Raw genomic sequence first — 57671 nt, forward strand, 5'->3', positions numbered from 1 at the left:
AATCACTAAGCCACTGAACCTTCTCTTGCTAATTCTGCGGCTTTTTCTTGTTCTTCAGTCAATAATTTATTGTCATAAAACTTGATGAATGGCAACCAGATGATAAAGCCGAGAATCGCACATAAGACGGCTAAGACAGCGGCTTTCCAGTCACCTCCACTACCAACAAAGGCGCCGATCCCTACTGGTGAAGGCCACGGCATTTGAGCTAACATTGGTCGAACGATTTCTAGTTTGATGGCAAAGTATGCTAATGATGCGGATGCCATTGGTGCCAAGAAAAATGGTACTGCCAAGTAAGGATTATAAACGATCGGCATCCCGAAAATGATTGGTTCATTGATATTGAAGATCCCTGGTACTAATGAAGCTTTTCCTAATACTTTTAACTGATCGGATTTTGCCATAAAAGCAATAAAGATAATTAATCCTAATGTCGCTCCAGAACCACCAACTGTTACATAAGAATTATTAAATTCGCCGGCTAAAGGATAATTTGCACCTTGCGCATTTGCTGCCATGTTCGCTAAAACGATTGGTGTCAAGAATGAGGTAATAATGTTCGCCCCATGAATCCCTACGATCCATAACGCGTGGATCAAGAAATAAATGATCATGATCCCTATCCACGTATTCGTCAATTCTGTTACAAATCCAAATGGAATAGCGATCATTTTGAAAATATCTGTTCCTAACGCAACTAATGTGCCGTTGACAATCATCACCACAAAGGCAATCACAAACGTTGGGATCAATGCAGTAAAGGAACGTGAAACCCCAGGTGGTACAACATCTGGCATCTTGATGACCCAGTTACGTTTCACACACATACAATACAACTCAACTGCAATGTAAGACATGATGATGGCGGTAAAAATACCTGACGTACCTAGACGTTCGACAAATGCGCCCATACGTACACCACTAACCACAGTTTCTGCATCGGTCATACTAGAGATCAAGCTGATTTTTCCGTCTGAAATGATCAACTCTGGAATACACATAAAGAAAGCAAAAACAGATAATAGCGCGCCAGTTAAAGGATTGACGTTCAGTGCTTGTTCATCTCTTTCGATCGACGTTAATTCATAAGCAAATACAATAGCAAAATAAACAGATAATATCCCCATCGTCATCGTGTTGACGATCATATACAAGTCGCTGACTTTAAAGAAAGTTGCATTGAAAAATCCTTCTAAAAATGGAAATGGTAACGGTAAAATATTCAAAACTAAAAACATCGAGCCTACGATCGTAAAGGGAATCGACGCCATCCCAGCAGCCATTACTGCGCGTACGATCTTGAACTGTGCCACTTTCCCCATCGGTCCCATCAAATATTTCTGTAGAAAATCAAACATCTATTTACTCCCCTTTCCAAAATGTACTACACGTTCATACTCTTTGATTCGTTGATAGTGACGATCCGTATTTGCATGGATTTTATTCAAGCGTCGCTGACAAAACAGACAGATTAGCAACCCACTGGCAATCACAAATAAAATCAATGCTTGCCCATTTGAACCATTCGCCATAAAAGGAAACAACTGAGAATACCCTGATGAAAATACTGCTAATAGGAGAAATACGTTGGTTACCGCTTGCAAGCGGTAATAATTTCGAGTAACCGTTGCATTATTTTTATGTGTGCGATAAAGTGCCACTTGTTCTGCGACGACTGGTAAAAGAAAGAATAATAGCCCTAATGGTACCCAAAACATCTTGCTACTCGCAAGAAGTAAGGCAACCAGCCAATAAAGATTGGTAAAAAAGAACCCAGCCGTTAAGTAGCGAATGATCAAATAACGATTAAAATACAAGACTTTCAAACTAAATGCCTTTTTCTCTAATTCTCGTTGTTTTTTTTCAGCTTCACTCATTTTTTCACCCCCTGTTCTTGTTTATTTTTGATATAGATAGCTCATTTCTTTTGCAACTTCCAATAACGTCATCGTCGTCATCAGATGATCTTGCGCATGGACCATAATGATCTCCATTTCAATTTTTTGTCCACTCGCGTATTCCTTCAATAAATGCGTTTGTGATTTATGGGCTTCTAAAATTTCTTGATTTGCTTCATTTAGCTTTTCTTCTGCTTCTGTAAAATCTTCTGCTCGTAACAAAGCAAATGCCTCGTGGATCAATGTTCGTGCATTGCCACTGTGAAAAATAATATCAAAAGCGGTTACTTGGAGCTCTTCACTCGTCATTTTCTCCGTCATCAAGACTCCTCCTTAATAAATCATTTTTATAAATTGTTCATTAAAATTTTCAAACGTTGGTTCAGCTAAAATCTGCTGCTGTAGATCCAATCGATCAATAAATTTCACGATTGCTTTCGTTACAACAGTGATTCCTTCATTCTCAATACAAGAAGGAGAGACTAGAAAGACAAAATGGATCGCCCCTTGTTCATCCCATTCCATCCCATCAGGAATGATCCCCACTGCAATTTTAGCAGTAGCCCCCACTGGGATCGCTGGATGCGGGACAACTACTTGTTCACTGAAAATGATTTGCCCCATTTTCTCACGACGTTCGATTTGGTGAGCCATCTCAGACGTATAATTCTCCGTTTCATCTTCTTGTAAAAGTGCCAATAAATCATTGATAGCTTGGACTTTTGTTGGTGCTGAAGGATAAACTTTAAACCAATTTCTAGAAATCTGCTCTTCATAAAAACTTACTTTTTCCTTCATAAAAGATAACGCTTCTTGTGGTTTCACAAAACAACTTGGACGATATTCTTCAATCACTTTACGGATCTTTTGAACATCCTGATCATTCAAGAAAACACTGACATGGAGAACAGGTACTTTGAAAAACATCGTAGATAAATCAATAGAAGAAATGATTACATCAATATCTTCTAATGCCTGTTCATCGATTTCGTAGTAGCCTTTTACTTGTTTCACTGCAATGTTTTTCCCAAATTCACTCAATACCCGATTTTTCAGCAATTGTGCACTTCCATAACCAGTCGCACAGATGATCAACGCCTGTAGTTTACAATCGACCTTATTTTTTTCAATCGCTGCCATTAGGTGAAGCGCTAAATACGCCCATTCATCCTCATTGATTTTATAACCTTTCAAAGAAGGCATCTGACTGAAATAGTGTTTAGTCAATTCAAAGGCTCGCGGATCTTCTTTTTTGATCTCTTTTGTTAAAGGATTTTCCAAAGCAATCCCTCTCTTTAAACGAACCAACATTGGTTCTAAATGATTGAGCAAGCCATTCCTGAATTGATAATCTTCGACGATTGACTGACCAAGAACCTGAGCAAGCTCTTTAAGAACTGACATTAGCTCTGTCACTAACTCCTGATTCTCCCTTTTATGGCTTTGATTCGATTTAGCCATCAAATGTAACGCTAAATAAGCAATTTCATCTTTTGGGAAACGAACATTCATTATAGACTCGATCCGTCTGGTTATATTCTTGGCTGCTTGATATTCGGTCTCATGGATTTCTTCTCCAGTGATTTCAGGCACTTGTATCTCAAATCCGGCTCGCATTCGCTTGATTGCCAATGCTAAATGTAACGCTAAATTTTGTATCACAAAATCGGACACCTTTAATTTGGATTCACGAATCTCGTCCAAGATGATGATCACTAATTCTTCAAAATTGATTTCCTTGAAGAATTGACTGTTACCGAGATATTCTTTTAAAGAATTGGTATACTTATTTCCAAAAAAGGTATCCATGATCACATGTCGCTTGTCTTGTTCTTGACCCTCGATCCACATTCCCTGTTTATGTTTCGACACAATTTTCAACGAATATTCGGCTAACTTCTCTTTGATTTCTTGGATATCATTCACTAAACTCGAACGGCTGATATATAACTCTTCTACCAAATCATCGATCACGATTGCGCGATCTTCCAAAAGTAGTTTATTTAAAATATACTTTTTTCGATCTTCTGAACCGTAGAACTCAGTCACCTGATCGCCATATTCCACAGTGACTTCTCGTTGCTTTAAAAACAGCGCAAAAGCAAGCTTGTTGACGACCTCTAATTGATACCCTTGCCCTTGCTTTGCAATGAGTCTTCCGCCATTGGTTTCGATCACTTCATTCAATGTTTTCAAATAGTTTCGAATCGTACGGTCAGATAATAATAATTCAGAAGCGAGGTACTGGCTTGTGAGGTATTCTCCTTGATGATCAATCAATTGCCGCAATAACTCTTTTTCTGTTTGTTTCATTATTATCTTCCCCTATTCGTCTATATATTTTCCTCAATCAGCTCTGCTAATTTTTGGATACCCGTAGGGATAGGAACATACGCTTGGAATGGTATACTTACGACCGGTTTCCCTACTGTTTTTCCTAGTTTAACAAATTTATCCAAGTACATTGTAGTTTGAGGACTGATCAAGAACAAATCGAAATCACTTGTCTTGATTTGGTTGTCCCCTTCTGTTGCAGAAACCGCGTCAACAAATACCTCTTCGCCTTTTCCTTTAAAATATTCTGTTGTTTTTGATGCCATCATCGAAGAAGACATTCCTGCGGCACAAATAATCAATGCTTTTTTCATTACGATCACTCCTCTATTTTTTTGATTGAATTTCTTACATTCACTATAAAATGAAATCGCTTTCTTTTCAAAATAGATTTTTCCGTATCGCTTAGGAAAATAGTTATAAAATTACGTAAAAAAAAGAAGTCACACGGCTGTGCAACTTCTTCTCAATTATTGCGCACTGAAATTCAAACGCATACTGTAAATCGGATTTAATGGATCATCCAAGCTTTCAAAATCAAAATTTTCGCCAACTGTACCAAATAATGAGAAGGAAAAAGAAGTGCTATGTCCTTCGATCGTTCCTAGTTCTCTGCGGTTATTGAGGTTTTTACCTGATGAGATCAACATGACTTGATTGTCATTCAGATTGTTTTTCACCCCTAAATCGATTTCTGTTAGTTTTTCGGTAGCTGATTGACTAACGACCGAACTCACTGACACTTGGACCGCACGTTCCGCATTGTTTTGGATTTGATAAATTGGTGAGACAATACCATTACTTTCTTTACTCTCCGCAAAGGATACATTTGTAGGAATCGTCACATCAATGTACTCGGACGTATCTTCTAGAATCGTGACTTGACTGTTCAATGTCCGTGCATTGCCAGCTTCGTCTGTTAAGGTGATCGTTACACCATGATCGCCTACCGCTAAATCGGTAAATTGCACATTGTTTTCATACGCAACTTCGACTTGAATATCTGGTGACAATGACCAGTTGTCGGTCGGATCACCATCTAAAAATTCACGAGGCGCTGGTGCTGTTTGCCCCTTCGTGAACACTAACGGATCTTTTAATGTTCCGTCAGGTGCCGTAGTATCTTCAATCCGTGGCATGGCATTATTAAAAATATATTCATTCCCAGCTTCATCGGTTGCTGTAATATTCATTGGATGGTAGGCATTGAATCCATTCGGAGATAAGTCATATAAGTGACGATGATTTATCAACTGGATATTTTCTAACTCTGACCAATTGTCCGCTAAATCGCTGATTAGTTCCCTTAATTCTTCCTGGGTAAAATCCCGATGACGATTGGCTTCAAACACCGTCCAATGGTTTCTAACTATACCAGTTGGTGCTTGCGTATCGATTACGCGATAGTTAACCGAATAGTCCGTATAGTTTCCTCGGATATCTTCTAGACGAACATTCGCATCATAAACGGTTGTCGATGGGGCAACATTGACAATACTTACGATATCCCCGTTATCATTACACAAGGAAAGATCAATTTGATCGGTTGGTGTCGTGTTGTCCAATGGGTCCTCAGTAAAGAACTGCAATAGTTCATCTTTCGTCAATTCATCTTTTCTTCGTGCTTGAAAATCAACAGGTTGCGTGACGACATTTCCTGTCGGACCTTCGTTATCTCCCGCAAGAAATTTGACTTCTTGTAACGCCGATTGATTTCCTTGTTCATCTTCTAAACGAATAAAGCCAATATATTCTTTGTACTCTAAGTCGTCTAACTCAAATTCGTTCCCTTCACTATCGACTAATTCGATGGTGATGTTTTCTGGCAAGCTCCAGTTATCATCGGGGGCACCGTTGAAAAACTGCAACAAATCCGTTCGAGAAAACGTATTCGAAGTGAGCGTAGAAAAATCAATGACTTCATCTTTGAAGCTAGCGGTTGGCGCCGTGGTATCCACTACCCGTGCCATGGTATTGTCAAAAATGTGTTCATTCCCGGATTCGTCGGATGCCGTGAGATCCAGTTGATGGTAAGTCCCTCCACTATTCGGAGACAAATCATATAAGTGACGATGATTCTTCAGTTGAATATTTTCTAACTCTGACCAATTATCTGCTAAATTATCAATTAGCTGGCGCAATTCTTCTTGGGTAAAATCGCGATGACGATTGGCTTCAAACACCGTCCAATGATTTCTGACTGTTCCTGTCGGCGCTTGTGTATCCACCACCCGATAATTGACTGAATATTCTGTCTTGTTGTTTGCTTGGTCTTGTAAACGAACTTTCGCATCATAAACAGTCGTTGACGGTGCGACATTGACAATACTCACGATATCGCCAACATTGTTACGTAAGGAAAGATCAATCTCATCGGTTGGTGTCACGTTATCTAGAGGATCATCCGTAAAGAAACTTAAGAGTTCCTCTCGCGTCAATTCCTCACTTCTTCGCGCTTGGAAATCAACTGGTGATGTTGTGACATTTCCTGTTGGACCTTCCGCATCTCTTCCCTGGAATTTTACTTCTTGTAGGTTTGATTGATTTCCTTGTGCGTCTTCTAAGCGAATATAGCCTGTATAAATGTTATCCTCTGACTCTAAATTTTGTAAATTGATCACTGAACCATTACTGTCAACGAGTTCGATTTTGATGTTTTCTGGTAATGTCCAGTTGTCATCCAGATCATTATTCAGAAATGCCAAAAGGTCTGTCCGTGAAGGAATAGCCGTTGTTACCCCAGAGAGGTCGATCGTCTCTGATTTCACTGTCCCTGTTGGCGCTATGGTATCAGTAATACGCAACTTCGTATTGAGCAATGAACGTTCATTACCAGATTCATCTGTCAATTTCACCCAATCTTGATAACTTGTACTAGGACTAAGGTTATATAATTTTTTTTCGAAAGTTAATGTGATGTTTTCTAATTCTGACCAATTATCTTTCAATCCGTTCACTAATAATCGTAACTCTTCTTGGGTAAAATCTCGGTGACGATTGGCTTGGATTGTGACGAAATCTTCGACTGCCGTTCCTTCTGGTGGTGTGGTGTCCACCACGACATAGTTTGTCGAAATGCGTTCATAGACGATTGAATTGGAAGAATCTGCTACATTGACTGTCATTGAACCAGTTCGACCTGGATACCACATATTGTTGTTTATCGTACCAGCAACATAGTAATAATAATTACGCGCATACGTAGGTACGGAATCAAACCAAGTATCACGTATTGTATCACTGGGTACACGAGCTGGACGTTGGGCTTCGATCGTCACAGGATTTTTAATTACATAAGTTATTGTTGGATTGATCGTCAATCGTCCAATCGTTTCATTTGAATAACTAAGATTCATCACTTTTCTTGGTGTCGCAATGTTTGGATATAGCGTCGCAACCCCTGTCGTACCTAAACCAACATTTCCGCGAATATCTAACGTTACAGCTTCATTTCCCGCCTGTACTCTTGTTACTGTGAAGTTGATAGTTGCAGTGAAATTGTTATTGATTGTCACCGTTGCTGCTACACTTATAGCAGCATTACTTGAAGAAATATTCGATAAAGTATACGTGTTTCCATGCGTTGAATGGTTCCCATAATACATCTGTGTGTAAAACTCGTCCGGCATTCCGGCATCACTGTCCGTGACGATCGATGAAATCCAACCATTATTTCCATTAACACGCTCAACCAATGAGTGTGTTGGTACAGTGACAGAGAAACTGGCGGTTGAGTTTGCGGCATTCGCTAAATTAATGGTTCGGTTGATCGCATTTTGTAATACACCTTCAAGATAAGAACTCCTACCATGATTCGTTAATTGAGTCACATTTTCTGTGGTCAAATTCAAGCGTGCTAAGTAATTCACCACTAGCGAATTTTCATCAAGTGGTGGTAAAACTGTTGCCTCAGTTGGTATATCCGTCGTTGGTTCTTCTGAGACAACTGGCTCTTCTTCGACCACTTGTGTTTCCTCTACAGTCGCTGGTTGCTCAGAGAGGATCGATTCCTCCGGAGCCTCTTCTTGTACTGTTGGTTCCTGTACTGTTGATTCTTGTACTGTTGGTTCTTCTATAACATCTTCTGGTGTTTCTTCAGATAAGTGGCTTTCTGACTGCTCTTCCATGATTTCCGTACTAGCAATCGTCTCATTTTCTATGGCAAATACTGCCGATGGCAACAATGTATGTTGGAACAATAGGACTGAAGTAGCGATCATCCGAATTTTTTTTGCTTTCAAAAATTCTGTCCCCCTTTCTCTTTCTTTTAGAATGTGCATGTTAAACCTACTGACTGTATGCATCTTTGAGATCAACTGGTAACTATATGTAGGCGTTAAAAAACTATGTGCTTGATCACAAAAAAGCTGCCTAATGGCTCATACAGATAGAGGATGTATCTGTTTCATTCAGTATAAACAGTTCGCAGAATCGCCTTCTCACGATCGAATAATTGTTTTATGTAATTCTTTCACTGAATGTTTTTTAATATCTAACAAAGATAGTACACATTCCACATTAAAATTATCCACAATTCCAGTATAGGAACAAAATCTTTTTTTACCGTTAGAAAGGCAAAAAAAATGGTTTTAACTTTAAATTAGAGAAACAAACATTGAATTTTAATCATATTGTTACCGAATTGCTCGATATGTTTTCTTGATATTCACTATATATTGCTGATTTCTCTTCATGTTTCCGTATTCTCACCCTCTATCTAAAACCAAAATTTCTATAAGTACAAATTAATGTTTTTTTCTATGAGAACTTCCAAACCTTTTCCTCATAAATAATTTTTTTAACTAAAATAAAAAAAAACAGTAAGAAAGCATTTACTTTCTTACTGTTCTCTTATTATTCTATAAAGAATGCTAGGTTTTCTCTTCACCTATTTCATTTGATAAAAATTTTTTTATTACTGTGCATTGAAATTCAAGCGCATACTGTAAATCGGATTCAATGGATCGTCCAAACTTTCAAAATCAAAGTTTTCGCCAACTGTGCCAAATAATGAGAAGGAAAAAGAAGTGCTATGTCCGTCAATCGTTCCTAGTTCTCTGCGGTTATTGAGATTTTTACCTGATGAGATCAACATCACTTGATTATCATTCAGATTGTTTTTCACTCCAAGGTCGATTTCTGTTAGTTTTTCCGTTTCTGATTGACTAACGACTGAACTTACTGACACTTGGACCGCACGTTCCGCATTATTTTGGATTTGATAAGTTGGTGAGACAATACCATTGCTTTCTTTGCTTTGGGCAAAGGACACATTCATCGGGATCGTCACATCAATATACTCGGATGTGTCTTCTAAAATCGTGACTTGACTGTTCAATGTTCGAGAATTTCTCTGTTCATCCGTCAAAGTGACTGTCACACCATACGTTCCCACTTCTAAATCTGCGAACGCGACATTGTTTTCATATGTAACTACCACTTGAATATCTGGTGACAATGACCAGTTGTCGGTCGGATCACCATCTAGAAATTCTCGTCCGCTTGGAGCTGTTTGTCCTTTTGTGAATACTAATGGATCTTTTAATACCCCCTCAGGTGCTGTGGTATCTTCAATCCGAACTTTCGTTTTTTCAAACGTAGTCGTATTTCCTGCTTCATCCGTGGCATCCACCTGTAGCTCATAATACCATTCACCAGGACTATGAGGAGGCATAGTATGTAACGGAACATTATTTGTTAACGTGATTGCTTCTCGTTCTGTCCAATTATCTTCTAAATCAATAAGTAAAGAACGTAATTCTTCCTGTGTAAAATCACGTGTACGCGTCGCTTCAAAGACAGTCGTTGTCTGATTGATCGAACCGGTCGGTGCTTGTGTATCGATCACGCGATAGTTAACAGCGTATTCCGTGTAATTGCCTCGAATATCTTGTAGACGAACGTTGGCATCATAAATGGTTGGCGAAGGTGCAACATTGACGATACTCACAGTTTCGCCAATATTATTACGTAAAGAAAGATCAATTTGATCGGTTGCTGTCGTATTATCCAATGGATCTTCGGTAAAGAACTTTAATAGCTCGTCTCTCGTCAATTCATTCACTCGACGTGCTTGAAAATCGACTGGTGTCGTGATGACGTTCCCTGTCGGTCCTTCGTTATCTCCTGCAAGAAATTTGACTTCTTGTAGATCCGTACGATTCCCGTGTTGGTCTTCCAAACGAATATAGCCTGTATATTCTTGGAACTCCAAGTCATCCAACGCAAATGCATTTCCTTGACTATCGACTAATTCGATGGTGATATTTTCTGGTAATGTCCAGTTGTCGACAGGGGCGCTACTGAAAAATCGCAACAAATCCGTTCGAGAGAACGTATTCGAAGTGAGCGTAGAAAAATCAATGACTTCATCTTTGAAGCTAGCAGTTGGCGCCGTAGTATCAACTATTCTTGGCATAGTTCCTCTAAAAATATGTTCATTTCCAGCTTCATCAATTGCCGTGATATCCATTGGATGGTATCCATTTGGATCATTCGGAGATAAAACATATAAATGGCGATGATTTTCTAATCGAATATTTTCTGGTAATGTCCAATTATCCGAAATACTATGAAATAGTAGTCGTAATTCTTCTTGGGTAAAATCGCGATGACGATTAGCTTCAAAAATTGTCCAAGTTCCTTTAGCACTTCCTGTCGGCGCTTGTGTATCGATTACGCGATAATTGATCATTTTATTTCTATTCGCATTGCCTGCTTCATCTTCTACATTTAAAAATCCTGTATATGTTTGGAGTAAGTTAGGTGCTACTCCAGCAATCGAAGTAGCCGTACCCAGCGAGTCAAGCAATGATAATTTAATCTCATCATTCAAGGTCCAGTTATCCGACATCGAATCAACAAACGGTAATAACTCTGAGCGTTCAAGTCCGCCAATTCGTCGTGCTTGTAAATCTCTAGTAGTTGTATTGGTCGTAACGTCTGGAGATATTGTATCTATTACACGATACGTAACTGGTAAATCACGAAAATTACCAAATTCATCAGTTAGACGGATTGCTGCGTCATAGACATTTGTTAATGACGGAGCAACATTTCTGATACTTACTGTATTCTCAGAACTATCGATTAATGAAATATCGATTTGATCCGTTGGTGTACTATTATCCACTGGATCATCGATAAAGAATTTCATAATGTCTTCTTTTGTCAAATCATTCACTCTTGTGGCTTCAAAATCTACTGGCGTAGTCGTGACATTTGCTGTTGGTCCTTCGATATCTCTCAGATTAAATTTCACTTCCTGTAGCGCCGATTGATTCCCAAATTCATCTTCTAGACGAATATAACCTGTATGAACGCTATTTGATGGTTCTAGATTTTGCAAATTGATAACTTCCCCATTACTGTCTAACAGTTGGACGATAATTTCATCTCTTAATGTCCAATTGTCCTCCAAATCATTATTCAAAAATTGCATGATTTCCGAACGAGAGGGAATGCTTGTTTCAACATTAGAAAGATCGATTATTTCTGATTTCACTGTCCCTGTAGGGGCTAATGTGTCTATAATACGCATTCTTGTTTCGTAAAAATTTTGTGTATTTCCACTTTCATCTGTTGCATTTAGATTAATTAAATGAGTGGAGTTAGGTTCTAATTCCATCAAGCTTCTTGTAGATGCCATTCTAATATTACTCAACGTAGACCAATTATCTTGAAGATTATTTATAACCGAACGTAATTCTTCCTGGTTAAAATCTCGGTGACGATTTGCTTGAATATTTGTCCATTCAGTTTTTTCCATACCTGTAGGTGCTTCAGTGTCTACGACCGTCACATTTGTCCAAAATCGTGTGATCCCACCAGTGGAATTATTGATAAGATAAACTGGTAATTGATTAGTATAACCAGGAAACCAACCAGATCCAAGGCTTGTCGTGGAGAAACGCCAATTTCCTGAACCTGGTAATGTATGGAACCAACTTCGGATCACTTCTTGTGACAACGTTTGATTTCTTGTGGCCTGAACCGTCACATTCTCATGAACACCGACTTCTTCCTTTTCTTCCTCTTCTTCTCCCTCATCTTCCGCATTCACTGTCAATTGTCCAATCGTTTCCCCTGTATAACTAAGATTCATCACATGTCTTGGGGTCGCAATGTGTGTAAACTGAGTCGCAACACCTGTCGTACCTAAACCGACATTTCCACGGACATCTAACGCTACGGTCGTACTTGCCGCCTGTACTCTTCTAACTGTAAAATTGATCGTTGATGTAAAATTGGAATTGATGGTCACAGTGGCGGATACACTCACCGCTGCGTTACTTGACGAAATATTTGTCAGTGTGTAGGTATTTCGGTGAGTCGAATGGTTTCCATAATACATCTGTGTGTAAAATTCGTCGGGCATTCCGGCAGGACTATCCGTGACAATAGAAGAAATCCATCCATTACTATTGCCTACTCGCTGAACCATTGAATGTGTCGGTACGGTCACAGAGAAAGTCGCTGTTGCATTCACCTCGTTGCCTAAAGTAATGGTTCGATTGATGGCATTTTGCAAGACTGCTTGAATATAGGAGCTTCTCCCATGATTGGTTAGTTCTGCTACGTTCTGTGCAGTTAAATTCAGCCGTCCCAAATGGGCAGATAGCGGACTTTCATCAAGTGGTGGCACTTCTTCTTGTGTTTCCACCGTCTCTATAGTCTCCTCCGTCGCTGGCGCTTCTGGAGGTGCTTCCATCGGTGGCACTTCTTCTGCCACTTCTGGTGGAGCTTCAGGAGTTTCCACTACTACTTCAGGCTCTTCGTGAGTAATTGGTGCTTGTTCTTCGACCACCTCTGTTGCTTCTTCAGATAAGTGGCTTTCTGGCTGCTCTTCCATGATCTCTGTATTAGCTATCGACTCGTTTTCTATTGCCATTACCACTGAAGGTAGCAATGCCTGTTGAAACAATAGGAATGAGGTAGCGATAATCCGTATTTTTTTTGCTTTCAAAAATTCTCTCCCCTCTCTTATTTTTTGACAATGCATGTAATCATCTATCTTTTTGGATAAGCTGATTGAGACAAGTAATCGTTTAAAACGAGCTACTCGATCGTAAGTTTTCTGCAAAGTTCAGCTATAAATAAAAGGTATGTAGTTAGTTCAGGCACCTTCGCAAAAATCATTGCGAGTTTATGCAGGATTTTTATGTGGAATCAATGGTGCAAACCCGCTAAAAATGAAAAAAAACTCAAAAAATAATAATGCAAATGCCATACAAATATTATCCATAATTTCAAAATACTAATAAAATCTTTTTTTACCGTTAGCAAGGTAAAAAAACACCCAAGACGTGAACGCCAGTTGATCACTATTTTTTTCGACTTTACCTTTTACTTGTCTACACTAGATTAGTTACTATTCCTTGAACAAAAAGGGATAACTATTATATAGAGTAAAAATATGAAATTATCACTGATAATAAAATTTCCCTCAGATGGAAATTTATAAAAAAAACCACATTCTCATGAAATCCAAATGATTTTCATGAGAATGTGGCATCTCGTTTTTACTTTTTTCTATTGGTCCTTACTTATTAATTTGCGACGATGTTGACTAATTTATTTGGAACCACGATCACTTTTCTGATTGTTTTTCCTTCTAATTGTTCTTTGATACTATCATCGTCCATCGCTGTTTTTTCTAGTTCTTCTTTTGATAAGTCACGTGCAACACTGGCTTTTGCACGAACTTTTCCATTGATTTGGAAGACGACTTCTACTTCGTCTTCAATCAAAGCAGCTTCATCATAAGTCGGCCATGGTGCATAAGAAAGATCTTGTTCATTGCCTAGGATCGCCCATAGCTCTTCGCCGATATGTGGCGCGATCGGCGCAAGTAATTGTACGAATCCTTCGATATATTCATAAGGTAAGGCATCGACTTTATATGCTTCATTGACAAAGACCATCAATTGAGAAATCGCTGTATTGAAATGTAGATTTTCGTAATCTTCTGTGACTTTTTTAACTGTTTGGTGGTATACTTTATCAAGTTTACCGTCATTCAGTGTCGTGATACGATCACGCATTTTATTGTTTTCGTCCACGATCAAGCGCCAAACACGATCTAAGAATTTACGGCTACCTTCTAAGCCATTTTCACTCCAAGCAATCGATGCGTCTAATGGGCCCATGAACATTTCGTAGAGACGTAACGTGTCCGCACCATATGCTTCTACGACATCGTCAGGATTGACAACATTGCCACGAGATTTAGACATTTTTTCGTTGTTTTCTCCAAGGATCATTCCTTGATTGAACAATTTTTCAAAAGGCTCTTTTGTTGGTACCACGCCAATATCGTAAAGGAATTTATGCCAGAAGCGAGCATACAATAGGTGAAGTACCGCATGTTCTGCCCCACCGATATAAATATCTACTGGTAACCATCGTTCTAGTTTTTCATAGTTAGCTAATTCTTTTTTATTATGTGGATCGATATAGCGTAGGTAATACCATGAGCTTCCTGCCCATTGTGGCATCGTATTCGTTTCACGACGGCCTTTTTTACCTGTTTCAGGATCAACGACATTGACCCACTCGTCAATGTTTGCTAATGGTGACTCCCCTGTTCCACTTGGTTGGATATTGCTTGTTTTTGGTAAACGTAGTGGTAATTCTTCTTCTGATACAGTTGTCACTGTGCCGTCTTCCCAATGGATGATTGGGATTGGTTCTCCCCAATAACGTTGACGAGAGAATAACCAATCACGCAGACGATAGCTGACTTCTTTTTTCCCAACACCATGTTCTTCCAACCATTGATTCATCGCATCAATGGCTTCTTCTTTGTTCAATCCGTTCAAGAAATCAGAATTGATATGCGCACCATCTTCTGTGTAGGCAGCTGCTGAAGTATCTCCACCTTCGATGACTGGTAAGATTTCTAGATCAAACGTTTGTGCAAACTCGTAATCACGTTCATCATGTGCCGGTACTGCCATGATCGCACCTGTGCCATAAGAAGCTAACACATAATCAGCGATCCAGATAGGGATTTCCTTGCCATTTACTGGGTTGATCGCATACGCACCTGTAAATACACCTGTTTTTTCTTTAGCAAGATCTGTTCGTTTAAGATCTGATTTTTTCGCTGTTTCTGCGATATACGCTTCGACTGCTTCTTTTTGTTCTGGAGTTGTGATCTCACGAACTAAGTCTAGCTCTGGTGCTAGCACAGAGTAGGTTGCCCCAAATAACGTATCTGGACGTGTGGTAAAGACCGTATATTCTTTGTCTGTGCCAGCCACTTTAAACGTGACATTTGCTCCGACTGAACGACCGATCCAGTTACGTTGCATTTCTTTGATGCTTTCGGGCCAATCCACAAGCTCTAGGTCATCGATCAAACGATCTGCATAAGCGGTGATTTTCAGCATCCATTGACGCATTGGTTTGCGGATGACATCATAGCCACCACGTTCACTTTTTCCGTCGATCACTTCTTCGTTTGAGATCACTGTACCTAGTTCAGGTACCCAGTTCACTGCTACTTCTGCTTCATAGGCTAAACCTTTTTCATATAATTTAGTAAAGATCCATTGTGTCCATTTGTAGTACTCAGGGTCTGTTGTGTTGACTTCACGATTCCAATCGTAACTAAAACCAAGTGAATTGATTTGGCGACGGAAGGTTTCAATATTTTTTTGCGTAAATTCTGCAGGGTCATTCCCTGTATCCAATGCGTATTGTTCTGCTGGTAGTCCAAATGCATCCCACCCCATTGGATGTAATACGTTGAAACCTTGACTACGTTTGAAACGAGCTAGGATATCTGTTGCAGTATAGCCTTCTGGATGCCCAACATGTAGACCTTGTCCTGATGGATATGGAAACATATCCAACGCATAGAATTTTGGTTTACCTAGTTCATCATGCGTATTGAAGGTGTTATTTTTTGCCCAATATTTTTGCCATTTTTTTTCAATTTCTTTGTGATTATAGCTCATCTTGAACCCCCTATTTTGATGTAATGATCTGTTTTTTCTTTTAGCATCTGGCCTTGAAAAACAAAAAAATCCTATAAAAAGATTGCTCTTTTTATAGGACGTAATCTACGTGGTACCACCTAATTTTGCCTTACTAAACAAGGCCTTGAACGTTGTAACGGTCGTCACCGCCTCTGCTTACTGGGAGAACTGTTCAGCAGGTGCAACTCAAAGGCGAGTTCAAAAGCGTCCGTACACATTTTCACCAACCATGTGCTCTCTAAAACTTTCGACTTTTTACTACTTCCTTTTCAAACGTTGGTCAACTAAATTTTTAGTAGCTTCATAGTAACAAATATTATTGAATCAATCAACTATTATTTCAGTCAGATCGATTATTTTGCAACGATCAAACTTTGACCTGGGTAGATAAAGTTATTTTTGATGTTGTTCCACTCGATCAATTGCGCCATTGAGATGCCATGGCTATCAGCTACGCCCCAAACGGATTCACCTGCTTTGACTGTATAACGTTTGCCATCATTAGACGTAGGTGCTGCTGTTGTATTTCCTTTTTTCACGACCACTTTTTGGCCTGGATAAATGAAATTATTTTTGATATTGTTCCATTCAATCAGTTGATCCATCGTGATGCCGTGTTTATCAGCTACACCCCAAACGGATTCACCTGCTTTGACCGTATAGATCGTATCACCAGAAGTTGATGTGTTCGTTGCTGCTGACGTATTCGGTGTGCTTGGCGCAGCTGCCGGCGTTGTTGTCGGTGTAGATGTTGGTGCTGCTGTACTACCACCTTTTACGATCAGTTTTTGACCTGGGTAGATGAAGTTATTTTTGATATTGTTCCATTCAATCAATTGGTTCATCGAGATCCCATTTTTATTTGCGACGCTCCACACCGATTCCCCTGCTTTGACCGTGTAGGTGCCTGAGCCTTGGCTTGCTGTGTTTGAAGTCGTTGGATTATTCGTCGGTGTTGAAGGTGCTGGATTCGTTGATGCAGTGCTTGATGCGCCACCATTTGAAACAACCAACTGTTGTCCTGGGTAAATAAAGTTGTTCTTGATGTTGTTCCATTGGATCAACTGTGCCATTGAGATGCCATGGGCATGAGACACACCCCAGACAGAATCACCTGCTTTGACCGTATATTTTGCACCAGAAACTGAAGCACCTGTACTTGGTGTTGATGGAGTTGTGCTTGGTGTCGATGGTGTATTTACAGAAGCAGACCCACCATTAGAAACGATCAAGCTTTGTCCTGGATAAACAAAATTATTCTTGATATTATTCCATTGGATCAATTGTGCCATTGAGATACCATGGGCATTCGAGATACCCCAAACAGAGTCACCTGCTTTGACTGTATAACGCGTACCGGACGAATTGTTTGTTGTTGTTCCAGCAGAACTGCTACCTGCAGAAGCTGTATTGTTTCCTGAATTTGTTGTTGAAGATCCGCCAGCTGTACCACCTTTGATCGTCAATTTTTGTCCTGGATAAACAAAATTATTTTTAATATTATTCCATTCAATCAATTGTGCCATTGAGATGCCATGAGCATTTGAGATGCCCCAAACAGAATCACCTGATTTTACTGTGTACGTCGTTGAACCAGTAGTCGTACTTCCACCAGTATTTCCTGTATTCGTGCTTCCTGTATTTGTACTTCCTGTGTTACCTGTATTAATCGTATTGCCGCCGCCAGTAGTCGCACCACCGCCTGCATTTCCAGTTGCTGGTGTGTCATATTTGGTCAAGCCATACGTCATGATAAGATTGTTTAATTTTGTCGCATAACTTGGGTCTGTCGCATAGCGTCCTGTCAAATGGGCAGTAGCATCCGTATAAGAACGAGTATTACTCTTCCAAGCACCTGCATAGTAGTAGCCATTACCAAATGAAGTATTTCTAAGTACATAGGCATTGTCACTAAAAGACTCTGCGAAAGAAGGATATTGACGGAAAGGTTCTTTTTTCGTCACCCATTGGTTGTTCAAGAATTCAAGCGTGTCCATATAAACAGTTTGTCCTTGGTAGCTTCCTTTGATCCCAAATAAGTTATGATACGGTGCACGTGATAATGTACTGCCACCCCAACCACTTTCGACGACTGCTTGAGCGATCATTACTGAAGCATACAAATCATTCGCGTTTGCGATCGGTTGTGCAAATGTTGCAATTTCTGTGATAAATGCAGCGGTATTGATCCGAGAGTTCATTTGGATCGGTGTTTCATCCGCATTGACAGCGACTGATTGTAATACTGGTGCTACAGCTGAACAGCCCACCATTGCGGTTCCGACGATTGCCGCACTTCGCTTTACTTTACGGTAACGCTTTGCTTGTTCCAGACGTCTGCGTTCTTTTCGTCCTACTAATTCCTTTTGCATATACTATCCCCCATATTTAATTACTTTTATCTAGCCTTATCAATAATTATAACTTCTCTTAATATTTATTAAAAGTTATTTAAGACTATTACGTTGTTTTGTAATCTTTATGTAATCTTTCGTAATTTTTTGATTTGACGCTTTTGTTAACCCTTTAATCAAACGATTCCGAGTTATTAAATTATATATGACCACCTATTTTTTTAATTAAATATGTCGGTTATATTACTTGAGGGTTGCTATTACATTACAACTTGCATAACAATATGTTTTTATTCATTGATCCAAGTGAACAGGAATAGAAAACTCTTGTTTTTCGTTCTTATAATAAATGCTATAATGGTTGGGCATGAAGGAGGAGTTAAATGAAAAATAAAAGAATCTTCCAAATCTCAGCCGCAAGTTGCTTCTTGCTTTTTCTAGCGTTGAGTCTACTTGTCTTATTTCGCGTGGATCTATTGTCTAGTTTTGACCAAACACTGACCCATTGGATTCGTATTCCTTATCCTGATTGGAATCCATTTCAGCGGTTGATCACGACATTTGGAAATGCAATAACTGTCATTTTAGTATTTGGATTAGTTGCTCTTTGGTTGTGGCACAAGAAAAAAAGAAAAGAACTGTATTGGTTCATCTTCAACTTTGTGCTAGTTGCTGGGATATTAAATCCACTAATCAAGCTGTTGGTGATGCGTGACCGTCCAAGTCTGCAACATTTAGTGGTCGAAACGACATATAGTTTTCCCAGCGGACATGCCGCAACGAGTATGATCTTGTATGGCACACTGATTTTTTTGATGCCATCTTTGATCAAGACGAGAGAATGGGCATGGATGATCCAAGTATTGTTAGGTTTATTGATTCTGAGTATTGGCGCTAGTCGTGTCTATCTGGGTGTCCATTATCCTAGTGATATCCTCGGTGGTTATAGCTTGAGCCTGTTTTGGTTATGCTTGACTTATCCTTGGTATGTCCAACAACGCTTGCCATTTACACAATCAAATAGGAAGAAGGGATTTTAATGGAATTTCCTTATGCTGAAGGAAATAAACGTTACCATTCTTGGAATTATGCGTTACGCCATGAATTTGGTGGAAAAATTTTTAAAGTACCGATCGATGGTGGCTTTGATTGTCCCAATCGTGACGGGACAGTTGCCCATGGTGGCTGTACCTTTTGTAGTGTTTCTGGCTCTGGTGATATGATCGTTGCTCCAGAAGAGCCACTACCGATCCAATTTCAAAAAGAAATCGATATGATGCACAAAAAATGGCCACAAGTGAATCAATACATCGTTTACTTTCAAAATTTCACAAACACCCATGCGCCAGTCGAAGTCATTCGTGAACGATTTGAACAGGTCATCAATCTACCGGGTGTCGTTGGTTTATCAATTGGTACTAGACCAGATTGCTTACCCGATGAAGTCGTTGATTACTTAGCTGAATTGAATCAACGTTTATATTTATGGGTAGAATTGGGCTTACAAACGACTTATGAAGAAACCTCCATCCTGATCAATCGAGCCCATGATTATCAGACGTACCTAGACGGTGTTGCGAAATTACGGAAGCACGACATACGTGTATGTACGCATTTGATCAACGGTTTACCGGGAGAATCCTTGGAAATGATGCGGGAAAATGTTCGTCGCACGATCTTAGATTCTGATATCCAAGGAATCAAACTACATTTGATGCACTTGATGCGTAAAACGAAGATGTTACGAGACTATCATGAGGGCAGACTGCAGTTGATGAGTCGAGCAGATTATGTATCTGTCATTTGTGACCAACTGGAAATGATTCCTCAAGAGATCATCATCCATCGTTTGACTGGTGATGCACCTTGGGACTCCTTGATCGGGCCAATGTGGAGTTTGAAAAAATGGGAAGTCTTGAATGCGATCGATGAAGAAATGATTCGTCGCAATAGTTACCAAGGAAAGTACAATATTCGAGAAGGAGTCAAAAGCGGATGTTAAAAACGGCACTTCATTTTAGCCATACGCTATTGGAGGAAATCATCCAACCGGGAGATCATGTGATTGATGCGACGATGGGTAATGGGTATGACACCGTTTTTCTAGCAGAAAAAGTCGGAAAAACCGGTCAGGTATATAGTTTTGATATCCAAAAACAAGCATTGGCGTCCACGCAACAGAAATTGTCAGAAAACGGCTTATTGGAGCGGACGACCCTGTTTTTACAAGGACATGAAACCATTGGTGCGGTCATTTCTGAACAACAACCCATCAAAGCCGGCATCTTCAACTTAGGCTATTTACCCAAAAGTGATAAATCCGTCATCACGCTACCTGAAACGACAAAAACAGCGATGGAAGAAATCTTGAAACGTTTAGTTCCACAAGGTCGCATGATCATCGTCGTTTATTATGGCCATCAAGGTGGCGAAGCAGAACTAGATATGGTACAAAGCTTTTGCCAAGCGTTGCCTCAAGAACAATTCAATGTTTTGAATTATCAATTTATCAATCAAAAAAATAATCCTCCGATCTTGTATTGTATCGAAAAAAAGAAAAGCCACAACTAATAAAAACCTCCTTATCTTCTAGTGTGATAAAACTGAGAAGATAAAGAGGTTTTTCATTTTTTTACCAAAACCTAACGACCAATTAGAATGCCATTTTCTTAATGGTATTCACTTGATTACATTTGTCCTATGATTTAGTGAAATACTGTTTTAGCACACGAATGATCAATATTGTTACGCCTACTGCCAAAATAAAACTGATGATGGCTATTAGGATTCCTAAAATACCCATAATGTTCTCCTTACTATGTTCTATGTAACACGCTTAGACAAAAACCACTAGCCCGCCAGCTAGTGGTTCTTGGTCGTACTATGAACCTGTTCTTTGTTGAATAAATTATACTATAATACAATTAACATTCAAGTGTGTCTGTGTATTTAGAATAGAAATTCATCGTCACTCCTATTGATCAAACGATTATCAAGAGGAATACTTGATTAAGTGCTTTTTATTGTACGTAGTTATGGTTCCTAAAATCATTGACCTGACTTAATAAGAAATCACAGATTCACTTCCCAATAACTGAAAACTATTTGCCACAACTTTTGTTACATAAATACACTAGCCTTGCTAATTTTCCAAGGTTCATGTTTGGATTCATCCAAAAGCGCCAATCAGACTGCATTACATGAAAAACACCAAACCAAGGGCTTCTTGATTTGGTGTTTTTCGACTTCCATTTGAACATTCGTTACACAATGACGGGAGTGAGACATTCGTTCTCTCCCACCACCTAAAACCGAATAAACGGCGGTAACAGAAGGAACCTCTTCGGAAATAAGGCTGAACACTTCTGTCCCAAGCGCCTACTCAAACACAAACTGATTATGATACAACTCCGCATAGAAGCCATCTTCTGCTAATAGTTGGTGATGGTTTCCTTCTTCGATCACTTTACCATCACGTAAAACGACGATACGATCAGCATTCAAAATCGTCTTCAAGCGATGGGCGATCACGAAACTTGTCCGACCTTTGATCGCTTCATCCATTGCTTTTTGGATTCTTGCTTCAGTTACTGTATCCACGTTACTTGTTGCTTCATCTAAAATCAATAGGTCTGGATTCGTGATGATTGTTCGCGCGATACTGATCAATTGCTTTTGCCCCGTACTGAACAAATTATTTTCTTCAGAGACGTGAGTATCATAGCCATGTTCTAGCGTCTGGATAAAGTCATGGATATTTGCTTGTTTCGCTGCGCTAACTACTTCTTCATCCGTTGCATCTGGTTTACCAAAGACAATATTGTCTCGGATCGTGCCAGAAAATAGAACTGATTCTTGTAGAACGATTCCGACATGTCGACGCAAATCGTCTAAATCATACTCGCGGATATCTGTTCCGTCAATGCTCACAGAGCCACCGTTCACATCATAGAAGCGATTCAACAAGTTCATGATCGTTGTCTTACCTGAACCAGTTGGGCCTACTAAAGCAACCATCTCGCCTTTGTTCACATCAATGGAAACATCATTTAAGACTAATTTCTCTGGACTATAACCAAAATCAACATTCGTTAATGATAAGCCTTTTTCGATTCCAGCAAATGGTTTGCCATTTTGTGGCTTCACTTCATCTTTTTCAGCAAACATTTCATTCAGTCTTCGCGCTCCAGTGATCGCTAATTGGATCATACTGTAGCCAGAAGAAATTTGCATCAATGGTTGATAATATTGTTGGGAATATTGGACGAAAGTAACTACTAATCCTAGCGCTACTGAACGTTCCAGATCACCATTCAACGCTAACCATCCACCAAAGAAAATCACGATTGCGGTGTTAACTAAAGACATGCCTTGCATCATTGGGAAAAGCAACCCTGAGTATGCTTGTCCTTTAAATGTTGCTTCACGAACAGTTTGATTATGGGCTAAGAAGCCTTCGATTGTTTCTTCTTGCAGACCATTCGTGATGATCACGCGTTGGCCACTAATTTTTTCATCCATGTAACCATTCAATTTACCGACTTCATCTTGTTGGATGTCGACATATTTGCGGGCTTTTTGAATGACTAGGACAGCAATCAAAATCGCTACCGGTGTAGAAGCAATCGTCGCCCAAGCAAGTTGGACATTTTGGCGGAACATCATGATCAAGATACCAACTAATAGAACCGCATTCGTGATCACTTGAAGAAGTGCTTGGTTCAAACTATTTTGGATATTATCCAAATCGCTAGTGAAGCGACTAAGAATTTCTCCGTCTTGATGGGAATCAAAAAAGCGGATCGTTAATTTTTCTAATTTATTGAATAGACCAATACGCATCCGGTTCGTTGATTTCCCTACCACTTGTGTAAATAAAATACTGTAAATAAAATTTGCCGCACTGGCTAAAACATAAAACATCAAAAGCTTCCAAATAATCGAAAGGAAATTACTTTTATCATCGACACCTTGCATCAAAGCACCGATGTAATTTGCTAATTCTTGGAAAGCTTCCCCGATATATTGAGGTGCTTTTACCTGTAAGTAAGTTGCTGCAATCACAGTAATAAAGATAAAGAAGAAGGAAACCTTGTACCGCTTTAAATAATGATAGAAAAACTTACTTGCTTTAATCAAATCAGTCATGGCTACTCCTCCGTTCCTTTTTGAGTTTCGAAAATCTCTTGATATACCTGATTGTTCGCAACGAGTTCTTCATGCGTTCCTTCACCCACTAGTTTTCCTTCATCCAATACCAAGATGCGGTCTGCTTTGACAACAGAAGCAATCTTTTGGGCGATAACGATCGTTGTCGTGTCTTTCAACTCACGATCAAGGGCTTCGCGAACCAGTTTTTCTGAACGGGCATCTAATGCACTGGTACTGTCATCTAGAATCAGGATCTTTGGATGACCGATCACACCACGTGTGATAGATAAACGTTGTTTTTGTCCACCAGAAAAGTTACTACTACGTTCTTCGACTGGTGCTTCATAACGATCAGCTAATTTCTCGATAAATTCTTTGGCTTGAGCGATAGAAGAAGCATTCTCCATATCCTTTTCTGTTGCATTCTTGTTCCCTTGACGTAGATTCTGGGCAATCGTGCCTGAAAAAAGAATCGCTTTTTGTAAAACAAACGAAACGGTATTTCTTAAACTGTGTTCATTCACTTGTCGTAGATCAACACCACCAACTTCTACTTTTCCTTCTGTTGGATCGAACAAGCGTGGAATCAATTGTGCTAAAGTTGACTTTCCTGCTCCGGTTGCCCCAACAATACCAATCATTTCACCAGGCTCGATCGAAAAAGTGATATTTTTGAGTGTGTCTGCATCATCACCAGGATACCGGAAAGACACGTTTTCAAAACGAACAGAACCAGTCAATTCTTGTTCAGGTACATCTAGATAAGTTAAATCTGGTTCAGTATCCAAGATTTCTTTGATCCGTTTCAATGAAACGGCAGCTCTTGAGGTCATCATCATCATCATACCGCCAATGATGATCGCCATCATGATCTGCATCAAATAGTTCATAAATGAAGCAATACCACCAATCAGGGTTGGATCATCTTTTGCAAGATCACTGACGAAGAAGATTGCGCCCACCACAGCTAAGTTCGCAGCTAACATAAATGAGGGAATCATGACTGAAAATAATGTTCCAACAATGATATTGTGCTTTGTTAAATCTTCACTGACTTTACTAAACTCATTCAACTGATTTTCTTCTTGGACAAACGATTTGACTACTCGAATCCCCATTAGATTTTCTTTTGCGATACTATTAACTTTATCGATCAGTTTTTGGATGATCATAAAGTGCTTGCCCATACGTGTAAAGGACAGCGCTGTGATCAAGAATACAGTAACGATCAAAAGAACGATGATCCACCACAACTGAGGCATTGTTGCCATCGCAAGAATAAATGCACCAATAAACAGAAACGGGATACGGAACAAAGATTGCAAAGAAATCATAACTAAGTTTTGGATCTGCGTAATATCGTTCGTTAAGCGCACCACTAAATTACCAGCAGAAAACTGTTCAATATTACCAAATGAGAAGGTCTGGATCTTGCGAAACGCTTCCTCCCGGATATCTGCACTGACACCTTGTGCGACTTTAGCAGAAAATATCGTATTCGTGACTCCAGCTGCTAAACCTAGGAGTGCTAAACTAATCAAAGAAATGCCAATCGTACGCATTTCATCGCTGTCTTCCGTGATGATTGCTTCTAGTACTTGTTGCAACAACTTAGGTTGCCAAAGCGTAGCTGTCACCATAAGTGCGACAGAAAGCAAAGAAACAAAAACAGCTAATCGATAGTTTTTTGCATGTTTTAAAATAAGCTTCATATTTGTGACTTACACCTCTCTTTTTTTATAATAAATCGTCCTATTTTATAATTCGTAAAAATAGACCGACTAACAATTTACCATGTTTGAAAAAAGAAATCAACCTGTAATTTTTTAACGCTGGAACTACTTTTATAATAGAAAGAAACTTTAAAGTGTCTGTTTTTAAATACACCTTCTTTCTTCTTGAGTTTATCTTCCTCTCACTATAAAAGGTACGTTATGGAATTCTTCTTTATTATGCTTATTTCCAATCCGTTTAGCACCTATCTTGCTCGCCACAATAAAAAAGAAGTGATCTTGATCGATCACTTCTACATTTCTTCTACCATTCATAAGTAGACTTATTCGCCTTCTCGTTCTCTTGTCCAAGGGAGGCCCAAAGATAAACTAGCGGCAAATGCTTTATAGGCTGTTCTCTCCTGCTGTCTCGTAGCACGTCGTTCATCATATCCCTTGCAGACTAATTGTTCTTCTGCTGATTCAGGCATGACATGTGGCACCGTAAATTCTTTTTCAAGGTTCATATGTGAAGGAACCGCAACGAATGTCGTAAAGCAAGTAGCAGCCAAATAGCGTTCACCTGTCGTTAAGTTTTCACCGATGATCTTCACAAAAACCTCCATTGATTTCTTATGGGCACCCGACACGTAAGATTCCACACAAACGGAATGATTTTCATGCAAAGGCTTCAAAAAATTCAAACTATCTAAAGAAGCAGTGACTGCCCCTCTGCGACAATGACGGGTGACCGAAATCGATGCTGCATCATCGATCATTGCCATTAGTTTCCCTCCAAAAAGATACCCAAATGGATTCAAATCAAAGGGAAAGATCCGATGTGTTTGGATAACCATCGAGTCTTTGCAATACTTTGTTTCTTCCATACGTGGTCAGCTCCTTTTGTTGAACAACCAAGCGAGAGCTCGTTGGATCCATTGGTCCCAAAAAATCCAATCATGTTCACCAGGACCATGTTCGAATGTCACATCGATGTTGTTTTCTTTTAAAATTTCTGCCATTTCTTGGTTGGCTTGATAGAGAAAATCGGATTCACCACAAGCAAGATACATACGTGGTGGTTCTTTGTCACTTTTTGCTAAGGTTTCAACAAGGTAAGCTGGATCATTTACTGAACCTTGGATGCTATCTAGTGGACCAAAAATCCCTTCCCAGAACTTGGCTTGACGGATCATCAATAAGTCGTCCATTCGATTACCAACCGACACCGCACCTGAGAGAGAAATAATAGCTGAAAAATGTTCGGGCTTTGCTAACCCTAATTTCAACGCACCATATCCGCCCATTGAAAGACCGGCTGCATACGTTTTTTCTCGTTTCGTTGTCAGTTGTGGGAACAATTCGTGACAGATTTCTGGTAATTCTTCTGAGATAAACGTCCAGTACTTCATATCATACGTTGTGTCTGTGTACCAACCTAAATCCGTTGATGGCATGATGACGGCTAACCCGTAATCCGCCGCATATCTTTCAATGGAAGTCCGTCGTTGCCAGACACTATGATTACCTCCCATACCATGTAACAGGTAAAGCACTGGAACATCCGTCATATTGGCCGACGTACTTGTCCCAATCACTTTTTTGGTTGTCTGAGGTAAGATCACATTTAGATTGACTTCCATTTCTAATACGTTTGAATAAACATTTGCTTGGATAAATGCCATATGTTTGTCGCCTTCTTTACTTTATTCAGATCGTTTTTCTGACAACAATCTGTAAATTTACTTGTATTCTTTTATTGTAGCATTTTTTTGACGAATTAAAAATGTTAGCCCTAGCGCGATGATGACTAATAACAAGCCCACCAGATAGACTTGGTGTAACCCATGATACAAAATTTCTCGTAATGGTGTTAATATTTCTGCGTCAATCATTTTTGCTGTTTGTGGATTGACTAATTTGTTCATAATATCCGGATCGTCTGTCAATTGTTTGGCAGCAAGTTCAGCTTGCGTGACCTGGTTGATCAATAATCCAAAAACTGCGACCATCACTGTTTGCCCAATGGTGCGGACTAACGTATTAAACGAAGTGGCAACACCCATTTGTTCTGAAGGCACACTGTTTTGTGCGCTGACAGTCGATGTTGTCATTGTGATCCCTAAGCCGACACCGATGATCGTTGAAATCAGGAAGAACCATAAAAAATTACTTTGAAATGGCATCAGCCAAAGTCCTGCACCACCGATAATGGTAATGAACAACCCAATACGTAACACTCGATAGGTGGTCATCTGGGTCATCCACTTACTTGCTAAGAACGAACCAACCATCCAAACAAGAGAAAGTGGTGCCAAAACTAATCCACCAATTGCCGCATTAAGTCCTAATACTCCTTGCATCCACATTGGGATATAGACATCGATCCCCATTAAAAAACCACTTGCTAAAGCTGCTGCTGCATTCACAACGACAAAAAGCGGGTTTTTAAATAGGTGTAGCATGATGACAGGATCTTCTGCTCGTTTTTCGACGAACAGGAATAAGAAAAAGAATAAAACACTACCTATCAATAATGCCAACACAAATGGTGTCAGCCCTTGATCACCTAATAATTGAAAACCTAGTAACAGCAGAACCAATGTGAACATCAAACTAAAACTACCTTTAAGATCCATCGGTTTTGCTTCACGAGTTGTTTTTGGTTCATTGAGATAGAGCCAAATCAGTACCATCAGTAATAACCCAATTGGCACATTAATGAAGAAAATCCAGTGCCAACTCAATGCTTCCACAATAAACCCACCAGCTAATGGACCAAACACACTAGCGATTCCCCAAGCTGAACTATTTAAACCCAATACTTTTGCTCGTTTTTCAATCGTGTACAAATCGCCAATGATCGTCAATGCGACTGGCATCATTGCTCCTGCACCCATCCCTTGAATTGCCCGCGAAATAATCAAGCCAAGCATAGATTGAGAAAGCCCACAAAAAAGTGAACCGATAATAAATAATAGCGTACCAAAAATAAAAATCGGTTTTCTTCCAACTTTATCTGCAAGCTTCCCATAGATGGGTGTCAACATGGCATTCGTCAATAAATAAATCGAAAACACCCAGTTCATCATTTCCATGCCGTGCAGTGAACCAACGATCGTTGGCATTGCAGTCGTAACGATTGTCCCCTCAATCGCCGTCATAAATGTAGCGATGAACACGCAGATCGTTACGACTTTCACGTTTGTTTTTCTTTCCATTCTCAAGCCCACTCCTTATCGTAACTTCCGTTATTTAAATGGCATCATCTGCCTAATAAACTTCGACTCTGCTAAAAAAGCCAAAATACTCTAAAAGTAGCATAAGCTACTTTCGAATATCCCGGCTTACTGGTCTACATTTGATGTGCGTCACACGTAGCGAACACATTCAATTCAAACATAAATTATTTAGCTAAACTAGCTTTTAATGCATCTATTTTATCTGTTTTTTCCCATGGCAAGTCAACATCTGTACGTCCAAAATGACCATATGCGGCTGTTTGTTTATAGATTGGACGACGCAAATCAAGCATTTCGATGATTCCCGCAGGACGTAAGTCAAAGTTTTCTCTTACCGCAGCAATCAACGCTTCTTCTGGCACTTCTGCTGTTCCAAAGGTATTGATTGAGATCGAAACGGGTTGAGCGACACCGATTGCATAAGCCAATTGGACTTCTACTTTACGAGCAAGTCCTGCTGCTACGATATTTTTCGCAATGTAACGTGCCGCATAACTTGCTGAACGGTCAACTTTCGTTGCATCCTTACCAGAGAAAGCACCGCCGCCATGACGGGCATACCCACCATACGTATCAACAATGATTTTTCGTCCTGTCAATCCAGCATCTCCTTGAGGTCCGCCGATTACAAAACGTCCAGTAGGGTTAATATAATATTTTGTTTGTTCGTCCAGTAGTTCTGCTGGAATAACTTCTTTGATCACTTTTTCAATGACATCTTGACGAATCGTTGCGTTATCAACTGCATCATCATGTTGTGTCGAAATAACGATCGTATCGACTCTTTCTGGTTGTCCTTGGTCATTATATTCTACAGTGACTTGTGATTTTGCATCTGGGCGCAAATATGTTAATTCTTTTGATTTACGCAATTCAGCTAAACGACGTACTAAGCGATGACTTAAAGCAATTGGTAAAGGCATCAATTCTGGTGTTTCGTCCACTGCAAAACCAAACATCAACCCTTGGTCACCAGCGCCGATTTCATCTAATAAATCTCTTTCTTTTTCGTCACGGATCTCAAGTGCTTCATCCACCCCTTGAGCGATATCTGGTGACTGCTCGTCAATTGCTGCCAATACTGCTACAGTATCACCATCAAAGCCGAATTTTGCACGAGTATAACCAATTTCTTTGACTGTCTCACGTACCACTTTTTGGATATCCACATATGCTGTCGTAGAGATTTCGCCAAATACTAAAACTAACCCCGTTGTTACAGACGTCTCACAAGCTACTCTTGCATTTGGATCTTGTTCTAGGATCGCATCTAAAATCGCATCACTGATTTGATCAGCGACCTTATCCGGATGTCCTTCTGAAACAGATTCTGATGTAAATAAATGTCTTTCTACCATAATTATGATTCCCCCTAGTTAAATTCGGTTACAAGGCATCTCCGTTCGTACGGATCCTCTCGGGAACTTGCAACGAGTCAAGTATAGCAGATAAACAGATTTTACGCTCGTTTTTTTGTTACTTTTTAGAAAAAAGAGAAAGTTGTAAAAATGATAAGGAAACGAATTTTTTAGAATAAAGAAATAGAAGGAGTTCGTGTGTTTTAGTTCGTAAAATCAGTTATTGAACGTATTTAATTGGCTCTTTTTCTATTGCCTTTTTAGTTCATTTATTGCTGGCTTTCTGGCTAGATCTTTACTTGTTACTTTTGCCTGATGTTTGACTTGAGAAAGCATATAAGAGATTCGATTTTCTCGTGAGGAACAAATAGCAACTTCTTCCGAAGCAGTTGCCAGTGTGTGAACAGCTTGCCTACTGGTATTATGCCAAGGTAAGGGAATCCATTGTTTACTTATTTGATTTGAGTGATTAAATTTTTCAATTCTGTTGCGGTGATTGATTTCTTTCTGAATTTCTATTGTTTTTTCCTGAAGAAAATCAATCGAAGAATCGATTATTTCTTTTGCTATTGGTATCTGGGTATAGGTGTTTCGATCTGTTATGAGACTTATTTCATGTCTAATACTTAGAAGTGCGCGATGCAAGTCCGACAAATCAACTTCACTGATCTCACGTTGATATAATGTCCCCGGTGCCTCTGCTACTTTTAAGATTTTTTCTGTTATTTGTTCGTCGACTGTTGGTGGAATACTGCCACCTCTATTCAAGATTACCTTTATATAAGGATCTTCTCTGTATAATGAACGGATATTTCGATACCATTCATCTTTACTAAGACTACTACCCGATTGTTGCGCATGCGCATATATCGAATTTCTAAATCGACAATAACCAAAAACATAATCAAAGTTTTTATTCCATTCCCGATTGTGTTCCTTCATTGCATGAAGAAATCTTTTCTGCATCTCAAAAGTTGCGTTCTTATGCTTATTATTCCACGTTGGCGTTATTTTAGGGCCATCAACTAATTCAAATAGGCAATCATTACAATTGAACAAAATCAATATTAAAGATGTTTCGATGCCACTTACTCCATAATTATTAGTCGTTGGCGGTTCCAATTTTATGGCAGGAATCTTTTTGAATTGGTGAGAAAGAGCTTCGATTTTTATTAATGTTCCATATGGATAGAAATTTAATAACTCCCGTGCAGAAAATAAAATATTACTCAACTCTTCAACTTTAGTGGCTGATACCATCACATAAGATACAGCCCCCGCACCAATCTCTTTTTTCTTATCTACTTGCATCACCAGAAACTGGTCATCCTTTTTATAGACAGTTAACCCACAGACATGTCCAGCTTGGTCAGAAGCTAACGTGGAATAACTCGTCGGAAAAAGCATAAAATCTGTCGGATCATTATTTCTCAAATTCTCTAAAACAATTTTTAACTTCTCCATTCGGTCAAAGCGATACAACGCAATCGTTCGTTCCACTGACTGAATGATAGATAGCTGCCTTTTTTTATCAATAAAAAAGCCATCTTTGTCATTTTTGAGCATTTTTATGTAAGTTGAAAATAATAATATGTAATTTTCCGGTCTGACAAAATAATCCTTGTTACTCTTTAGCGACAAAGTTAATGCTAACATATCCATTCTTCTTGCAAATTCATATAACTGTTTTGTTTCTCCAATCTCTGATGATAAAAAATAGGCGCTAGTCCTTGGTATCCACTTCTCTGCAAACTGAACCAACCACCCTTTATCACTTAGCAATCCCCATTCTTTTTTTCTTAATTCTGTTCGTCTCTTTATTTCTGCGTAATTTTCTTGAAAACGCTCATCAATCCTTAAAAGTAGATGTTCATTCATTTTTTTAGCTACTGGAATTTTTATGAATGCTAATCGTTCTTTGATGATGGATCGTAAACATCCATCAAATTTGAGCATGAGCACTAACTTATCATCAGCAACCTCCTTAATATCCTCTTCATAAAGTTCACTTAATGATTCTACTGCTCGATCAAGTCTTTTGATTAATTTCGCTTCATTTAGAATTGGAAGATCTCCATTACCATTTTGTATAGCGAGGATATAAGGATCCAATTTAAAAACCGTTTCAATAAGCTTATACCAAATTTTTTCTTGTCTGTGGTGATGGATGATCGTAGTTTCTATATCATACCCTTTTCGGTATAAATAATAGCCAAAGATATAATCAAACTGAGCATTCCATTTTTTGTTTTTTCCTTTGACTACTTTAAGAAACCTTTCGCGCATTTCTACTGTTGGATTCGGATGAACTAGGTTCCATGTCGGTGACACTTTCTCATTTATATCAATCGAAAATATATCTCTTTGGCAGTGATACAAGGCTAATTTTAACGTAGCCTCTAATTCCAGAATCACACAATTCCCTGTCATCTGTTCTTTCATTTGTATTGTTGGAATAGATTGAAATGCTGCTGAAATTGCTTCGATATCTTTAAATATATCAAAAGGTTTATGCCCGTAATGATCTCGATTAACAAAGAGTATTTTACTTAAGTGCTCGATCTTCGTTAGCGGTATCTGGGTATAGGAAACAACGGTCTGTTTAAAGTATCTTTGTTTGTCTACTTGGATCGCCAATAAATGATTGTTTTTCCGATAGAAGATCAAGCCACATAGATGAGCAGATAGATTATGCTCAAACACAGAAAAAGTAGCCGGGAAAATTAGAAAGTCTGTGGGGTCATCACTTCTCAAGTTTAGTAATAATTCTTGTATCTTCATGGGTTTCTTGATCTCAAAAATCTGTTTCGAGTATTTTAATGATTCAATAATGTGTGCCTTTCGTTCCTTATCAATGAAAAAGGCATCTTGATCATTTTGGATCATTTTTTCATACAGTGCAAAAATCATTTCTAGTCCGTCATAAAAGCGATCATTTTCTTTCAAAGACAGATTCATGGCAAGTATATCAATTTTTTTCTTAAAATCATTTATTTCCATTCGTTCTTTTTTCGATTGTTTTTTCATTATTCATAGTTACCTCCAAAATAAATAATTTTAGTTTTTGTTGCAACATTCATCGTATGACTAACAAAATATGACACATTTTATAGCCCATTTTGGGCTTTTAAAAAGAGAACGGACGGACAAATACCTTGCATATCATGGTAGGAATTTAAATCTATCCTTTCTCGTATGTATTTCTTTATATGCTCACTTGATATATCAGTTGTAATCAGCAATCTATGCTCTTCGAATGAATCAAAACTCTTGTATCTTTTTTAGTGCCAAGCTGAAAGCGAACTTAGCTGATTTTTTATCCATTCATTTCCATAGTTAATGTTTTCGATCCTCTCTTCACTTTCCATTAAAATAAATAACGCAAAATCACTTCTCTTGTCTATGATTCTTCTTATTTTTTGCTTCTCTTACTAGATTATTGCTTACAGAACCAGATAGATTTTTTGCTCGATCACATAGTTCCGAAAAGTGCCCTTTTAGAGTATCACCAAAATTTGTACTTCTCGCTAGCAAATTAGGTGAGGTACGAGAGCTGTGTGCAACTGGACTTGATGTTTCTGTAATTGGCATAGTGGTAGAGCGATAGAGTGGTTCTTCCTTTTGTTTCTTTTGTGCGAGATCTACACGGCGCTGATACTCTCTTTGCAATCTGTCGTTCTTTATTTCGGTACAATAAACCATGTGTTCAGACATTTCTTTGGCTACCGGAATTTTGATAAATGGGATTCGTTGTTTTATAAAACCTTGCACATACGCGTTAATTTGAATTTCTTGCTGGATCTTAGATGTCTCCATTACTCTCAGGACATTCTCAGGTACCGATCCCATTGATTCAACCATTTTCTTTACTTTTTTTCTTAGTTGTTCATCAAAGATCGTTGGAATCTGCCCCCCGCTGTTTACCATTTCTTGAATATAAGGATCATGCTGAAAAAGATATCGGATATTCTTAAGAAGGGCTTGTTTTTGATCAATTCCTGAATGTTCCATTTTTTTACATATATTTTTAAAATAAAAATAATAGTCGTAGATATATCGCAAATTCTTATTCCAATTTCCATTAATTCCTTGAACTGCCAAAAGAAATCTCTCTTTCATTGTTAAAGTTGTTCCAAGATCTTCCATCCACCAATTTTGGTGTCTCTGAGGCCTTGCTAAAATAGGCTCATTCAACTTGCCCCATTTTGGTGTTACCTTCTCCTGGTCATTCAAACGAAATATATCTTTTTTACAATTAAACAGAATAGTTCTCAACGATGCTTCTATTTCACTAATGACGGAATTATCAATGGTTTGCTCTTTGAGTTGTATTGCTCGAATCGGGCGAAACTCATGTGATAATCCTTCAATTTTTTTAAGTATATCGTATGGTTTTTCATTTGAAAAATGACGTTCTGAAAAAAGCAATTGACTTAGCGCTCTTGCCTTTTCAAAAGGAACTTTCACATATGATACCGCACCTGTACGATAGGACTGTTCTTTATCCACTTTCATCACAATAAAATTATTTTCTTTTTTGTAAATCGTCAGACCGCAAACATGCCCAAAATACTTCTGTGGATGATCAGTGGAAAAAGCTACCGGAATAAGTATAAAATCGGTAGGGTCATAATTCTTCAGTTTTTCGAAAATAGTTTGGAGATTTCCTGCGCTATCCATGCGATACAACTGTATTGTTCTATTTAACGAATGGACAATATTCATTGTTTGTATTCGATCAACAAAAAAATTATTATAATCAGTTTTGATCATCTTCGCATAGATTGAAAATAGTAATTCGTAACTTTCCGGTGAAACAAATGATTGATCATTCGGTTTCAACGATAATGACATAGCTAGCATGTCCACTCGTTTTGCAAATTCTTGTCTTTGCTCCATTGTCTCTTGGTTCGGAGTGATATAATCCATGATACTAGTTGGTACTACTTTGGAGACAAACTGCGTGATTCTACTGCTTTCATCCAGTTTTCTTCTTATTGTCATACGACGCTTTAATTCACCCTCTATTTCTTCAGAGCGAACTTCCATTTTTGAAAGACAAAGTTGGGTCATCTCCTTAGCGATCGGAAGTCTGATTAGAGGTAATCGTTCTCTATAAACGCTAATGATTTCGCGATTCTTATGAAGCCCATTTACTAACTCATTAAATGGTAAATCGATGACCTCTCCCCCATCTAATTGGTCTAATGTATCTAATACATCTACTACGGACATTTCCATTCTGTTTCTTAGATAAGATAGTTCCGTGCTAACAGTCCTTGAAATATCACCGTTGCTTTTACGCAATGCTACTATATAGGGATCTTCTACAAATAGAAATTCAACGATGTTCGGCCACGGTGGATAAAAACTCTCTGTTGCTACGACAGAATTTTCAATCAATCGATTTTTCTTATATAAAAAATAATCAAAAACATAGTCAAACTGTTCGTTCCATTCTTGTTTCTTACCTTTGACCGCTTCAAGAAATCTTTTTTTCATTTCAATATTCGGATCAGGATGTTTCATGTTCCATGTTGGGAGCGGTGGTATAGTGGACTCAATAAAAAATTCATTTGTGCGACAATTGGACAAAATGATCCTCAAAGCACTCTCTACTTTACTGATCCAATGATCATTGAACGCTATAGTTTCTTTTTTATCAACGGGCGTAGACGTAACTTGGTATTGGTCTGAAATTCCTCTGATTTCATCAACTATATTGGGTACTTCTGAATCAATTGACCCAATAGCATTCCGATCAAAGGTGATAATTTCACACAAACTAACTACGTCCATTAAAGGTATCCAAAAATAATCCTGTTGTCTTAGCTCATCCAGTTGTCCATTCTCTACCTGCGTCACAACAAAATAATCTTCTCTTTTATAGACTGTTAAGGTACTTAACTGAGGCATCATATATTCGCTAATCGGACTCTTAAGAGGAATAGGAAATATCATAAAATCAGTTGGATCATTATCCCTCATATTTTCCAACAATTTTTTCAGGTTCTCTCTATTTTCAATGCTACAGAATTCTTTTGATCGTTGTAATGATTCAAGTACTCTCGCCCGTTGCCCTTTCTCAGTGAAAAATTCATCAGGATCATTCTTGATCATGCTGATATACGTTGAAAAAACCAATTCATACATTCCTAATGATGAACGAAAGTTTTCCGACATTGTATCCAGTGATAGTGCTAAAGCTAGCATATCTAGTCTTTTAATAAATTCATCTTCCGTGTCCATATCATTCTCTCCTCCTAGGTAGTGATTTTGGATTTCCCATACCATATTACGAACTTATCGTTATCCGTCAATTTATTAAGTAAGTTCACAACTAAAAGAACTCTATTGTTTGACTTATTAAAACCACAATTTATATTTTTCAAGATCCATCAGTTACTTTGTCAATGTATTCTGCACTTTACATTTGACTTGTTTACTGACTAAACGCTGATTTTTATCTTTTGACACCTGTTTTACTTGATCAATCATTGAAATAAAACGATTCGACACAGATACCATAGTCCCTGTTGTTCTTTGAGAAGTAGGTGATGATAGTGGAGGGCTTTGAACGCTAGCAGGAGGGGATATTATTGGCAGACGTTCCATCATTTGGCAGGTAGATTCTTTTGGTTCAATGCCGATACGTCGATTGATTTCCTTCTTTATTTCTATATTCTTTATCATTATGCGAGCAATATAGTAGTCTAACATTTCTTTTGCCACAGGGATTTTGAGAAAGGAGAGTCTTCCTTTTAATAATTCTAGTTCATAGGTATTCTCTCGAATTTCTTTGTATAGGTCAGATAACCCGACTGCTTTGATTTCTCTGTTCAACAATATACCTGCTTTTCCTACGAGTTCTATCATTTTCTCTTTTAAAGATACGTCAAAGTCAGCTGGGATCATTCCCCCGCTATTCAGTATTTCTACAATGTAAAGATCATTAGAATATAAATGACGTATGGTTGTATACCAATAATCTTTATGTATAGATAATTGTGCTTCTCCCCATTTTATCGATTGTTTTTTTCGATAAAGATAATAACCCAATACATAATCAAAATTTTGATTCCATTCTTGATCTGTTCCTTTCATTGCCTCAACAAATCGTACCTTCATCTCTATGGTTGCTGAATATTGACTATCTTTACCCCATTTTGGTGTGATTCGATCACACGTTTGTAAAGCAAAGAGATCCTTTTTACAGTGGAATAAAATCAATCTCAAAGTAGCTTCGATTTCAATAATTCCACAATTACCAGTAGTTTGATGGGCTAATTTTATCGATGGGATCGCTTTAAATTTATGAGAAATAGCTTCGATATTTCTTAAGATACCATATGGCTTAAAATCAAAAAATTCTCGTGCAGAGAAGATAATTTGACTTAACTCCTGAATATTTTTTAACGGTGCTTTAACATAAGAGACTGCACCTGATTCAAAAAAAGACTCTTTATCTACTAGCATAATCATAAATTCATTGTCTCTTTTATATATGGTCAATCCACAAATATGCCCGCCTTCTTTTGGATCTAACATATGAAAATAAGCTGGAAACAGTACAAAGTCCGTTGGATCATTATTTCTTAAATTCCCAAAAATATTATGTAAGTCTTCTATGTTTGTTAGTTTATAAATCTCTATCGTTCGTTGTAAGGACTGTATAATATGTGGTTGCCGTTGCTTATCAATAAAAAAATCTTCTTGGTCATTTTTGATCATTTTAATGTAGGTCGAAAATAATAGATCATAAATTCCTGGGAAACAATTGATATCATCATTGGATTTTAACGATAACGTTAAAGCCAACATATCTATGTTTCGTGAAAAAACATATTTTTTCTGTTGTTTCATTATTTCTGTTTGAACAAAACTACTATCATTTGTTGATACTACGTTTGTTCCTAGCTGAACTAAACTATAACTATTACTTTCCAGAGTTAGTTCTTCTGGTTGATTCTTTATGATACGTCGTTTCATTTCTTTATTTATTTCTTGGTATCGCTCTTGTAGTCTTGAAAGGAAACGTTGATTCATTTCTTTTGCTATAGGGTTCTTGATCATAGTCAACCGATCTTCATAGATAGTGATCATTATTCCATCATGATAGAGTGTATTCATCAATTCAATCGAACTGACTAATGGGAGTTCTCTATCATACAGTACATTTAATGGTTTGACGGTTAAGACAAGATTTTTTTGCAATAGCTCCTCATCTATATCCAAAATCTTTCCATCACTACTCATCAATGCAAGGATATAAGGATCACTATTAAAACTTTTTTTGATACTGTCCCGCCACTCATTTTGTTTATTACTAGGTAAAATTGCATTGATTCCAATATTTCCAGTTTGATACAAATAATAGTCAAAAATGTAGTCAAATTGGTCATTCCAGATTTGATTGTCCGTTTTTATCGCTGCAAGAAGACTTTCACGTATTTGTATAGTCAGCTGAATATTAGCCCCATGCCAGAGTGACCTTATCATATCAGTAGTATTTAACGAAAAAATGTCTGCTATATAATGGAACAATAGTATTTTTAAGATATCTTCTAAGGCACTGACCGGATTGTCCATTCCTTTTTTTACTTTATTATTTAAAACAGGAATTTCCTGAAACCCAGCTGAAATTGACTTGATCCCATGGAATAAAGAGAACTCATCTGAATTTTGCACGTTCAACTTCAAAAAAAATAGTTCACTTAAACAAGCTGCTTTTGTTAGTGGAATCCTAGCATATGACACCTGTCCTACACCAAATTTCTCTTTTCTATCTACTTGAACAACAAACAAATCATTTTCCCTTTTATAAACGATCCAGCCACAATAATGTTGTAAATTATTTCCATCTTTATCTAGATTATTCAAATTTTGGAAAAGCATGAAGTCTGTTGGATCATCATTGGTCATTTTTTCAATGATTTTCTGTAGAAAACTTGGATGATCACTGCTATAAAAATCCATAGATCTTTTCAGTGAATCAATCACTTTTGACTGGTTTTCTATATCAATAAAGGATTGATCATCATCATTTTCTAGCATTTTTATGTACGTTGAATACAGTGAACTATAAAAATCTGGTGAAGCAACTCTTTGATTATTTTCCTTTAACGACAGTGTTAATGTTAATATCTGTAGTTTTTGGAGAAATTCATTTTTATTGTTTTCTTTCATCATTTTTTCGGTATTCATATTTTCCTTTGCCAAAATTCTGTAAATAGTTCTACCCAATTTTAAAAGTTATCAGATCAATGTTTATTTTCTGTTTCTACATTTCCGATTCTACGGCTGCTGACTACGCTCATTTGGTTCAATACGAGACGTCTATTCAGATAAAACAAATTCGATACACCTACTTTTTTGTTTGATGAATGCTCGTATAACCGACACTGTAACTAAATCCAAACTAAGATCGTCATCTCTATTCGCTGTATGTCCAGCATTGTCACATTGATAGGTACAACAGGTTTCAATCATTCGGGATATGATTTGAAGTTAGGGTAGAGTCGCTTCTGCTTCTATGGATACAACGCCATTATCTTCAAGCTTCATTTCAGTTGACGGTTAATAGGGGGATAGTGCGGACGAAAATTGGTTTGTTTTCGATGTATCTATCGAATCTTCTTTTCTAATTTATAGATATTACTTGTTTTGACTAAACAGGTTCCCTCCCTACTCATCGTATCTTTTTACTTGCATTTACTTTCTTATTTGAGCGCTGACTTTCAAGTTCCGAGTCTCTTTTTGCTTGATAATTTTTGTACCAATTTGTTCCTAAGGAATGAAAAAATCTTCTGACCTACAAGGTAGCCTATTTATTTCTTTTTTAAAACCAGCAACATTTCTATGGTTTTCTGTTGCTTCTTCTCCTACCATATAATCCTTCTAACTAAATTTTTCTATCATCTAGTTAAAAATTTATGGATTTATGACGTCATATTTCGTACATTCTAACTAATTATAGTATAGTGACTACTCCTATAAAAATTACCCATTTATTTTAAAATCACGAAAAAAATACTCTCCCATAACATCAGCAAATTGATAGGTTTAAGAAAATAGTAGATTTATATGATGAGAATAATCATTTTCTCAGCTCTACAGCCAAAAGATGATACAGGCTCTGATGATACAGTCTCTATAATGAAGTAAACTGATAAAAACAAAGCTGCTCAAGAAAGGATATCTCCATGGATGAACCTACAAAAAATTACTTAGTTTAACAGACAAAAAAATCATTTTCCAAAGAATTGGCTTTCTGAAAAAAGAAGGTAGACCTTCTCCTACATGATTCATGTAGGGTTAGATAATCAACCAACAGCGGGTTATATGAGATGTAGGATGAAAGTGATCAAATATAGAAAGGGAATCAAAAATACCTTCTAAATACCTTATAGTAACGGGACATTGGAAGGAACAATAATATTAAGGTCAGCAAACGAGTGACTGATAGATACCGCCATTCCTTCCATTTTTTTTACCATATTGACTTGATCCAGGGCTAGGTTTTCCAAGATCGATCCAAAAAAAAAAGAATCAATCGAAGCCTATTTCTGCTTCGATTGATTCTCGATGAAATTCTTCTAATTTGAACTCACCAACACTACTTGTCGAAGAGCCATTTAAACTCGCCAACACTACTTGTCAAAGAGCAAAAAAAAGATACTTACATGAAGTATCTTCGATGACCCGTACGGGATTCGAACCCGTGTTACCGCCGTGAAAGGGCGGTGTCTTAACCGCTTGACCAACGGGCCAGGTAAAAATATGAAAGTAATGGGCCTAAATGGACTCGAACCATCGACCTCACGCTTATCAGGCGTGCGCTCTAACCAGCTGAGCTATAGGCCCATAAAAACTAAAGCGGGTGACGAGAATCGAACTCGCGACAACAGCTTGGAAGGCTGTGGTTTTACCACTAAACTACACCCGCAGTATGGCGCGGGACAGAATCGAACTGCCGACACATGGAGCTTCAATCCATTGCTCTACCAACTGAGCTACCGAGCCAAACGGTTCCGACGGGAATCGAACCCGCGATCTCCTGCGTGACAGGCAGGCATGTTAACCCCTACACCACGGAACCAATGTTTTTAGTTTTTAATTGCGGGAGCAGGATTTGAACCTACGACCTTCGGGTTATGAGCCCGACGAGCTACCAGACTGCTCCATCCCGCGATAATATGAAAAAGGAGGATAAGGGATTCGAACCCTTGCACGGTTTTACCCGCCTGACGGTTTTCAAGACCGTTCCCTTCAGCCGGACTTGGGTAATCCTCCAATATAAAGCTAATGACCCGTACGGGATTCGAACCCGTGTTACCGCCGTGAAAGGGCGGTGTCTTAACCGCTTGACCAACGGGCCAGATAAAAATGAAACGGAGAAGGAGGGATTTGAACCCTCGCGCCGGTTTCCCGACCTACACCCTTAGCAGGGGCGCCTCTTCAGCCACTTGAGTACTTCCCCAAAACCATTAAGATTTTGAATAAATGGGCCTAAATGGACTCGAACCATCGACCTCACGCTTATCAGGCGTGCGCTCTAACCAGCTGAGCTATAGGCCCATAAAAACTAAAAGCGGGTGACGAGAATCGAACTCGCGACAACAGCTTGGAAGGCTGTGGTTTTACCACTAAACTACACCCGCGTGGCGGTCCCGACGGGAATCGAACCCGCGATCTCCTGCGTGACAGGCAGGCATGTTAACCCCTACACCACGGAACCAATGTTTTTAGTTTTTAATTGCGGGAGCAGGATTTGAACCTACGACCTTCGGGTTATGAGCCCGACGAGCTACCAGACTGCTCCATCCCGCGATAATATGAAAAGGAGGATAAGGGATTCGAACCCTTGCACGGTTTTACCCGCCTGACGGTTTTCAAGACCGTTCCCTTCAGCCGGACTTGGGTAATCCTCCAATATGAAATACAACGTCGCTATGGACCTTGTAGGACTCGAACCTACGACCGGACGGTTATGAGCCGTCTGCTCTAACCAACTGAGCTAAAGGTCCAGGCTCTTAAATAATCGCGGCGGAGGGGATCGAACCCCCGACCTCCCGGGTATGAACCGGACGCTCTAGCCAGCTGAGCTACACCGCGAAAAAAAGTATTCATTATTTAAATGAAATGGAGCCTAGCGGGATCGAACCGCTGACCTCCTGCGTGCAAAGCAGGCGCTCTCCCAGCTGAGCTAAGGCCCCTTGAAACTATTTACTAATCGGGAAGACAGGATTCGAACCTGCGACCCCTTGGTCCCAAACCAAGTGCTCTACCAAGCTGAGCTACTTCCCGTAAAACTAACGCGCCCAAGAGGAGTCGAACCCCTAACCTTTTGATCCGTAGTCAAACACTCTATCCAATTGAGCTATGGGCGCATATTTGTAATGCCGAGGACCGGAATCGAACCGGTACGGTGATCACTCACCGCAGGATTTTAAGTCCTGTGCGTCTGCCAGTTCCGCCACCCCGGCGCGTAGTACATTGGCAAAGCGGAAAACGGGGTTCGAACCCGCGACCCCCACCTTGGCAAGGTGGTGCTCTACCACTGAGCTATTTCCGCGTATTTACGATGCCGGCTAAAGGACTTGAACCCTCGACCCTCTGATTACAAATCAGATGCTCTACCAACTGAGCTAAGCCGGCGTAAAAAAATAGAATAAATCATATGATGCGGGTGAAGGGACTTGAACCCCCACGCCGTAAGGCGCTAGATCCTAAATCTAGTGCGTCTGCCAATTCCGCCACACCCGCAAAAATATGAGCCGTACAGGGCTCGAACCTGTGACCCTCTGATTAAAAGTCAGATGCTCTACCAACTGAGCTAACGGCTCATATGGAGGTTAACGGGATCGAACCGCTGACCCTCTGCTTGTAAGGCAGATGCTCTCCCAGCTGAGCTAAACCTCCAAAGATAACAAAGCGTGGCGGCGTCCTACTCTCACAAGGGGCAACCCCTCACTACAATCGGCGCTAAGAAGCTTAACTTCTGTGTTCGGCATGGTTACAGGTGTATCCTTCTCGCCATCGCCACCACACTTGGTGTTATCTATATTTGAGTAAATCTTGTTCACTCAAAACTGGATTTGAAGTATCAGTAAGAAACTCTCCGAGTTTTTTCATTTTATTTTGGTTAAGTCCTCGATCGATTAGTATCAGTCCGCTCCATACATCACTGTACTTCCACTCCTGACCTATCTACCTGATCATCTCTCAGGGATCTTACTTTCTTAAAGAAATGGGAAATCTCATCTTGAGGTGGGCTTCACACTTAGATGCTTTCAGCGTTTATCCCTTCCCTACATAGCTACCCAGCAATGCCCTTGGCAGAACAACTGGTACACCAGCGGTAAGTCCATCCCGGTCCTCTCGTACTAAGGACAGCTCCTCTCAAATTTCCAACGCCCGCGACGGATAGGGACCGAACTGTCTCACGACGTTCTGAACCCAGCTCGCGTGCCGCTTTAATGGGCGAACAGCCCAACCCTTGGGACCGACTACAGCCCCAGGATGCGACGAGCCGACATCGAGGTGCCAAACCTCCCCGTCGATGTGGACTCTTGGGGGAGATAAGCCTGTTATCCCCAGGGTAGCTTTTATCCGTTGAGCGATGGCCCTTCCATGCGGAACCACCGGATCACTAAGCCCGACTTTCGTCCCTGCTCGACTTGTAGGTCTCGCAGTCAAGCTCCCTTCTGCCTTTACACTCTTCGAATGATTTCCAACCATTCTGAGGGAACCTTTGGGCGCCTCCGTTACTCTTTAGGAGGCGACCGCCCCAGTCAAACTGCCCATCTGACACTGTCTCCCACCACGATAAGTGGTGCGGGTTAGAGTGGCCATAACGCAGGGGTAGTATCCCACCAGCGCCTCCATCAAAACTAGCGTTCCGATTTCTACGGCTCCTACCTATCCTGTACATGCGGTACAGACACTCAATATCAAACTACAGTAAAGCTCCATGGGGTCTTTCCGTCCTGTCGCGGGTAACCTGCATCTTCACAGGTACTAAAATTTCACCGAGTCTCTCGTTGAGACAGTGCCCAAATCGTTACGCCTTTCGTGCGGGTCGGAACTTACCCGACAAGGAATTTCGCTACCTTAGGACCGTTATAGTTACGGCCGCCGTTTACTGGGGCTTCAATTCGTACCTTCGCTTACGCTAAGCACTCCTCTTAACCTTCCAGCACCGGGCAGGCGTCAGCCCCTATACTTCATCTTACGATTTTGCAGAGACCTGTGTTTTTGATAAACAGTCGCTTGGGCCTATTCACTGCGGCTGATCTGACGATCAGCACCCCTTCTCCCGAAGTTACGGGGTCATTTTGCCGAGTTCCTTAACGAGAGTTCTCTCGCTCACCTTAGGATTCTCTCCTCGACTACCTGTGTCGGTTTGCGGTACGGGTCGTTGTTTTCTCACTAGAAGCTTTTCTCGGCAGTGTGACGTCAGGAACTTCGGTACTATTATTTCCCTCCCCATCACAGCTTGTCCTTAAAGTTAGAAGCATTTGACTCCTATCAAGACTTACTGCTTGGACAGACATTTCCGATCGTCTGCATTCCTTAGCCTCCTGCGTCCCTCCATTGCTCAAACAAAAACAACGAGTACAGGAATATCAACCTGTTGTCCATCGCCTACGCCTGTCGGCCTCGGCTTAGGTCCCGACTAACCCTGGGCGGACGAGCCTTCCCCAGGAAACCTTAGTCATTCGGTGGACAGGATTCTCACCTGTCTTTCGCTACTCATACCGGCATTCTCACTTCTAAGCGCTCCAGCAGTCCTCACGATCTACCTTCAACGCCCTTAGAACGCTCTCCTACCAATACACCTAAAGGTGTACTCCACAGCTTCGGTAATATGTTTAGCCCCGGTACATTTTCGGCGCAGGGTCACTCGACTAGTGAGCTATTACGCACTCTTTAAATGGTGGCTGCTTCTAAGCCAACATCCTAGTTGTCTGTGCAACCCCACATCCTTTTCCACTTAACATATATTTTGGGACCTTAGCTGGTGGTCTGGGCTGTTTCCCTTTCGACTATGGATCTTATCACTCACAGTCTGACTCCCGGATATGAATGAATGGCATTCGGAGTTTATCTGAATTCGGTAACCCGAGATGGGCCCCTAGTCCAAACAGTGCTCTACCTCCATCATTCTCAATTCCGAGGCTAGCCCTAAAGCTATTTCGGAGAGAACCAGCTATCTCCAAGTTCGTTTGGAATTTCTCCGCTACCCACACCTCATCCCCGCACTTTTCAACGTACGTGGGTTCGGTCCTCCAGTGCGTTTTACCGCACCTTCAACCTGGACATGGGTAGATCACATGGTTTCGGGTCTACGACTACATACTCAAACGCCCTATTCAGACTCGCTTTCGCTGCGGCTCCGTCTCTTCAACTTAACCTCGCATGCAATCGTAACTCGCCGGTTCATTCTACAAAAGGCACGCCATCACCCATTAACGGGCTTTGACTTGTTGTAGGCACACGGTTTCAGGTTCTATTTCACTCCCCTTCCGGGGTGCTTTTCACCTTTCCCTCACGGTACTGGTTCACTATCGGTCACTAGGGAGTATTTAGCCTTGGGAGATGGTCCTCCCGGATTCCGACGGAATTCCTCGTGTTCCGCCGTACTCAGGATCCTCCTAGGTGCCTTCCAAATTTCATCTACGGGGCTTTCACCCTCTTTGACTGACTTTTCCAAGTCATTCGACTATCTGAAAGAACTACCATATCGGAGTCCTACAACCCCAATGAGCAAGCTCATTGGTTTGGGCTTTTCCCGTTTCGCTCGCCGCTACTCAGGGAATCGAATTTTCTTTCTCTTCCTGCAGGTACTTAGATGTTTCAGTTCTCTGCGTCTACCTCGTATACGCTATGTATTCACGTATACGTAACATCCTATAAAAGATGCTGGGTTCCCCCATTCGGAAATCTCTGGATCATAGCTTACGTACAGCTCCCCAAAGCATATCGGTGTTAGTCCCGTCCTTCATCGGCTCCTAGTGCCAAGGCATCCACCGTGCGCCCTTATTCACTTAACCTTATCAACCTTGCGGTTGGGTTTTGATCTTTCTTCTAGCGATAGAAGTCAAATCAAGAAAAATAAGCAATTGAACTTATTAAAAAACTCATTCAACGCGGTGTTCTCGGTTTGTATTACTTACATTTTTACTTCAATATCCAGTTTTCAATGAACAAAATTTTGAGAGTAGACCTCTCAAAACTGAACAAAGTATCGACAAACGTGTGTAGTCTCCGTAATATTCCTTAGAAAGGAGGTGATCCAGCCGCACCTTCCGATACGGCTACCTTGTTACGACTTCACCCCAATCATCTATCCCACCTTAGGCGGCTGGCTCCAAAAAGGTTACCTCACCGACTTCGGGTGTTACAAACTCTCGTGGTGTGACGGGCGGTGTGTACAAGGCCCGGGAACGTATTCACCGCGGCGTGCTGATCCGCGATTACTAGCGATTCCGGCTTCATGTAGGCGAGTTGCAGCCTACAATCCGAACTGAGAGAAGCTTTAAGAGATTAGCTTAGCCTCGCGACTTCGCGACTCGTTGTACTTCCCATTGTAGCACGTGTGTAGCCCAGGTCATAAGGGGCATGATGATTTGACGTCATCCCCACCTTCCTCCGGTTTGTCACCGGCAGTCTTGCTAGAGTGCCCAACTAAATGATGGCAACTAACAATAAGGGTTGCGCTCGTTGCGGGACTTAACCCAACATCTCACGACACGAGCTGACGACAACCATGCACCACCTGTCACTTTGCCCCCGAAGGGGAAGCTCTATCTCTAGAGTGGTCAAAGGATGTCAAGACCTGGTAAGGTTCTTCGCGTTGCTTCGAATTAAACCACATGCTCCACCGCTTGTGCGGGCCCCCGTCAATTCCTTTGAGTTTCAACCTTGCGGTCGTACTCCCCAGGCGGAGTGCTTAATGCGTTAGCTGCAGCACTGAAGGGCGGAAACCCTCCAACACTTAGCACTCATCGTTTACGGCGTGGACTACCAGGGTATCTAATCCTGTTTGCTCCCCACGCTTTCGAGCCTCAGCGTCAGTTACAGACCAGAGAGCCGCCTTCGCCACTGGTGTTCCTCCATATATCTACGCATTTCACCGCTACACATGGAATTCCACTCTCCTCTTCTGCACTCAAGTCTCCCAGTTTCCAATGACCCTCCCCGGTTGAGCCGGGGGCTTTCACATCAGACTTAAGAAACCGCCTGCGCTCGCTTTACGCCCAATAAATCCGGACAACGCTTGCCACCTACGTATTACCGCGGCTGCTGGCACGTAGTTAGCCGTGGCTTTCTGGTTAGATACCGTCAAGGGGTGAACAGTTACTCTCACCCTTGTTCTTCTCTAACAACAGAGTTTTACGATCCGAAAACCTTCTTCACTCACGCGGCGTTGCTCGGTCAGACTTTCGTCCATTGCCGAAGATTCCCTACTGCTGCCTCCCGTAGGAGTTTGGGCCGTGTCTCAGTCCCAATGTGGCCGATCACCCTCTCAGGTCGGCTATGCATCGTGGCCTTGGTGAGCCGTTACCTCACCAACTAGCTAATGCACCGCGGGTCCATCCATCAGCGGCACCGTAAAGCGCCTTTCAAAACGAAACCATGCGGTTTCGATTGTTATACGGTATTAGCACCTGTTTCCAAGTGTTATCCCCTTCTGATGGGCAGGTTACCCACGTGTTACTCACCCGTTCGCCACTCCTCTTTTCCCGGTGGAGCAAGCTCCGGTGGGAAAAGAAGCGTTCGACTTGCATGTATTAGGCACGCCGCCAGCGTTCGTCCTGAGCCAGGATCAAACTCTCATAATAAAAGTTAGAACAATCTTTCGATTGTTAAGCTCAATTGTTTGCTAGCATATTGCTTGCTTGTTAAAAATGTTTGTTGTCTTGAATTGAATCAAGACGCCCTACACATTTGGTTTGTCTTACTTTGTTCAGTTTTCAAAGGTCTACGTGATAAATGAAACACAACTGTCTCAACTTATCGTTTGTGATTGCCGTAGCAACTTTTATATCTTAGCAAACTCTCGAATGATTGTCAACTATTTTTTAAAAGTTTTTTTGAACTCTTTTTTCATGAGGTCGTTTTAGCAACTCACTTATCATAACTTATCGTTTGTTATTTGTCAACAGTTAATTTTGTTTTTTTTCTTTGCGAAATCAACGTTTATCTGTTGTCGTTCACAAGCGACTTGGTTATCTTATCATGTGTTGTCCCACACGTCAAGAACTTTTTTATGATCATTCAGAAGTTATGAAACTTAACTTTTGAACAAATAATAATATACCAACTAAAATCTTATTGGTCAACGAATTTTTTTGTGTTTTTTCAAGTTTTTTAGTTATACGATTAATATACTGAAAAACTATTTAAACGTTCGCTTTTCGCATGGCATAAAGATGTTGAAAACCTTTATCTACATAAATCATTCGCCATTGCAATTACGCTGAAACTTCTATAAAGTAGACTCATTTCTAATGGTTCCGTTTTCTTTTTTTATATCTATCTTATCCCTTTCCATAACTTTCTCTGAAATGGTTCATTGATACGCATTTACTTAAAAATTAGTTTCAATAAAGTCTTAAATATAGAACAAGATTTCAAGCAAAGTTATCTCATTTTTTCTCTAAAAAATAAACCGACAGCAGCTAGAAATAAAAAACATTTCTGGCTATTGTCGGTTTGGTTCCCTGAACTGGTTGTTTCTATTTATGTCTCAGATTTAACGCATGGTTGGGAATAGTAATACGTCACGGATCGATTGAGCATCGGTCAATAGCATGACTAGACGGTCGATTCCGATACCTAGTCCGCCAGTTGGTGGCATGCCATATTCTAGCGCTTCTAAGAAGTCTTCGTCTAAACCATGTGCTTCATCGTTTCCAAGCTCGCGTTCTTTTTCTTGCGCTTCAAAACGTTCTCTTTGATCGATTGGATCATTCAGCTCAGTAAAGGCATTAGCAAATTCTTTACCTGTGATGAACAATTCGAAACGGTCAGTAAAACGTGGGTCTTCAGGATTTTTCTTCGCCAATGGAGAAACTTCTACTGGATGTCCATAGACAAAAGTAGGTTGCACTAAGGTTTCTTCCACAAACGCTTCAAAGAATTCATTGATGACGTGACCAACACCCATTGCTTCTGTCACTTCAACTTGGTGTTCTTTTGCAATCGCTAGTGCTTCTTCTAAGGTCATTTCTTTCCAGAAATCAACACCTGTATGCTCTTTGATTGCATCGACCATATGCACACGTTTGAAATCACTCTCTAAATCAACTGCTTGACCTGCATAAGTGATTTTAGCTGTTCCTAATACTTTTTCAGCTGCATTACGGATGATACCTTCTGTCAAGTTCATCACATCTTGAAAATCAGTATATGCAGTGTATGCTTCAAGCATCGTGAACTCAGGGTTGTGGGTCGTATCGATTCCTTCATTACGGAATACACGGCCGATCTCATAAACTTTTTCCATACCACCAACGATCAGACGTTTCAAATGAAGTTCTAACGCAATACGTAGATATAGATCCATATCTAACGCATTGTGATGTGTGATAAACGGACGTGCTGCTGCTCCACCGGCTTCATTATGCAAGACTGGTGTTTCAACTTCGATATAGCCGTTCCCATCTAAATAGCGACGGATCTCACTAATGATTTGACTGCGTTTCATGAAGCGGTCAAAACTATCTCTATTACTTACTAAATCAAGGTAACGCTGTCTGTATCGTTGTTCGATGTTCGTTAATCCATGATATTTATCTGGTAATGGACGAAGTGCTTTTGATAAGATGACGATTTCAGAGGCTTTAATCGATACCTCACCTGTATCAGTTTTCATGATTTCTCCAGTTACGCCAAAGAAATCTCCTAAGTCAGCATGTTTGAATACTTCATAAGCTTCTTCACCTACTCGGTCTTTGCGTACGTAGATTTGGATTTGGCCTTCTCTGTCTTGCAGATGGGCAAATCCAGCTTTACCTTTTCCACGGCGTGTCATCATACGGCCAGCAACACTCGCTGTCAATGCCATCTCCGCCAATTCTTCTTTTGTACGTGGATCAAATAATTCGTGCAATTCTTGGGAATTATGTGTACGCTCAAATCGCTTACCAAATGGATCGATCCCATTTTCTCTCAATTGCTCCATTTTCTCACGACGAACAATCATTTGATCGTTTAAATCTTCTAATTGATTTTGTTGTTCCTCAGTCACAAAAGTTCCTCCATTCTCATCTTATTCTCTTCCTTATAATGCCAATGAAACGCAAAAAAAGCAAGCCGAACTTAGTGTTTCGGCTTGAATTTCGCAAAAAACTTAGAATAACTTCCTAAGATTGAAGTGATAATTTTTCACTTTTTTCAACCAATTGGTCAAGCAGTTCATTGATCTCATGCTGTTTTTCAGTCTTATTGATCGCTAATTTGATCTTGGCTGCCCGAGAGATACCTTTTAGATAGTAGGAAGCGTGTGTCCGAAACTCACGACAGGCGATGGTTTCTCCTTTTAAATCAACTAAACGTTCTAGATGTAATTTTGCAGTAGCGATTTTTTCGCGTGCGGTTGGTTCCGGAATCAGCTCTCCAGTTTCTAAATAATGTTGTGTCCGATGGATCATCCAAGGATTCCCTAAAGCAGCACGGCCGATCATGACGCCATCGGCACCCACGTATTCCAACATGCGTTTTGCATCTTCTGGCGTTTTGACGTCTCCATTACCCATAAAAGGAATCGTTAGATGTTTTTTGACTTCCTTTAACACTTCCCAATCGGCTTTTCCTTCATACATTTGCACACGTGTTCGTCCGTGCATGGCTACTGCACCGGCACCGGCTGCTTGAGCAGCTAATGCGTTTTCGACAGCAAAAACATGTTCTTCGTCCCAACCAATACGCATTTTCACAGTAACTGGCACATCAACTGCCGATGCAACTGCATGAACCATTTCATAGACTTTATCAGGATCTAATAACCATTTTGCACCTGCTTCAGCTTTGATGATTTTATTGACTGGGCATCCCATATTGATATCAATGATATCTGCTGTAGTATGCTTCTCAACAAACTGTGCTGCTTCTACTAATGTGTCTTTGTTCCCACCAAATATTTGCAAGCTTAATGGATGCTCCGTTTCGTCGATATGCAGCATTTCCAATGTTTTTTTGTTGCGGAAATGAATACCTTGGTCACTGATCATCTCGCAAACGACCATTCCTGCACCAAATTCTTTGACGGTTACACGAAATGCGGCGTTCGTGATCCCTGCCATTGGTGCTACAACCACGCGATTCGGTATTTCAACGTTCCCGATTTTCCATGTGTGATCCACTTATAATCCTCCCAAGGCTTCTGTCTTCAATGCTGCTAGGTCATCTTCTGTGTAGGTATACTTATTATTACAAAATGAGCAAACTGCTTCTGCGCCATGGTCTTCATCGATCATTGCTTGGATTTCTGCTGCGCCTAAAGCAATGATTGCTTCACCAAACTTTTCTTTCGAACAATCACATTTGAACTGCACAGGCATTTTTTCTAGTACTTGCAATTCGTCTGTTCCTAACAATCCTTGCAAGATTTCTTCAGGTGTCAACCCTTCATCTAAGAGTGTAGAAATACGTGGTGTTGTTTTCAGTTGCTCTTCGATTTTCGCAATCGTTTCTTCGTCTGCCCCTGGCATGATCTGGATCATAAAACCACCCGCTGTCTTGATGGTATCATCCGTATTGACTAAGACGCTTAGCCCTACAGCTGAAGGGATTTGTTCTGAAATCGCTAAATAGTACGTGAAATCTTCAGCTAGTTCACCAGATACAATCGGTGTTTGTCCTGAAAAAGGTTCTTTTAACCCTAGATCTTTTGTCACACTGAACATCCCTTGTGTCCCTACTGCTCCACGTACATCGATTTTTCCTTCTGCGTTCAGCGGTAAACTTAGGTGTGGATTTTTGATATACCCTTTGACATCACCTTTACCATTCGCATCAACAACGATCCCACCTGCAGGGCCATCTCCTTGGATGCGTACTGTTAATTTATCTTCTCCTTTAACTGTCGCACCTAGAAGCAGACTACCAACTAATGCACGGCCTAATGCTGCTGATGATGTATGCCAAGTATCATGGCGTTGCTGCGCTTCTGCGACAGTATTGGTTGCACGAACAGCATATGCTCGAACAAATCCGTCATTGGCTAATGCCTTTACTAAATAATCTTCCATTTGTATGTACCTCATTTCCCGATTTTAAAACTCATAGTGAATCATACTAGTAACTTCCAAATTTTTCAACTTTTGAATTTGTAAATTCTGCGTTTCTTTTTTAAATATCAGACACAAAAAAAGAGCTGCGACTTTCGTCACAGCTTCTTTCTTTATCTATTTTGATCATCTGAATGATTTTGTTCATCCGTTGAAGTCGATTGATTGTCATCATTCAACTCTTTTTTCGCTTCATCAAACTCATGCTTTTCTTCTGCTTGTTTTTCCGCATCTTTTTCTTCTAGTGCACGTTTTGCTTCTTCAAACGTTTGCGCTTCTTTTTCACTAGGGAAGTCTGCCGATTCTGCTCCTTCAGGCATTACACCTTTTTCAAAGAGAGATTTGATTGCTTTGGCATCCAATGTTTCAAATTCAAGCAGTTTTTCTGCGATCAGTTTGTGTTGTGCACGGTGTGCTTCGATGATTTCATGTGCTTTTTGATGTGCTTCCATCAAGATCTTGCGTACTTCTTGGTCGATTTCAAAAGCAACTTGTTCTGAGTATGCTTTCGTTTGACCATAGTCACGGCCTACGAATACTTGGTGGTTTCCTTCATATTGGACAGGACCTAAGCGATCACTCATCCCATACTCTGTAACCATACTTCTTGCTAGTGCTGTTGCTTGTTCAAAGTCATTTGATGCACCAGTAGATTGAACGTTGAAGATGATTTCTTCTGCGGTACGTCCACCTAGTAATCCAACGATTTGTTCAAACATATCTTCTTTTGTCATTAAGAATTGATCTTCTTTTGGTAAAGCGATCATATATCCACCAGCACGTCCACGTGGGATGATCGTTACTTTGTGAACGACACGGGCACGACTCAAGACAAGCCCAACGATCGTATGACCTGCTTCATGGTAAGCGACCATTTCGCGTTCGCGTTTGCTGATGACACGGTCTTTCTTCGCTGGTCCAGCAATCACGCGGTCTTCTGCTTCATCGATATCAGAAGCATCGATTTTTTTCTTGTTTCGACGAGCAGCTACTAATGCTGCTTCGTTTAAGACGTTTTCTAAATCAGCACCAGCAAAACCTGGTGTTTGTTGTGCTACGACTTTTAAATCAACATCATCAGCAATTGGTTTGTTTCTTGCGTGAACTCGTAAAATCGCTTCACGGCCTTTGACATCTGGACGACCAACTAAAATTTGACGGTCAAAACGTCCTGGACGAAGCAAGGCTGGATCTAATACGTCTGAACGGTTTGTCGCTGCAATCACGATCACGCCTTCATTTCCATCGAATCCATCCATTTCAACAAGCAATTGGTTCAGTGTTTGTTCACGTTCATCGTGTCCGCCACCCATACCAGCGCCACGTTGACGACCGACAGCATCGATTTCATCAATAAAGATGATTGCTGGAGCATTCTTTTTCGCAGTTTCAAATAAGTCACGAACTCGGCTTGCACCGACCCCAACAAACATTTCAACAAAGTCTGAACCCGAAATAGAGTAGAATGGTACGCCAGCTTCACCAGCAACTGCTTTGGCAAGCAATGTTTTACCTGTTCCTGGAGGTCCTTCTAAGAGAACTCCGGCTGGGATACGTGCACCCAGTTCAATGAAGCGTCTTGGATCTTTTAAGAACTCAACGACTTCGACAAGTTCTTGTTTTTCTTCTTCCGCACCCGCTACATCAGAGAAACGAACGCGATTTGCTTTTTTGTCGGCTTCTTTTGCTTTGGATTTCCCAAAGTTCATCACACGGCCTCCGCCGCCTCCGCCGCCACCTTGTTGTCCCATCATCATATAGAAGAAGAAGACGATGATCACGATTGGCAAGAAGCTTAATAGGAGTGATACCCATACGCCGCTACTTGATTCTTCTCTGATCGTAGTTGCTACGTTGTTGTCTTTTGCCAACTCTGTGACTTGGCTCAATGTTGTATCGTTTGGCAAAATAATCGTAGTGAAGTGCGTAGTTGATGTCTCAGTAGTACCTAGAATCGATAGACCGCCACTATTTGCAACTGTCTGTTGTTCTTTGTATTCACCTGAGATCTTATACACACCATTAGCAGGTTGCACCTCAAAGTTTTTGATTTTGCCTTCTTGTAATTGTTCAGTGAATTTTGAGTACTCGATATCTGACGACCGTTGGCCATTGTTACCAAAAATAAAGTAGACGACCATTACCATCGCTAAGATTACGAGGACATAATACAAGGCATTTTTCATCATGCCATTGTTTTTTTTGTTCATAGTTGTCCTCCCTATGCGTTATTTTTACTTGATAAATCTTTTATCAATCCTGACCATACTATTGTAACATAATTTATGAGAGATAGATGATTAATTTGATTGATAAACGCTCGGTTTTAGTACACCGATGTATGGAAGATTTCGATAGGCTTCTGCATAATCTAATCCGTAACCTACCACAAACTCGTTTGGCACATTGAAACCAATGTAATCCGCTTCGATATCTACGACTCTGCCTTCGGGCTTATCAAGAAGTGTCACGATTTTAACTGAGTTTGCTTTACGGTATTTAAATAGATCGACTAAATAAGCAAGTGTTCTTCCGCTATCAATGATGTCTTCGACGATCAATAAATCACGGCCTTCCACATTCGTATCCAAGTCTTTTACGATTTTCACTTCACCTGATGAAACAGTTGCGTTACCGTAACTTGAAACATCCATAAAATCCAATTCTAGGTAAGCATCGATCGAACGGATAATGTCTGCCATAAATGGGACAGCACCTTTCAATACACCAACAACCAACGGATTTTTATCTTGATAATTTTCAGTTAACTCTTTTCCTAGTTCTTTACAACGAACTTGTATCTCTTCTTGCGTGATCAATACTCTCTCGATATCTTTTTCTAACATCAGGTTCTCCTTCCAATTGCTTCTTTTTGATATTTGTAAAGAAGTATGTAGTGTATTTTATCAGTTTCTACACCAATACTCAAATAAGAATGGACAAAAGGGACTAGACTCCATAGATTTCTCCCTTCATCTATAATAACCCATGAATTTTTTCGTTGTGCAACAGATATTTTTTTATCGATAAAATATCTTGACACTTTTTTGTTCAATGTCTCCGTCAATTGGATGCGATCTCCCGGTTTTCGCCGATCGACCCAAAGCGATTGTTCGGCTGATAACCATAGATCATGAGTGAAGATTTCACCTGTTTCATCCAGTTTCCAATCTGGAAGTTGGTCGGGGGTGTAGATCCCTAACCATTCCGACTCTCCTAACTGAATGGATTGATTCGGTATGATTTCTAACGGAGTATCTTGGTGATTAGTTGATCGTTCCTTTTTTCTTTTATAAAGATAAAGTACTTCATAGGAACGTTCGATCACCCAGCGTTTGCCCAGATCAATCTGCCATTGTCCTGCGGCTTGTTCACATTGTTGTAACAACGTATCAATCTGTTTTTCTTTGATCGTCACTTTCGTAACTGGAAAAACGTAATCAAAGAACGTGTAAAAGAAGAAGTAACGTTCAAATGATTCCAAACTTTCGATCACAGTCCACGGAATAGATAAGCGCTCTTCTCCATACGTAAGATGTTCCGTGATCATCTGATGAGTATTTTTTCGGATAAATTGCTCTGCCCATTGGATTTGTTGCGAGAATTTTTGGAAATGAGCCATCGCCTGGGTATTTTCTTTTTTCAATTGTGGTACGACTAAATGACGCAGTCGATTACGTTGGACAGTTAGTTCCTGATTGGTATGGTCCTCAAAAAAAGGTAAATCTTCTGCTTCCGCATACGCATACAATTGTTCTTTACTAAATGACAACAACGGTCGAATCAGTCGCCCACCAGCAAAAGGTTGCGTTTCCTTGATTCCCGCATACGTACCTAGCTGCCCACCACGAATGATTTTCATCAAAATCGTTTCCATTTGATCATCCCCATGGTGCGCTGTCATCAATGTATCATAATGATCATGTCGTACGATCTCATCAAATTTCTCATACCGAAAAGCTCGAGCAGCCGTTTCAATTCCTTGTTCCGCTGGATTCTCCCATACTTTCAAGTGGAAAGTAAGATTGTTTTTATCGCAAAAGTCAGCAAGATAGGCTGCTTCATCCGCAGAAACGCTCCGTAAGCGATGATCGATATGGACAACCCCTAACCGAAAGCCAATTTGTTTTTGGGCGGTCATTAAGCAATCGAGTAAAACCATCGAGTCTACACCACCGGAAACAGCAACTAGTATTTTCGCATGTTCAGACAGATAGCCACGGCGTAAGCCTCTTTTTATAAATGCTTGTTTAAACTGACTTGCTCTTCTATCCATTGGTGTCACATCCTTTTACAAAATAAAAAGAGCGGACAAAAGTCTGTGACAATTGCCTGCCCTTCAATTTCGCTTAGCTTAGCTACGGCGACCGCCACGGCCTCCGCGTTTTCCTTCTGTGTTGCGTTTTAAGGAAGTCAATCGATCATCGCTATCTTTTAAAAATGAGCTCATCAATGAATCGAAGTCTTCTTTTGTATTGGAAGGTTGGCTGCGAGAAAAAGATTTTTTCTGCGGTGCGCGTCCTCGATTATCTCGAGTTTCTTTTTGTGGATATCTCTTTTGACGATTTTCATCATTAGTTTCTACTGGTTGCTCTTGTGCTTTGCGGATAGATAAACCGATTTTCCCATCATCATTGACTGTAATGACTTTGACTGTTACCTCATCACCAACGCTCAATACATCATGAATATCCTTGATATAACCGTTTGATACTTCACTGATATGAACTAACCCTGTTTTGCCAGCTCCTAAATCAATAAACGCGCCAAAATTTGTGATTCCTGAAACTTTTCCTTGCAGTTTTGCTCCTACCTCGATTGACATAAAAAAAATGTTCCTCCTAATTATTTCCCTTTTTTTATATTACTGCTTATTGGGCAGTTGTTGAACTCGTTGTTTGTTCATCGGTGTCTGCTGAATTATCTGTCGTAGATTCAAGTATCGGGTAGACTTGCTCCCCTTCTTTTGAATAGAAAAATTTGCTTCTAGCAAGTTTTGCTACGTAATCTTCATCTTTAAGCAATTTCACGTCTTCTGTGAGTTGGTCTACATCTTTATTGATTTGTTGTAACTCTGTATCTGCTTCGACTTTTAATTCATTTAAATGATTCATTCGTTGCATATCATTAAAAATTTGGAAACCTATTACAGCGAAAATGACCAAAGCACCTAAAAAGATGGCTGCTAACCTGCGTCTACGAAAAATCAATTGGCGTTGTTGTTGTTGAAATTCGACATATTTTTTCTTTGCATACTCTGTGTCTAGTGCAGCGATTTTATTGCTTTTGTTTGCCACCTGTATTCGCTCCAATCTTTTTTGATTGTCATTCTTTATT

At 40.0% G+C, this 57671-nt stretch carries 29 protein-coding genes, 25 tRNA genes, 3 rRNA genes, 1 riboswitch and 1 other annotated feature; of the genes, 3 read left to right on the top strand and 54 right to left on the bottom strand.

The genetic code is table 11. The annotated features are described in order from the left end of the window. Positions 1-5: 5 nt before the first annotated feature. The 9 genes from celB to IGJ00_RS14080 form a co-directional block, all read right to left on the bottom strand. Entirely contained in the window at positions 6-1361 is a 1356-nt protein-coding gene (gene celB / locus IGJ00_RS14040) for a PTS cellobiose transporter subunit IIC (protein ID WP_019722564.1), read from the bottom strand. Further along, a complete protein-coding gene (locus IGJ00_RS14045) occupies positions 1362-1880 on the bottom strand; it encodes a hypothetical protein (protein WP_438844548.1) in 519 nt (172 codons plus the stop codon). 21 nt (positions 1881-1901) lie between these two features. After that, a complete protein-coding gene (locus IGJ00_RS14050) occupies positions 1902-2222 on the bottom strand; it encodes a PTS cellobiose transporter subunit IIA (RefSeq protein ID WP_071867524.1) in 321 nt (106 codons plus the stop codon). 12 nt (positions 2223-2234) lie between these two features. After that, positions 2235-4214 (bottom strand): BglG family transcription antiterminator, encoded by a 1980-nt coding sequence (locus tag IGJ00_RS14055; RefSeq protein ID WP_438844549.1) that lies wholly within the window; start codon positions 4212-4214, stop codon positions 2235-2237. A gap of 20 nt (positions 4215-4234) precedes the next feature. Next, positions 4235-4549, bottom strand: coding sequence for a PTS cellobiose transporter subunit IIB (locus IGJ00_RS14060; RefSeq protein WP_010734143.1), 315 nt, complete (start codon positions 4547-4549; stop codon positions 4235-4237). A gap of 156 nt (positions 4550-4705) precedes the next feature. Beyond that, positions 4706-8476 carry a hypothetical protein gene (locus tag IGJ00_RS14065; RefSeq protein WP_438844550.1) on the bottom strand — a complete coding sequence of 1257 codons (3771 nt, stop codon included), beginning with the start codon at positions 8474-8476 and terminating at the stop codon, positions 4706-4708. Positions 8477-9150: 674 nt separating this feature from the next. Next, positions 9151-13200 (bottom strand): hypothetical protein, encoded by a 4050-nt coding sequence (locus IGJ00_RS14070; RefSeq protein ID WP_438844551.1) that lies wholly within the window; start codon positions 13198-13200, stop codon positions 9151-9153. A 583-nt stretch (positions 13201-13783) separates the two neighbouring features. Beyond that, entirely contained in the window at positions 13784-16198 is a 2415-nt protein-coding gene (gene leuS, locus IGJ00_RS14075; RefSeq protein WP_260697820.1) for a leucine--tRNA ligase, read from the bottom strand. A gap of 91 nt (positions 16199-16289) precedes the next feature. After that, positions 16290-16502 (bottom strand) — a binding site (T-box leader). 70 nt (positions 16503-16572) lie between these two features. Beyond that, on the bottom strand, positions 16573-18591 hold the full coding sequence (locus IGJ00_RS14080) for a LysM peptidoglycan-binding domain-containing protein (protein WP_430604211.1): 2019 nt from the start codon (positions 18589-18591) through the stop codon (positions 16573-16575). A 365-nt stretch (positions 18592-18956) separates the two neighbouring features. On the opposite strand from IGJ00_RS14080, the gene IGJ00_RS14085 reads away from it, so the two are divergent. The 3 genes from IGJ00_RS14085 to IGJ00_RS14095 are packed head-to-tail and all read left to right on the top strand — an operon-like array spanning position 18957 to position 21144. Then, positions 18957-19613, top strand: coding sequence for a phosphatase PAP2 family protein (locus tag IGJ00_RS14085; RefSeq protein ID WP_071867920.1), 657 nt, complete (start codon positions 18957-18959; stop codon positions 19611-19613). Beyond that, a complete protein-coding gene (locus tag IGJ00_RS14090) occupies positions 19613-20575 on the top strand; it encodes a TIGR01212 family radical SAM protein (RefSeq protein WP_071867919.1) in 963 nt (320 codons plus the stop codon). The genes IGJ00_RS14085 and IGJ00_RS14090 overlap by 1 nt, the downstream gene beginning before the upstream one ends. Beyond that, positions 20569-21144 (top strand): class I SAM-dependent methyltransferase, encoded by a 576-nt coding sequence (locus tag IGJ00_RS14095; protein WP_071867918.1) that lies wholly within the window; start codon positions 20569-20571, stop codon positions 21142-21144. The genes IGJ00_RS14090 and IGJ00_RS14095 overlap by 7 nt, the downstream gene beginning before the upstream one ends. 807 nt (positions 21145-21951) lie before the next feature. Here the strand turns inward: IGJ00_RS14095 and IGJ00_RS14100 are convergent. The 45 genes from IGJ00_RS14100 to IGJ00_RS14320 all read right to left on the bottom strand — a co-directional run bounded on the left by IGJ00_RS14100 (position 21952) and on the right by IGJ00_RS14320 (position 57631). Further along, positions 21952-23721 (bottom strand): ABC transporter ATP-binding protein, encoded by a 1770-nt coding sequence (locus tag IGJ00_RS14100; protein WP_086335567.1) that lies wholly within the window; start codon positions 23719-23721, stop codon positions 21952-21954. Between the two features lie 2 nt (positions 23722-23723). Then, on the bottom strand, positions 23724-25436 hold the full coding sequence (locus IGJ00_RS14105) for an ABC transporter ATP-binding protein (protein ID WP_071867916.1): 1713 nt from the start codon (positions 25434-25436) through the stop codon (positions 23724-23726). Between the two features lie 344 nt (positions 25437-25780). Then, positions 25781-26323 carry an acyl-CoA thioesterase gene (locus tag IGJ00_RS14110; protein ID WP_161642671.1) on the bottom strand — a complete coding sequence of 181 codons (543 nt, stop codon included), beginning with the start codon at positions 26321-26323 and terminating at the stop codon, positions 25781-25783. A gap of 6 nt (positions 26324-26329) precedes the next feature. Continuing rightward, positions 26330-27121: an alpha/beta hydrolase gene (locus IGJ00_RS14115; RefSeq protein WP_071867915.1), complete on the bottom strand. Its 792-nt coding sequence runs from the start codon at positions 27119-27121 to the stop codon at positions 26330-26332. A gap of 57 nt (positions 27122-27178) precedes the next feature. Then, positions 27179-28657 (bottom strand): MDR family MFS transporter, encoded by a 1479-nt coding sequence (locus IGJ00_RS14120; protein WP_161642673.1) that lies wholly within the window; start codon positions 28655-28657, stop codon positions 27179-27181. A gap of 185 nt (positions 28658-28842) precedes the next feature. Next, complete coding sequence (gene metK / locus IGJ00_RS14125; RefSeq protein WP_071867913.1) at positions 28843-30036, bottom strand: methionine adenosyltransferase; 1194 nt, start codon at positions 30034-30036, stop codon at positions 28843-28845. Further along, a riboswitch (SMK box riboswitch) is annotated at positions 30034-30114 on the bottom strand. It overlaps the preceding gene by 3 nt. Positions 30115-30285: 171 nt before the next feature. Continuing rightward, positions 30286-33063: a hypothetical protein gene (locus IGJ00_RS14130; RefSeq protein WP_438844552.1), complete on the bottom strand. Its 2778-nt coding sequence runs from the start codon at positions 33061-33063 to the stop codon at positions 30286-30288. Positions 33064-33423: 360 nt separating this feature from the next. Next, the gene (locus tag IGJ00_RS14135; protein ID WP_438844553.1) at positions 33424-36285 is read right to left on the bottom strand and encodes a hypothetical protein; all 2862 of its coding nucleotides are present in this window, start codon (positions 36283-36285) and stop codon (positions 33424-33426) included. A gap of 153 nt (positions 36286-36438) precedes the next feature. After that, on the bottom strand, positions 36439-39225 hold the full coding sequence (locus tag IGJ00_RS14140) for a hypothetical protein (protein ID WP_438844554.1): 2787 nt from the start codon (positions 39223-39225) through the stop codon (positions 36439-36441). A 1508-nt stretch (positions 39226-40733) separates the two neighbouring features. After that, positions 40734-40805: transfer RNA gene (locus IGJ00_RS14145), tRNA-Glu, on the bottom strand. A gap of 20 nt (positions 40806-40825) precedes the next feature. After that, positions 40826-40899: transfer RNA gene (locus IGJ00_RS14150), tRNA-Ile, on the bottom strand. Positions 40900-40910: 11 nt separating this feature from the next. Further along, a tRNA-Gly gene (locus IGJ00_RS14155) sits at positions 40911-40981 on the bottom strand. Positions 40982-40985: 4 nt separating this feature from the next. Continuing rightward, positions 40986-41058: transfer RNA gene (locus IGJ00_RS14160), tRNA-Phe, on the bottom strand. Positions 41059-41061: 3 nt separating this feature from the next. Then, positions 41062-41134 (bottom strand) — tRNA-Asp (locus tag IGJ00_RS14165). 18 nt (positions 41135-41152) lie between these two features. Then, positions 41153-41226: transfer RNA gene (locus tag IGJ00_RS14170), tRNA-Met, on the bottom strand. A gap of 12 nt (positions 41227-41238) precedes the next feature. Further along, positions 41239-41328, bottom strand: a tRNA-Ser gene (locus IGJ00_RS14175). Between the two features lie 13 nt (positions 41329-41341). After that, a tRNA-Glu gene (locus IGJ00_RS14180) sits at positions 41342-41413 on the bottom strand. Positions 41414-41427: 14 nt separating this feature from the next. After that, a tRNA-Ser gene (locus IGJ00_RS14185) sits at positions 41428-41515 on the bottom strand. A gap of 24 nt (positions 41516-41539) precedes the next feature. Next, positions 41540-41613: transfer RNA gene (locus IGJ00_RS14190), tRNA-Ile, on the bottom strand. Positions 41614-41625: 12 nt separating this feature from the next. Continuing rightward, positions 41626-41696, bottom strand: a tRNA-Gly gene (locus tag IGJ00_RS14195). A gap of 1 nt (position 41697) precedes the next feature. Next, a tRNA-Asp gene (locus IGJ00_RS14200) sits at positions 41698-41773 on the bottom strand. An 18-nt stretch (positions 41774-41791) separates the two neighbouring features. Continuing rightward, a tRNA-Met gene (locus IGJ00_RS14205) sits at positions 41792-41865 on the bottom strand. 11 nt (positions 41866-41876) lie between these two features. Beyond that, positions 41877-41966: transfer RNA gene (locus tag IGJ00_RS14210), tRNA-Ser, on the bottom strand. A 22-nt stretch (positions 41967-41988) separates the two neighbouring features. Next, positions 41989-42062: transfer RNA gene (locus tag IGJ00_RS14215), tRNA-Ile, on the bottom strand. A 14-nt stretch (positions 42063-42076) separates the two neighbouring features. Further along, positions 42077-42150, bottom strand: a tRNA-Met gene (locus IGJ00_RS14220). A 28-nt stretch (positions 42151-42178) separates the two neighbouring features. Then, a tRNA-Ala gene (locus tag IGJ00_RS14225) sits at positions 42179-42251 on the bottom strand. A gap of 17 nt (positions 42252-42268) precedes the next feature. Then, positions 42269-42342: transfer RNA gene (locus IGJ00_RS14230), tRNA-Pro, on the bottom strand. Between the two features lie 9 nt (positions 42343-42351). Further along, positions 42352-42425: transfer RNA gene (locus tag IGJ00_RS14235), tRNA-Arg, on the bottom strand. 10 nt (positions 42426-42435) lie between these two features. Then, a tRNA-Leu gene (locus tag IGJ00_RS14240) sits at positions 42436-42521 on the bottom strand. 17 nt (positions 42522-42538) lie between these two features. Beyond that, a tRNA-Gly gene (locus IGJ00_RS14245) sits at positions 42539-42610 on the bottom strand. 10 nt (positions 42611-42620) lie between these two features. Next, positions 42621-42693: transfer RNA gene (locus IGJ00_RS14250), tRNA-Thr, on the bottom strand. 26 nt (positions 42694-42719) lie between these two features. Continuing rightward, a tRNA-Leu gene (locus IGJ00_RS14255) sits at positions 42720-42801 on the bottom strand. A 7-nt stretch (positions 42802-42808) separates the two neighbouring features. Further along, positions 42809-42881: transfer RNA gene (locus IGJ00_RS14260), tRNA-Lys, on the bottom strand. A 3-nt stretch (positions 42882-42884) separates the two neighbouring features. After that, positions 42885-42957, bottom strand: a tRNA-Val gene (locus tag IGJ00_RS14265). A gap of 12 nt (positions 42958-42969) precedes the next feature. Beyond that, a 5S ribosomal RNA gene (rrf, locus tag IGJ00_RS14270) occupies positions 42970-43085 on the bottom strand. A 91-nt stretch (positions 43086-43176) separates the two neighbouring features. Then, positions 43177-46091, bottom strand: a 23S ribosomal RNA gene (locus tag IGJ00_RS14275). Positions 46092-46321: 230 nt separating this feature from the next. Further along, positions 46322-47882 (bottom strand): 16S ribosomal RNA (locus IGJ00_RS14280). The 16S, 23S and 5S rRNA genes sit together here with 25 tRNA genes alongside, the layout of an rRNA operon. A gap of 914 nt (positions 47883-48796) precedes the next feature. After that, complete coding sequence (gene lysS, locus IGJ00_RS14285; protein WP_010734126.1) at positions 48797-50293, bottom strand: lysine--tRNA ligase; 1497 nt, start codon at positions 50291-50293, stop codon at positions 48797-48799. 115 nt (positions 50294-50408) lie between these two features. After that, positions 50409-51407, bottom strand: a complete 999-nt coding sequence (dusB, locus tag IGJ00_RS14290; RefSeq protein ID WP_142433808.1) for a tRNA dihydrouridine synthase DusB — start codon at positions 51405-51407, stop codon at positions 50409-50411. Further along, the gene (hslO, locus tag IGJ00_RS14295; protein WP_071866559.1) at positions 51408-52295 is read right to left on the bottom strand and encodes an Hsp33 family molecular chaperone HslO; all 888 of its coding nucleotides are present in this window, start codon (positions 52293-52295) and stop codon (positions 51408-51410) included. It abuts the gene before it with no gap. A gap of 152 nt (positions 52296-52447) precedes the next feature. Further along, on the bottom strand, positions 52448-54544 hold the full coding sequence (ftsH, locus tag IGJ00_RS14300) for an ATP-dependent zinc metalloprotease FtsH (RefSeq protein ID WP_019722333.1): 2097 nt from the start codon (positions 54542-54544) through the stop codon (positions 52448-52450). A 90-nt stretch (positions 54545-54634) separates the two neighbouring features. Next, on the bottom strand, positions 54635-55180 hold the full coding sequence (hpt, locus tag IGJ00_RS14305; protein WP_010734122.1) for a hypoxanthine phosphoribosyltransferase: 546 nt from the start codon (positions 55178-55180) through the stop codon (positions 54635-54637). After that, positions 55180-56610 carry a tRNA lysidine(34) synthetase TilS gene (gene tilS, locus IGJ00_RS14310; protein WP_071866558.1) on the bottom strand — a complete coding sequence of 477 codons (1431 nt, stop codon included), beginning with the start codon at positions 56608-56610 and terminating at the stop codon, positions 55180-55182. Before tilS ends, hpt begins: the two co-directional genes overlap by 1 nt. A gap of 78 nt (positions 56611-56688) precedes the next feature. Next, the gene (locus IGJ00_RS14315) at positions 56689-57159 is read right to left on the bottom strand and encodes a S1 domain-containing RNA-binding protein (protein WP_010734120.1); all 471 of its coding nucleotides are present in this window, start codon (positions 57157-57159) and stop codon (positions 56689-56691) included. 46 nt (positions 57160-57205) lie between these two features. Further along, positions 57206-57631 carry an FtsB family cell division protein gene (locus IGJ00_RS14320; RefSeq protein ID WP_010734119.1) on the bottom strand — a complete coding sequence of 142 codons (426 nt, stop codon included), beginning with the start codon at positions 57629-57631 and terminating at the stop codon, positions 57206-57208. Positions 57632-57671: the final 40 nt, after the last annotated feature.

This window comes from Enterococcus sp. AZ062 (genome assembly GCF_051715065.1).
In the GTDB taxonomy this organism is placed as follows: Bacteria; Bacillota; Bacilli; order Lactobacillales; family Enterococcaceae; genus Enterococcus_B; species Enterococcus_B mundtii.

Excerpts from the sequence above, each read along its gene's own strand:
- IGJ00_RS14115 (WP_071867915.1), bottom strand. The coding sequence starts at position 27,121 with ATGGCATTTATCCAAGCAAATGTTTATTCAAACGTATTAGAAATGGAA.
- IGJ00_RS14055 (WP_438844549.1), bottom strand. The coding sequence starts at position 4,214 with ATGAAACAAACAGAAAAAGAGTTATTGCGGCAATTGATTGATCATCAA.
- IGJ00_RS14090 (WP_071867919.1), top strand. The coding sequence starts at position 19,613 with ATGGAATTTCCTTATGCTGAAGGAAATAAACGTTACCATTCTTGGAAT.
- leuS (WP_260697820.1), bottom strand. The coding sequence starts at position 16,198 with ATGAGCTATAATCACAAAGAAATTGAAAAAAAATGGCAAAAATATTGG.
- IGJ00_RS14140 (WP_438844554.1), bottom strand. The coding sequence starts at position 39,225 with ATGATGAAAGAAAACAATAAAAATGAATTTCTCCAAAAACTACAGATA.
- IGJ00_RS14110 (WP_161642671.1), bottom strand. The coding sequence starts at position 26,323 with ATGGAAGAAACAAAGTATTGCAAAGACTCGATGGTTATCCAAACACAT.
- IGJ00_RS14100 (WP_086335567.1), bottom strand. The coding sequence starts at position 23,721 with ATGACTGATTTGATTAAAGCAAGTAAGTTTTTCTATCATTATTTAAAG.
- IGJ00_RS14135 (WP_438844553.1), bottom strand. The coding sequence starts at position 36,285 with ATGGACACGGAAGATGAATTTATTAAAAGACTAGATATGCTAGCTTTA.
- IGJ00_RS14050 (WP_071867524.1), bottom strand. The coding sequence starts at position 2,222 with ATGACGGAGAAAATGACGAGTGAAGAGCTCCAAGTAACCGCTTTTGAT.
- metK (WP_071867913.1), bottom strand. The coding sequence starts at position 30,036 with ATGGTAGAAAGACATTTATTTACATCAGAATCTGTTTCAGAAGGACAT.
- IGJ00_RS14120 (WP_161642673.1), bottom strand. The coding sequence starts at position 28,657 with ATGGAAAGAAAAACAAACGTGAAAGTCGTAACGATCTGCGTGTTCATC.
- IGJ00_RS14315 (WP_010734120.1), bottom strand. The coding sequence starts at position 57,159 with ATGTCAATCGAGGTAGGAGCAAAACTGCAAGGAAAAGTTTCAGGAATC.
- hslO (WP_071866559.1), bottom strand. The coding sequence starts at position 52,295 with ATGGAAGATTATTTAGTAAAGGCATTAGCCAATGACGGATTTGTTCGA.
- tilS (WP_071866558.1), bottom strand. The coding sequence starts at position 56,610 with ATGGATAGAAGAGCAAGTCAGTTTAAACAAGCATTTATAAAAAGAGGC.
- IGJ00_RS14045 (WP_438844548.1), bottom strand. The coding sequence starts at position 1,880 with ATGAGTGAAGCTGAAAAAAAACAACGAGAATTAGAGAAAAAGGCATTT.
- IGJ00_RS14080 (WP_430604211.1), bottom strand. The coding sequence starts at position 18,591 with ATGCAAAAGGAATTAGTAGGACGAAAAGAACGCAGACGTCTGGAACAA.
- hpt (WP_010734122.1), bottom strand. The coding sequence starts at position 55,180 with ATGTTAGAAAAAGATATCGAGAGAGTATTGATCACGCAAGAAGAGATA.
- IGJ00_RS14060 (WP_010734143.1), bottom strand. The coding sequence starts at position 4,549 with ATGAAAAAAGCATTGATTATTTGTGCCGCAGGAATGTCTTCTTCGATG.
- celB (WP_019722564.1), bottom strand. The coding sequence starts at position 1,361 with ATGTTTGATTTTCTACAGAAATATTTGATGGGACCGATGGGGAAAGTG.
- ftsH (WP_019722333.1), bottom strand. The coding sequence starts at position 54,544 with ATGAACAAAAAAAACAATGGCATGATGAAAAATGCCTTGTATTATGTC.
- IGJ00_RS14130 (WP_438844552.1), bottom strand. The coding sequence starts at position 33,063 with ATGAAAAAACAATCGAAAAAAGAACGAATGGAAATAAATGATTTTAAG.
- IGJ00_RS14085 (WP_071867920.1), top strand. The coding sequence starts at position 18,957 with ATGAAAAATAAAAGAATCTTCCAAATCTCAGCCGCAAGTTGCTTCTTG.
- IGJ00_RS14095 (WP_071867918.1), top strand. The coding sequence starts at position 20,569 with ATGTTAAAAACGGCACTTCATTTTAGCCATACGCTATTGGAGGAAATC.
- IGJ00_RS14105 (WP_071867916.1), bottom strand. The coding sequence starts at position 25,436 with ATGAAGCTTATTTTAAAACATGCAAAAAACTATCGATTAGCTGTTTTT.